A 54,549-nucleotide genomic window follows, 5' to 3' on the forward strand; every position below is an offset into this window, starting at 1 on the left:
CCGCGCCGCGCAGCTTCACGATCTCCTCCACCGATGGCCGCGCGAGCGCGAAACGCTGCGCGCCCACGCCGACCACGATGGTCGGGATGATCGAAAGCGTCAGCGGCACCTGGATGGAGATGGCGAGCCCGCGGCCCGGGCGGTTGGTCAGCGCGATCCGGCCGCCGATCTGTTCGATATTCGCGCGCACCACGTCCATGCCGACGCCGCGGCCCGAGATCGCGGTGACGGTGTCGCGGACGGAAAGCCCGGCGTGGAAGATCAGGTCGAGCCGCTCGGCCGGGCTCATCCGCGCCAGTTGCGTATCGCTGTGGAGCCCCTGCGCCTGGGCCTTGCCGATGAGGCGATCGACGTCGATCCCCTGCCCGTCGTCGGTGATCTCCACCAGGATCTGGTTGCCCGACTGGCGCGCCGAGACCATCAGCGCGCCCGCCGCCGGCTTGCCCGCCGCGAGGCGGGCATCGGGTGCCTCGATGCCGTGATCCACCGCGTTGCGGATGATGTGGACGAGCGGATCGCGCATCATCTCGATCATCTCGCGGTCCAGCTCGACCTCCGATCCGTCGATCGTCAGCGCCACGGTCTTGCCCAGTTCGGCCGCCGTATCGCGCACCATCCGCGGCAGGGCGGAGAACAGCGCGTCGATCTTCTGCATGCGGGTGCGAGTCACCGTGTCGCGCATGTCCGCCACCGTCAGCGACATGCGTTCGAGCGCCGCCTCGATGCGCGGATCGGGCGTGCCGTCGCGCAACCGCCGCGCGAGTTCGTTGCGCGCCAGCACCATGTCGGACATGCCGCTCATCATCCGGTCGAGCAGATCGACGTTGAGGCGGATGCTGCGCGTGGCGGCGCGGTGAACCGGCGCCTGCGTGGCCGGGCCCGTCGGCTTCGCATCTTCGGCCAGCGCGGCGACGAGCAGATCCTCGCTCGAATCGTCCAGTGCGCTGCCGGCATCGATCGCCTCGACGATCTCGCCGATCCGGTCGACGATCGCGAGCACCGCGTTGACGAGTGCGGTGTCGGGCTGACGATGGCCGTCGCGCACGGCCGCCAGCACGTCCTCGGCGGCATGGCTCAGCCGGGCGAGCCGGGGCAGGTCGAGAAAGCCGCAGCTTCCCTTCACCGTGTGGACGAAGCGGAAGATCGCATCCAGCCGCGCTCGGTCGCCCGGCGCGGCTTCCCAGGCCACGATCTCGCCCGACAGCGCCTCGAGCGTCTCGCGCGTTTCCGCGACGAATTCCTGCAGCAGATCGTCCATGGGTCCCCGGCGCATCCTTCGACCGGAGCCATGGACCCTGAGAGGTTAAGACCGACTTTACCGCCGGCCCCATTCAGCCCGCGTTGAACACCGCGCCGAAGATCATCACGCCCTCGGCCGGCTCCGACACCTGAATGCCGCCGCCGCCCTGACGCGCCAGGGTGTGGACCAGATACGCCGCCGCGCCGCGCGCGGTAACGCCCTCCTCGCCCTCGCCGTCCACGAGCATGCGGCGCAGTTCAGGATCGAGCAGGATGCGCGGCCCTTCGATCTGCACCACGATCTCGACCTGGCCGCCATGGCTCTCGCCGCCGATATCGAGCCGGCCGCCACGCACCAGCGCCTCGCCCGCGATCATCGCCAGGTTGAGCAGCACCTTGATCGCCGCCTTGGGCAGCGTGTCGTCCTCGACCAGCCAGCCGATCTCGAGCCGCTTGTTCGCGCCGAACAGCCCGCGCACCGCGGATTGCGCCTCGCGCGCATCGACCATGTCGCCGAAGCCGCCCGCCGAACCGAACGCCAGGCGAAAGAATTTGAGCTTGGCCGCCGAGGCGCGCGCGCTGTCGGCGAGCAGCTCCATGCAGCGTTCGCGCATCGCCGGATCGGTCTCGTCGGCGAGCAGCTCGAGGCCGTTGTTCAGCGCGCCCACCGGCGAGAGCAGATCGTGGCACAGCCGCGAACACAGCAAGCTGGCGAAATCCACCGGGCTGACGGTCATGCGATCCCCTTTGCGTTACAAGGATCTATCTGACGTGTGCGCGGTGAGGACGCAAGCGATGCCGAAGAGGGACGCCGCGCCGCCTGCAAAGGCCTGGGCCCGGTCGGAGCGTCTCCGGTAGCGGAGCACCGCGTGCATTATCCGCGTTCACCGCCTCGTAGCCTATACAAGGTTACGGCCAAGCTCCGCCCGCGAGATCTCGGTCCGGATCGACACCGCCCCGTGCACGATGGGGCCGTACGGACAACGTCCGGATCGAGCGGCATGATGACGTCCGCCGATCCTAGAGGTGATACCATTGCTTCCCAATCTTGCCGATTGATGACCCTTGACCAACTCAAATGTTTTTCATAGCTTTCAAAAGGGCTCTGTGCCCGATTCTGCTTGATTTAGATCGATAGTCTGAATTTTAGGAGAGATTATTGTGATTAAGTTGTTTTATTGCGCAATTGCAATAGTTTGTATCGTATCAGCGGGTTCTTCGATGGCCCAACGTCAGTCTGGCTCATGCAACGGCGGATGCGAATCGAAGGCGAACACCGCCTATGTTATCTGCAAGCAGAGAGGTGGGACCGATGAGGCCTGCTGGCAAGCACGGACGGATACACTGAACGCGTGCAAAGAAAACTGCTTGGTATACTTTGGATAGTCTTCTGCCAAACGAACGGAAAGGGTTTGTCGGATGATGTGGCGCGTATCCTGTTTCGCATATGCATGGATGGTGACGGTGTCGCTATCGCTTCCGGCCGCTGCCAAGGCGGTGCCCGACCGGGACGGGTCCTGGGGCAAAGCCGGCATCGACTTCGACGCCTATCGCCGCGATGCGATGGAATGCGGCATCGGCGGCGCAAAGGTCGATATCGCACACCGGCAGGATACGCGCGACGTGCTGGACGGTACGCACAATCAGGACCGAGCCATCGACTCGGCGAATATGAGATCCTTTATGAAAGGTAGCGTGGGCCTGGATCCGGAAGAAGTCGACCGGATGACGCGCGATTATTCCAGCATCTACAAGCGGAGCATCCGGGGCGGGGTCAAGCGCACGCAGAGCTTCATGGAGGATGCGGTCGTCACCTGCCTGCGCGCGCGCGGCTATGTGCCGTTCAGGCTGACGCGGGCGCAGGTCAAGGCACGCGACCGGTTGCGCATGGGAACGCTGGAGCGGCGACGCTATCTATATGACCTCGCGTCCGATCCGGCGATCCTGCGCGATCAGGCGGTGGAGCGGGAGCGGCCGGCCGAACGATAAGGCTGCGCGAATGGGCGCGCGAAGACCCGGTGTGCCGGGATCGTTAACGAACGGTCGTCATCCGATGACGTGACCGATCTTGCGCACCGGAACGCCCGCGGATGACCGAGCGCCCGGCGCATCACCCGCGTTCTCCGACCGATCCCCGGGCGCTGGGAAGGCCGGAGGGACGAGCATCGATCATTTCCTCCACGAATGCGCCCGGCGCGTCGCTCCGCCATGCACGCATCGCACCCGCCGCCGCGATCAGCCACAGCGCGCCGTCTCCCATGGCCGCGGCGGCGTCGCGGGCCGAGGGGACCGGCTGCCCGCTCGGGTGCGAATGGTAATGGCCGATCACCATCGCGCCGCCCTGCCGCGCGCACCGATAGGCGGCCAGCAGCGCAGCCGGATCGATCTCGAACGCGCGGCGCGGATCGGCGGCGACGTTGGCGCAAGGCTGCGCGGCCTCGACTTGGTCGGGCGCGCCGAACAGCAGCCCGCACACCTCGGCATCGGGGCTCGCCGCCGCCGCCGCGCGGATCGTCGCCAGCACCTCGCTTGAAATCGTCACGCCCATCGCCACATCGTTCGCACATGAGCCGGGGGGTTTCCATCATCGAAGCGACGATCGCCGCCGGCGCGGACGGCTGGCGGCTCGATCGCGCGCTGGCCGAAGCGGTGCCGACGCTGTCGCGTGAACGCCTGAAGGTGCTGATCGCGGCGGGCCAGGTGAGCGCGGATGGCACCGCCTGGCGCGATTCGGCCAAGAAGGCCGCCGCCGGGCAGGTCTTCGCGGTGGCTGTCCCCGATCCCACGCCGGCGCATAACGAGGCGCAGGCGATCCCGCTCGTCATCGCCTATGAAGACGAACATCTGATCGTGATCGACAAGGCCGCCGGGCTCGTAGTGCATCCCGCCGCGGGCAATCTCGACGGCACGCTCGTCAACGCGCTGCTCCACCATTGCGGGGGATCGCTGTCGGGCATCGGCGGCGTCGCGCGGCCGGGGATCGTCCACCGCATCGACAAGGACACCTCGGGGCTGATGGTCGCTGCCAAGACCGACCGGACGCACGAGGGGCTGGCGAAACAGTTTCGCGATCACAGCATCGATCGCCGCTACAGGGCGATCGTGGGCGGCATCCCCAGCCCGTCCGCCGGCACCGTCGACGCGCCGCTCGCCCGCTCGCCGCAGAACCGCAAGAAGATCGCGATCCAGCCGCATGGCAAACGCGCGGTCACCCATTTCACGACGATCGCGCCGCTCGATCGCGCGGCGTTGGTGGAATGCCGGCTCGAGACCGGCCGCACGCACCAGGTGCGCGTGCACATGGGCTCGATCGGCCATGCGCTGCTGGGCGATCCGGTCTATGGCCGAAGCGGCGGACCGCATCGTGGGTTACTCGAACAGCTCGCATTCCGGCGACAAGCCTTGCACGCGGCGCATCTGGGGTTCATCCACCCGATCTCGGGCACGAAATTGGCATTCGAAAGCACCATGCCGGCCGATATGCAGGAACTGTTCAGCCGGCTTCACGTATAGGACATGAGCGTTTTGCCGCAGCGCGGCGGACGAACTCGGACAAGGAGACACGAACCATGGCAGCCCGCAGCAACGTCCCAGCGACGATCCCCGCGCTCGGCAGCGAAGCCGGTCTCAACCGCTACCTGGCCGAGATCAAGAAATTCCCGCTGCTCCAGCCCGAGCAGGAGTTCATGCTCGCCAAGCGTTTCCAGGAACATGGGGATACCGATGCGGCGGCGCAACTCGTCACCAGTCACCTGCGGCTGGTGGCCAAGATCGCGATGGGCTATCGCGGCTACGGCCTGCCCACGTCGGAGCTGATCTCCGAAGGGAATATCGGCCTGATGCAGGGCGTCAAGAAGTTCGAGCCCGACCGCGGCTTCCGCCTCGCTACCTATGCGATGTGGTGGATCCGCGCGTCGATCCAGGAATATATCCTGCGCTCGTGGAGTCTCGTGAAGATGGGCACCACCGCGGCGCAGAAGAAGCTGTTCTTCAACCTGCGCCGGATGAAGTCGAAGCTCGACGCGTTCGAGGACGGCGATCTGCGGCCCGAGCACATCACCAAGATCGCGACCGATCTGGGCGTGACCGAGGCCGAAGTGACCAGCATGAACCGTCGCATGGCGATGGGCGGCGATACCAGCCTCAACGTCTCGATGCGCGAGGACGGCGAGGGCCAGTGGCAGGATTGGCTGCAGGACGACGCGCCGCTGCAGGACAAGGTGGTGGCCGACGCGCAGGAGGCGGACGTTCGCCATTCGATGCTCGTCAACGCGATGGACGACCTCAACGACCGGGAGAAGCACATCCTGACCGAGCGCCGCCTGACCGATGACCCGAAGACGCTCGAGGAGCTGAGCCAGGTCTACAACGTGTCGCGCGAGCGCGTCCGCCAGATCGAGGTGCGCGCGTTCGAGAAGCTGCAAAAGGCGATGATGCGCATCGCCGGCGAAAAGCGGCTGATCGCGGCGTAAGCGATGCCCGGTGCCGATGTCGTGGTGATCGGCGCCGGCGCGGCGGGAATAGCCGCGTCGCGCGCGCTCCGCGATGCCGGGCGCGACGTGCTGCTGGTGGAGGCGAAAGACCGGATCGGCGGACGCGCGCACAGCATGGCGCTGTCCACGCCGCCGGGCGCGGCGGGACCGATGCGCGTGGATCGGGGCTGCGGCTGGCTCCACTCCGCCCGGCGTAACCCGTGGACGACGATCGCGGAGTCCACGGGCTTCACCGTCGATCGTTCGCCCGCCCATTGGCGCGAGCAATGGCGCGATCTCGGCTTTTCACCCGAGGACCGGCGCGACGCCGATGTCGCCTATGCCCGCTGGAGCGAAGCCGCGCATGCCGCGCTGGGCGGCCCCGATCGCCCGCTGTCAGACTTCATCGCGCCCGACGATCGCTGGTATCCGATGATCGACGCGATTTCGGGCTATGCCAATGGCGCACCGCTGGCCGCCGTGTCGCTCCACGACTGGGCCGCCTATGAGGACGCCGCGGCCGACGACAATTGGGCGGTGCGCGAGGGTTACGGCACGCTGGTGGCGTCGCACGCCGCCGGGATCGCCGTCCGGCTCGCCACCCCCGTCACCCGCATCGATCATCGCGGTCGGGCGCTGCGGATCGAGACGCCCACGGGAACGATCGAGACGGATGCGGTCATCCTGACGGTGCCGACCACCGCCTATGACCGGATCGCCTTCGATCCGCCGCTGTCCGCCAAACAGGCCGCCGCCGCCGCGCTGCCGCTGGGCCTGGCGGACAAGGTGTTCCTCCACGTCGATCGGCCCGAATGGCCGGCGAACGCGCATCTGATCGGCGATCCCTTCGCGCGTTGCACCGCGAGTCACCGCCTATCGCCCTTCGGCTGGCCGGTGATCGAGAGCTTTTTCGGCGGCGATTGCGCGAAGGCGCTGGAGGACGAACGCGCCGCCTGCGCCTTCGCGGTGGACGAACTGGTGGCGCTGCTCGGCAACGACTGGCGGGCGCGGCTGACGCCCCTGGCCGCAACGCGCTGGCGCGACGAGCCCCATATCCATGGCAGCTATTCGCACGCGCGGATCGGGCAAGCCGGCCAGCGCGCGGTGCTCGCGGCGCCGGTGGACGACCGCCTGTTCTTCGCCGGGGAGGCCTGCCACCCGAGCGATTTCTCCACCGCGCATGGTGCGTACGAGACGGGCCGGGCAGCGGCCCATGCGGTGCTGGCGCGAGCGCGCCCCTGACCCCTCCCGTTCCCGGCGATGGCCGGGGAACGGGGAAAGCAAAGATCGCGCCGACCGCTTCCCCGCCGCACCCCACCTGCTCTATCATCGCGCGATGATCCACGTCCTCCGCATCCTCCTCAAGGCGCTGCTCGTCTTCGTGATCGTCACGGTCGCATGGGTCGGCCTCTATCGCTTCGTGCCGCCGCCCTTCACCTTCACGATGCTGGGCGACGTGATCGGCGGGCGCGGCGTCACCAAGACGTGGATGCCGCTACGCCGAATGGATCCGGACATGGCGCGCGCCGCGATCGCCGGCGAGGATTCGCGTTTCTGCACGCATCACGGCTTCGACTGGCACGCGCTGGCAGGCGCCGCCGCACGCAATGCCGAAGGCGGACGGATCCGGGGCGGATCGACCATCAGCCAGCAAACCGCGAAGAACGCCTTTCTGTTTCAGGGCGGCGGCTATGCCCGCAAGGCCGTGGAAGCCTATTTCACCGTCCTGATCGAAACATTGTGGGGCAAGCCCCGGATCATGGAGGTGTACCTCAACATCGCCGAAACCGGCATCGGCACCTATGGCGCGAACGCCGCCGCGATGCGCTATTTCGGCCATGACGCGAGCCACCTGACGCCGACGGAAGCCGGCCGCATCGCCGCCGTCCTGCCGCTCCCCAAAAAACGCGCCGCGATCGATCCGCATGGGTTTGTCCGCTCGCATGGGAACACGCTGGCACGGCGGGTGGCGACGGTGCGCGGCGATCGGCTGGATGCGTGCCTGCGGTGATTGGTGGGCGATGTCGTAGATTGGTGGAAAGCGGACATCGGCCGTGCAGCTCCTGAACTCCTATCGGCCCGGCGCCTCGAACGAGTGAAGCGTGTGCAGCGCCGCCGCGTGCAGGTCGCGCCAGCGAGGCATGTCGCCGCGGTCCACGCTGCCGGACAACCTGCCGTGCAACGGCGGTACGACAATGATGAACTGGCAGGTCGGCATCGGCGCGAACGGTGCCACGCCCTGCCGCCCGTCGTTGCAGGTGATGTAGGTGTTCTCCGCCGTGCTCAGATAGTCGACATCGACGTCGAAGATGCCGTTCCCATGGAGGACGCGGTCCTTAACCGGCTTTGACCAGTCGGCTCGGCGCGTTTCCAGCCCGTATTCGGGCGGGGCAGGCTGCAGGGCCTGAAAGGCCGGGGCAGGGTAGAGCTGACCGAGGCTCGTCCCCGCGCGGATCGCCGCGGCGCTCGGCTGACCCTCCGCCGGGAGATCGACGGTGACGCCGACGACGTGACCGACGACCGCGGGCAGGTGCAGCGCGCCGCTGCTCTGGAGCCGCCGGTCGCGGGCTGCCTCCTCGGTGATGATGCGATCTGGGTGATCGAGATCGACGAAGAACTCGATCACCCGGATGGGGTCACGATCGGTTCGCGCCGCCTTGGGCGTGTCCGGCGGGGTCCAGTCGCTCTCGTCGTCGTACAGGACCGACGACGCGATGCGACTCGGCACCGCCAGCACGATACTGCCGGCGCGGCCATGATACACCTCCGGTACCTCCGCTGCCGCGCAACTGACAGCCGCGAGTGCCACGAATGGGCCCACGGCGCTGATGAGATGCTTGGACCAGTTCTTCGCCATCGGGGCAGCTTATGCCACTCTCCGCTATTGTCCGCTATTGGGCGTTTGCTGCCCCTCGTCCCCTCACCCCGATCGCAACAACGCCACCCCCGCATCGCGCTCGAAGAGATACAGCAGCGTCCGTGCCGCCTGCCCGCGCGGGCCTTGCAGTCCGCCGTCGCGGTCCACCAGCAGCCGCGCGTCGTCGTGCGCGCATTGCAGCAGGTCCGCCATCATCTCCGGCGTCGCGAGGCGGAAGGCCATGTCGCCCGATTGGCGCGTACCCAGCATCTCGCCCGCGCCGCGCAGCCGCAGATCCTCCTCGGCGATGCGGAAGCCGTCATTGGTCTCGCGCATCAGCGCGAGGCGCGCACGCGAGGTTTCGCTGAGCGCGGTGCCGCGCACCAGCAGGCACGTCGAACGCCCCCCGCCCCGCCCGACCCGGCCGCGCAACTGATGGAGCTGCGCCAGCCCGAAGCGATCGGCATGCTCGATCACGATCAGCGTCGCGTTGGGCACGTCCACGCCCACCTCGATCACCGTCGTGGCGACCAGCACGCCCAGCCGCCCGGCGGAAAATTCCGCCATCACCGCATCCTTCTCGGCGGGCTTCATGCGGCCGTGCACTAGGCCCACCCGGCCCTGCCCATCGCCATCGAACCGCGCGCGCAGCGCCTCTGCGCGCATCTCGGCGGCGGCCAGATCGCTCTTTTCGCTTTCCTCCACCAGCGGGCACACCCAATAGGCCTGGCCGCCCTCCGACAGATGCCGGCCGAGCGCGTTCGCCACGTCGTCCAGCCGATCCTCCGAGATCACGCGCGTCTCGATCGGCTGGCGGCCCGGCGGCATCTCGTCGAGCCGGCTGACGTCCATCTCGCCATATTGCGCAAGCGTCAGCGTGCGCGGGATCGGCGTCGCGGTCATCGCGAGCAGGTGCGGCGGCGCCTTGCCCTTGGCCTGGAGCGTCATCCGCTGCGCCACGCCGAACCGGTGCTGCTCGTCCACCACCACCAGCCCCAGATCCTTGTAGCCGACCGCCTCCTGGAAGATCGCGTGCGTGCCGATCAGGATATCGATCTCGCCGCTCGCCAGCCCCATCAGCGTCGCCTCGCGTGCGCGGCCCTTGTCGCGGCCGGTCAGCACCGCGACGTTCAGCGGCAACCCGGCGAGCAGCGTGCGCAGCGTCTCGTAATGTTGGCGCGCCAGGATCTCGGTCGGTGCCAGCATTGCGCCTTGCGCGCCGGCCTCGACCGCCACCAGCAGCGCCATCGCGGCGACCAGCGTCTTGCCCGAGCCGACATCGCCCTGGAGCAGCCGCAGCATCGGCGCCGCCTGCGCCAGATCGCCCTCGATCTCGCGCATCGTCCGCGATTGCGCGCCGGTGGGCGCGTAGGGCAGTTCGAGTCGATCGCGCAGCCGTCCGTCGCCGACCAGCGCCCGCCCTTTCCGCTTCCGCGTATCGGCGCGGACGATCGTCATCGCCAGCTGGTTGGCGAACACTTCGTCATAGGCGAGCCGTTCGCGCGCCTTGGCATCGGCCGGATCGGCATGGATCCGCACCAGCGCCTCGTGCCAGCCGGGCCAGCCGCGCGCCGCCTTCAGCCCCGGCTCGATCCACTCGGGCAAATGGGGAGCCCGCCCGATCGCCTGTGCGGCCAGCGCGGCAAGGCGGCGCGAGGTGAGCCCTTCGGACAGGGGGTAGATCGCCTCGCGCTCGCGGAACGGCTCGCCCTCGGTGCCGGGTTCGGCCACCTCGGGATGGACGATCTGCAGCTCCTGGCCATAGAGATCGAGCCGGCCCGACACGCGCCGCGGCTCGCCGATCGGCAGCAGCTTTTTCGCCCAGCCCGCATTGCCGCCGAAATAGACGAGGCTGACGATGTTGCCGTGCGCATCCGCCGCCTGCACGCGGGTGGGGCCACGGCCGGCGCTGCTGCGATAGTCGCGCGGCGTCAGCGTGATCGCGATCGTGCGGCCGGCATCGGACGTCATCAGCTCGTCGCGCGGCACGCGGTCGACATGGCCGCTCGGCAGGTGGAACGCCATGTCGACGACGCGGGCGATCTTCAGCCGGTCGAGCGGCTTGGCGAGGCCGGTGCCAACGCCCTTCAGCGCGGTGACTTCGGCGAACAGCGGATTGAGGATTTCGGGGCGCATGACTATCTGATGTCTATAGCCGAGCCGACCGCCGCCGCCAGCGGCTGCCGGCCTGTCGGCGTTGGAGCGCATATGAATCACGACATCCGCCTGAAACGCCTGCGCTTCCGAAGCTGGCACCGCGGCACGCGCGAAGCCGACATGATGATCGGCGGCTTTTTCGACGCGCACCACGCCGGCTGGAGCGCGGCGGAACTCGACTGGTTCGAGGCGCTGATCGAGGAACAGGATGTCGACATCATGGGCTGGGCGATCGGATCGATCCCTTGCCCGCCGCAGTGGGACGGCGCGATGATGCACGCGATGCGGTCGATCGATTACGTGACCGTGGCGGAATAGCCGGCCCCCGAAGATCGGCGTCCAGTCGGGGTTCGATCGTGACGGATCACAACGTCCCGTTACCTCCGCCTGTCCCCCCTTAAGCCCCGGCCTTCGCCGGGGAACGAGATTGACCACGATGCCCGACCTAAAGACGATCCTCTCCGCCACCACGCCACTGACGCTGGCGGGCGTCCCCACCGGGTTCCAGCCGTCGCTGCTGGCGGATCTGGCGCGCGCGGCGCGGACCCGGGCGGTGTTCGTCGCCCCCGACGATGCGGCGATGCGCGCGATCGCCTCCACCGCGCCCTTCTTCGCGCCCGATCTGGAGGTCGTCACCTTCCCGGCTTGGGATTGCCTTCCCTATGACCGCGCCTCGCCGACGCTGCGCGTGATGGCGGAGCGGATCGCCGCGCTCCACCGGCTGCAGGCGAACCCCAAGGGCCCGCAACTGGTGCTGACCACCGCCAACGCCGCGACTCAGCGCGTGCTGACGCCGTTCCGCATCCGCCAGCTCGTCGCGCGCCTCGCCCCCGGCGAACGGATCGGCCGCGACAAGCTGGCGGGGCTGCTCCAGGCGAACGGCTATGTGCGCACCGACACCGTCCACGATCAGGGCGAATATGCGGTGCGCGGCGGCATCGTCGACCTGTTTCCCAGCGGCGAGGAGCTCGCGCTGCGCCTCGATTTCTTCGGCGACGAGATCGAGAGCGTGCGCAGCTTCGATTCGGGCGACCAGCGCACGGTCGCGCGGGTGGAGGGCTTCACCCTGCTCCCCGCATCCGAGGCGCTGCTGGACGAGGACAGCATCAAGCGGTTCCGCAGCCGCTACCGCGAGAAATTCGGCGCCACCGCCACCGGCGATCCGCTCTACCAGGCGGTGTCCGAGGGCCGGCGCCAGGCGGGCATGGAACATTGGCTGCCGCTGTTCGAGGACAAGCTCGCCACGCTGTTCGACCATCTGGGCGACGGCGCGGTAGTGGTGCGCGACGGCGGCGTGACCGCGGCGGCGGAAAGCCGGCTCGATGCCATTGCCGATTATTTCGAGAACCGCCAGCGCGCCGAGGCCGCGCAGCCCGGCAGCTACCGCCCACTGCCCGCCCGGTCGCTCTATCTCGACGCCGCCGAGTGGAGCGCGGCGCTCACCGCCACGACCGCGCATCTGACGACGCCGTTCCACGAACCGCCGTCGCCCACCGTGGTCGAGTTCGACGTCGATGGCCCCCGCGACTTCGCGCCCGAGCGCGCAAGCGGCACCAACATCTACGAGGCGGTGGTCGATCACCTCGCCGCGCTGCGCAAGGCCGGCAAGCGGCCGGTGCTGGCCAGCTATTCGGCGGGTGCGCGCGAACGGCTGGGCGGGCTGCTGAAGGATCACGGCCTCACCGGCGCGAAGGCGGCCGACACCTGGCAGGCGGCGCTGGCGATCGCCGACACCGCGAAGAGCGCCGGCGTCGCGCTCGTCGTGTTGCCGCTCGATCACGGCTATGCCGCGCCGGGGCTCGCGGTGCTGACCGAGCAGGACATGCTGGGCGACCGGCTGATTCGCCGCACCAAGCGCAAGAAATCCGCCGACGCCTTTCTCGCCGAGCTGGCGACGCTCTCGCCCGGCGACCTCGTCGTCCATGCCGATCACGGCATCGGGCGATACGAGGGGCTGACCTCGATCCCCGTCGGCAAGAGTCCCCACGACTGTGTGGCGCTCAGCTATGCCGGCGGCGACAAGCTCTACGTGCCGGTCGAGAATATCGACATCCTCTCGCGCTACGGCTCGGGCGAGGAGGGCGCGAGCCTCGACCGGCTCGGTGGCGAGGCGTGGCAGCGCCGCAAGTCGAAGATGAAGGAGCGCATCCGCGAGATCGCGGGCGACCTGATCGCGACCGCCGCCGAACGCGCGCTTCATGCCGGCGACGTGCTCGAACCCGATTCGGCGGGCTATCCCAGCTTCGTCGACCGCTTCCCCTATGAGGAAACCGACGATCAGGATCGCGCGATCGGCGACGTGATCGGCGATCTGGGCGCGGGCAAGCCGATGGACCGGCTGGTCGTCGGCGACGTCGGCTTCGGCAAGACCGAGGTCGCGCTGCGCGCCGCCTTCGTCGCGGCGATGGCGGGCAAGCAGGTCGCGATCGTCTGCCCGACGACCCTGCTCGCGCGCCAGCATTACAACAATTTCGTGAGCCGCTTCGAAGGCTTCCCGATGCAGATGGGCCGGCTCTCGCGGCTCGTCACCGCCAGCGAGGCCAAGGCCACGAAGGAGGGGCTGGCGGCCGGCACGATCGACGTGGTGATCGGCACGCACGCGCTGCTGGCCAAGGGGATCGACTTCAAGCGGCTGGGCCTCGTGGTGGTGGACGAGGAACAGCGTTTCGGCGTAACCCACAAGGAGCGGCTGAAGGCGCTGCGCGCCGACGTCCACATGCTGACGCTGACCGCGACGCCGATCCCGCGCACGCTGCAGATGGCGATGAGCGGCATCCGCGAATTGTCGGTGATCCAGACGCCGCCGGTCGATCGGCTCGCGGTGCGCACCTATGTGATGCCCTGGGATCCGGTGGTGCTGCGCGAGGCGCTGCTGCGCGAACATTATCGCGGCGGGCAGAGCTTCATCGTCACGCCGCGCATCGCCGACCTGCCCGATATCGAGGAGTTCCTGCGCGAGAACGTGCCCGAGATCCGTTACGTGATCGCGCACGGCCAGATGGCACCGACCGAGGTGGAGGAGCGGATGAGCGCCTTCTACGAGAAGCGTTTCGAGGTGCTCGTCTCGACCACGATCATCGAAAGCGGGCTCGACATCCCGTCCGCCAACACGATGATCGTGAACCGTGCCGACCGCTTCGGCCTGGCTCAGCTCTACCAGCTTCGCGGCCGCGTCGGGCGCTCCAAGACGCGCGCCTATGCCTATATGGTGACACCGCCCGAACGGCAGATGACCGAGGCGGCGGAGAAGCGGCTGAAGGTGCTGTCCGATCTCGATTCGCTCGGCGCCGGCTTCCAGCTCGCCAGCCACGATCTCGATATCCGCGGCGCGGGCAATCTGCTCGGCGACGAACAGTCGGGGCATATCAAGGAGGTCGGCTACGAACTCTACCAGGCGATGCTGGAGGAGGCGATCATGGATGCCAAGGCCGGAGGCATGGCGATCCGCCCGCGCGATTTCTCGCCGCAGATCACCGTCGACGCGCCGATCCTGATCCCGGAGGATTACGTCCCCGATCTCGATCTTCGCATGGGCCTCTATCGCCGCCTGAACGAGCTGGACGCGACGCAGGAGGTGGAGGCGTTCGCCGCCGAGCTGATCGACCGCTTCGGCCCGCTGCCCGATCCGACCGAGAATCTGATCCGGATCATCGACATCAAGCTGCACGCCAAAAAGGCATGCGTGTCGAAGATCGACGTGGGGCCGCGCGGTGCGCTGGTGTCGTTCCACAACGACACGCCGCCCAATGTCGCGGGGCTGCTCGCCTATGTCGACCGGCTGAACGGCGTGGCCAAGCTCAGGCCCGACAGCAAATTGGTGGTGGCGCGCGCCTGGGGCGATCCCAAGGCGCGGCTGCACGGCGCGCTACAACTGGCGAAGGGGCTGGCCAAAGCCGCAGGGTGACGGGCGGAGCCTGAGAGTTCCCTTCTCCGTTCCCCCTGAGCCTGTCGAAGCGCCTGTGCCGCATCGAAACGCTCGCCGGTGGAAAGCGTGCTTCGACAGGCTCAGCACGATCGGATCAGAGTGCTGGACCGGCCTGGAGTCCTGCCGGTCTAGCTGCTGTGATCGGCGATGATCTTCCAGCCATCGGCCTCGCGGCGGAACACCAAGGTCGTCACGCCCGTCTCGCCCTTGGCGAGGCCGCCCGGCGTCAACCGCCAGCGCGCGAACAGCAGCGCATGCGCGGGATCGAGTTCGCGCAGCGCGAGGAACTGGAAGTCGAGCGTACCCCGGCGGTTGCCCCCGCCGGCGAAGCTCGGCGCGTAATGCGCGGCGATCGCGTCGCGTCCGCGCACCAGCCCGTCGGGCGTGACGAACACCGCATCCGCCGCATAGATCGCCACGAAGCGCGCCAGGTCGCCCCCGTTCCACCCGGCCGCGCTGTCGGCCATCGCCGCCTCGATCCGCTGCTGCGGCGTCGCCGCGGGCGCCGCCGCGATCGTGAGCGCTACGGGTGCGAGCATCGCCCAGCGTATCATGAACCCTCCATCAGCGCGGTCAGCGCCGCCACGTCCAGCGGCTCGGCGCGTAGGAATCCCTGGTAGAAGTCGCAGCCCTCGGCCGCCAGCAAGGCGCGCTGGCGTTCGGTCTCCACGCCCTCGGCGATCACCGCGAAGCCGAGCGAGCGCGCCATCGCGATCACGCCGCGCACGATCACCCGGTCGCGCGTCGATCCGCCGATGTCGCGCGTCATCGCCTTGTCGATCTTGAGATAGTCGAGCGGCAGCGCCTTCAGATAGGCGAGGCTCGAATAGCCCGTCCCGAAATCGTCGATCGCCACCCGGCACCCGGCGCCGCGCAGATGGGCGAGCAGCGTGGCCACCGCCTCCAGATCCTGGATCATGCCCGATTCGGTGATCTCGATCGTGAGGCGCCCGCGCGGGAAGCCGCTCGCATCGACCAGCGCCAGAAAGCCGCGCGCGAAATCGGGCCGGGCGACGTCGGCCGCGGTGAGGTTGAGCGACACCCGCAGCCCGTGCAGCGCGCGCGGCCAGCCCGCAGCCTCGGCGAGGACGAGGCGCTGGATATGGTCGGAGATGGCGATGCCCAGATCGGCGCGCTCGGCCGCGGCGAAGAGCGCCTCCGCGCCTAGGCTGCCGTGGCGCGGATGATCCCACCGCGCCAGCGCCTCGACGCCCGCGATCCGCCCGTTCGCGATCTCGACCTGCGGCTGGTAGAGGATCGCGATCTCGTCGCGTTCGATCGCATGGTGAAGGTCGATCGCGAGCGAATCGATCGAGGCGGGGCCCTCCGGCTCGGCATGGTGCACCACCGCGCCATCCACGCGGCGGCCCTGCACCACCGCGCTGTTCGCCCGGCGAAGCAAGGCGGCGGCATCGTCGCCCGCTTCGGAGATGGCCACGCCGAGGCGGCAGCCGAGCGCGATGGGGGTGCCGTCCACGACGAACGGCCGGCCCAGCGCCTCGCCCAGCGCATCGGCGGCCCCGGCGATCCGGTCGGCATCGGCAGCCAGCACGAACGCGGTGCGGCCCGATCGCGCCACGAGCGCCGCACCGAAGCGCGACATGGCCAGCTCGGCGATCCGCTCGCCCGCCGCCGCGATCACCGCATCGCCCACCGCGCGGCCATGCGCGGCGTTCACCAGATCGATCCGCGACAGCGTCGTGATCGCCACCCCAACCGCGGCACCCGCGTCCAGCCGCGCCGCGATCCAGCGTTGCGCCGCCTCGCGCCGGTCGTCAGGCTGCTGGCGCACCGTGCGTTCCGCGTGGCGCATCGCCGACCGCAGCGCCTGGCGCTGCGCGTCCGCATCCGCATCGCGCCGGACGATATGCGTGGCGCCCGCATCATGTAGCAGATCGAGCCGGTCCGCCTCGCCCGCCACCGCCAGCAGCGCCGCGCCGCGCGACTTGGCGGCCTGCGCCAGCGCGGCGACGTCGCCCGCACCGACGAGCGCGATCCGCGCGCCGCTGGCGGCAAAACGCGCCATCACCCCGGCGCCACCGGGATCGGCGAGCACCTGCCAGCCCTTGGCCGCGGCGAGCGTCGCGAGCGGCTCGGCCTGCGGTAGCGCGAACACCGTCACCGACAAATCAACTGGGGCCCCCATCACCTCTCCCTAACGCGGCGCGCCCGTATCGCCAATCCGCGAAACATGGCGTGAACTATGCAGCGGGCGCTTGTCCTGCCCGCCCGCGCACCCTAGCTGACTATGCGATGACCTGCGCTTCCCTCCCGACCGATCGGCTGGTCGATGCGCATGGCCGCGCGATCAGCTATCTCCGCATCTCCGTGACCGACCGGTGTGATCTGCGCTGCAGATATTGCATGGCCGAGGAGATGACGTTCCTGCCGCGCTCGGCCCTGCTGGCGCTCGAAGAGATCGCGGTGATCGCCGAACGCTTCATCGCGCGCGGCGTCACCAAGATCCGCCTTTCGGGCGGCGAGCCGCTGGTGCGCCGTGACGTGGGCGAACTCGTCACCCGGCTCGGCCGCCATGTCGGGACGGGCCTCGACGAGCTGACCATGACCACGAACGGCACGCGCCTGGCGGCGCACGCCGAAACGCTGGCGGCGGCAGGCATGAAGCGGATCAACGTGAGCCTCGACAGCCGCGATCCGGAGCGGTTTCGCTTCATCACCCGGCATGGCGACGTGGACGTGGTGCTGCGCGGCATCCGCGCGGCGCAGGACGCGGGGCTGCGCGTCAAGATCAACATGGTCGCGCTGGGCGGGCTGAACGAGGACGAGATCGCGCCGATGCTGGCCTGGGCCTGCGACGAGGGGCTCGACCTGTCGCTGATCGAGACGATGCCGCTCGGTGCGATCGACGAGGCCCGGATCGACCGCTTCGTGCCGCTGACGCGCGTGTTCGAGGATTTGTCGACGCGTTTTCCGCTGGTGCGCGACACGCATCGCAGCGGCGGCCCGGCGCGTTACTGGCGGGTGTCGGGCACCGATACCCGGCTGGGGCTGATCTCGCCACTGACAGCCAACTTCTGCGACGGCTGCAACCGCGTGCGGCTGACGACCGAGGGCACGCTGTACATGTGCCTCGGCCATGACGATCAGGTCGATCTGAAGGCGGCACTCCGCACGGGCGGTCTGGCGGCGCTGGACGCGGCGATCGACCATGGGCTCGGCATCAAGCCACTCGCGCATGATTTCCGCATCGAGGCGGGCGGCGCGCCTGCGGTGGCGCGGCACATGAGCGTCACCGGGGGATGACCCGATTTCCGCGCCGTGCGCTCGTCGCATCGCCCACCCCGCCCGCGCGGGCGGCGGCGGCGGCGCTGGCGGACATGTTCGACTGGGTGTCCGTCGATGAGGCGGACGTCGTCATCGCGCTCGGCGGCGACGGCTTCATGCTCCAGACGCTCCACACCATGCTCGAACGGCGCGCGCCGGGCGTTCCTGTGTTCGGCATGAACCTCGGCACGGTCGGCTTCATGATGAACGAATGGCGCGCCGCCGATCTGGAGGCGCGTCTCGAAAATGCCAAGGCGTTCCGGGTGACGCCGCTGACGATGACGGCGGTCGGGATCGACGGCCGCGTCCACACGCTGCCCGCGATCAACGAGGTGTCGCTCCTGCGCGAGACGCGGCAGACGGCGAAGCTCGAAGTGACGGTGAACGACCGTGTCGTGCTGCCCGAACTCGCGTGCGACGGGCTGCTGGCGGCGACGCCGGCGGGCTCCACCGCCTACAACCTGTCCGCGCACGGCCCGATCCTGCCGCTTGGATCGGCGCTGATCGCGCTGACGCCGATCAGCGCGTTCCGCCCCCGGCGCTGGCGTGGTGCGATCCTGCCCGACAAGGCGCGGATCGCGATCCGCGTGCTCGATCCGGGCAAGCGCCCCGTCTCCGCCGTCGCCGACCAGCGCGAGATCCGCGACGTGGCGCGGGTGGACGTGGCGATGGACCGCGCGCGCGAACTCACCCTGCTGTTCGATCCCGAACACGCGCTGGACGACCGCATCACGATGGAGCAGTTCATCGCTTGAACGCATCGCCGCTTGCATCCTGATTTTCGGACGGTATAGGACGCGGCACGGCGTCATTCCCTGATAGCTCAGCGGTAGAGTAGGTGACTGTTAATCACTTGGTCGTTGGTTCGAATCCAACTCAGGGAGCCACCCCCCGTCCACGCTAGACCGGGCCTGCGGGTCTCTTGGTCCCGTCTTCGGGACGTTCCGGCGCGTGGCCCCGGGATGCATCCATAAGGGACGGATCCGTCCTTCTGCCCGGCCCCTCCTACGCTATCCTGCGCGCAACGCTCATGGCCGCGCACACCCCGTGCGTGACGGCCGAACGGCAAGGAACGCTGCGTGTACATCCTGCAAGGCCAGCCGAACACCACCACCTACGCGTTCGATGGCGGTCGCCGGATCGTGATCGAACAGGGCGGCGAATCGCTGGCCAACAACAGCTATGGGCTGGAACTCGAATTCTGCTCGCATGACAGTTCGGTGTTCACCTTCACGCATGTCGAGGTGCTCCACATCGATTTCGCGCTTCCCGTCATGACCGATCGCGAGAGGCTGCAACTGACGGGCTGGAAGCTGGAATCGGATTCGGGCGGCGTTTTGGAGCTCGTGACCCCGCCGCTGTTCTTCGCGCACGTCGCCGATGCGCACCGCTTTCGCGAAAATTGCGTCGCGATCATGACTCAGTCGGTCGTGCCCAATCCGCCGCCGCAGGATGCGCAGTTCGGCGCGATCTACGCCGTCCTGCTCAGCCAGTGGCTCGCGGAGGTGCCGCCGCGGCTTGCCGATCTCTGCCGCACGTCGCTCGCGATCCCCGGAATGCCGGCTTTTGCCGCCACCATCACGCCGTGGCTGACGGTGGGCGGTCAGCTCAACCAGGAGAATATCGACGACGGCATCAACATCGCCGCGGCGCGGATGCGGCATTATACCAACCGCGATAGCTGGGACGATTACGTCCAGCGGATCGTCCTGTCGCGCAGCGAGAAGGACTGGCGCACCGGCTATTCGTCGCAGTTGAACATGCCGATGACGCTGCCGGGCTATTTCCTCTATTGTCATCAAAAATACCGGCGATCGATCGACCGGATGGCGGGGATCCAGGCGTGCCTGACCCAAGGCCACCCCTTCCCGCCCGATCTGACCGACACGCAGCTTCGCAAGAATATCGAGACCTGGTTCTGGCGATCGGTGATCTGGGATGTGTTCGACGGCTATGCCCGCGCCATCTGGCCGCATCTGGGTGGCACCGTCTGGACGGACGCGAACCTCGCCACCTGGTCGGTGGACGATCTGACCAAGCTGGCCATGGTATACGTGATGACCGCCAAGATGCTGACGGGTGCGCTCGGGGCCTTGAGCGAACCCGGCCAGCTCAAGATCCAGCTTTACGCTTGGTTCGAGAACTCCACCGTGGCGATGAACCCGGAGAACGCCGATCAGCTCGCCGAAATGAGGCTCAATCTCGGCGACATCGACCGGCCCTGGCTGGAATATCACAGCGCGATGAAGGACCTGACCGGATTGTGGTTCAAGGGTGCGCTGTTCGACGTCATCCACTCCGAACATCTCGGGCATGATGTCGCCCAGCGCATCGGTCTGGTGCTGGCCAACCCCGCGGTCGACATCTGGTCGACCGTCTTCGCCGCGCATCTCACCTTCATCCGCGGCGATGGCTGGAACGATCTGATGGAGCAGGCGCGGCCCGACTATATCGACGATCTCGAGGACCTGGACAGCGGCGCGCTGGTGCGCGTGATCGACATCGTGCGGGTTCAGTTGGGCACGGCGCTGTGCCAGCCGGCCACCTGGCCCCACTACGCCATGCCCGGCCCGGCGCAGCGGCCGTTCCTCCATTATGCCGACGCGCCGCCCTGGGAGGGTCGGTACGACACGATGTACGCGCCTATCCCTTATGACAACGCCACCTGGACGTATCTGATCGAACATCGCTTCAACTGAGGCGCCAGCCCCTCAGTCGCTCACCACCTTCATCAGCCGCCGCTCGATCGGCGCCAGGACGGGCCCGAGTTCGTGGCCGCGCTTCAGCACCACGCCCTGTTCGCTGATGAGCGCCCATTGGCCCTGACGCGCGCGCAGCGCCGGGCGCTTCTCGATCCGGAATTCAGGGCGCTCGGCGGTACGGCGGAACGCGGCGAACACTGCGGCGTCGCGGCCGAGATCCATCGCATAGTCGCGCCAATGGCCTGCCGCGACCATTCGGCCATAGAGATCGAGGATGCGCATGAGCTCCAGCCGCTCGAACCCCACCTGCGTGGGGCGAACGTTGGGGAATGGCGTGACGATCCCCATCAGGCGCGGTCGCGGACATCCTCGGCGAGCAGCGCGTCGAGCCGCTTGCGCATGGTTTCCAGCTCGCAGCGGAGCAGTTCGACTCGCTGCGTGGCGGGATCGAAGCTCTCGCTGCACGGCGTGCCATAGGGCATGAAGCGGGGGGCGGGCGCCGCACCGCCTTCGATGGTGGTCGCGCGCGCCGGGATGCCCACCACCGTGGTGCCGGCCGGCACGTCGCGCGTGACCACGGCATTGGCGCCCACGCGCGCGCGCGGGCCGATGGTGATCGGCCCCAGCACCTGCGCGCCCGATCCGATGATCGCGCCGTCGCTCAGCGTCGGGTGGCGCTTGCCCGCCACGCCATTGTCGGGGCTGGTGCCGCCCAACGTCACGCATTGGTAGATCGTCACGTCGTCGCCGATATGCGCGGTCTCCCCGATCACCACGAAGCCGTGATCGATGAAGAAACGGCGGCCGATCGTCGCGCCCGGATGGATGTCGATCGCGGTCGTCATCCGCGACCAGTGGTTGACCAGCCGTGCGAGAAAGAACAGGCGGCGGCGATACAGGCGGTGCGCGATGCGGTGCCAGCCGAGCGCCCAGACGCCGGGATAGGTGAGGATCTCCGCGCGCGAATGCGGGGCGGGATCACGCGCGCGAATCGAGTCGAGATAGGCGGTCAATCGGCCGAACATGCGCGTGTCCCCTTCACGGTCATCCGCCATCTAGGCACGCCCGCCGGCAATTTCCAGACCGTTCGGTACAGGATTGCCGGGGCGGGATTTCGGAACCCATGGCCCGCTCCGGTCGTATCTTCGCCGGAACAACCGGAGAGTGTCCATGACCGAACTATCCCTTATCGCGCTCGCGGCCGCGCTTGCCACCGGCCAGGCGGCCACCCCCACCGCGCCCGCGCCCATGCAGGCGGCCCCCGCCGCCGCGGGAACGACCGCCGCCAATCCCACCGTCGGCGGTGCGGCGATGCTGCCGACGCAGACGGTGGTGCAGAATGCATCCGCCGCGCCCAACCTGACCACGCTCGTCGCCGCGGTGAAGGCCGCGGGGCTGGTGCCGACGCTGTCGGGCCCCGGCCCCTTCACGGTCTTCGCGCCCACCAACGACGCGTTCGGCCATCTCGCGCCCGGAACCGTCGACAATCTGCTGAAGCCCGAGAACAAGCCGACCCTGGTCAAGGTCTTGACCTATCACGTCGTGCCCGGCACCATCACGTCGGCGCAGTTGAAGCAGATGGTGACCGCGGGCGGCGGCACTGCCAAGCTGACCACCGTCGAGGGCGAGCCGCTCACGGTGACGCTGGTCAACAACATCGTCACGCTGACCGACGTGCACGGCAACAAGAGCTATGTCGAAACCGCCGACGTGAAACAGGCCAACGGCGTGGTGCACGTCGTCAACGGCGTCGTGCTGCCGACCGTCAACTAGGGCCCGTCCCAGCGCGCCGCGGCGGCATCGTCCGCGGCGCGCGCCTCGACCCAGCCGGCACCCGCCGGCCGGGTCTCGCGCTTCCAGAACGGCGCATCGGTCTTCAGCCGGTCGATCAGATAGGCGCAAGCCTCGAGCGCCGCCGACCGGTGCGCCGCCGCCGCCGCCACGAACACGATCGCGTCGCCCGGATGCATCGGCCCGACGCGGTGGACGATCGTCGCCGCGCCCAGCGCCCAGCGCGCCACCGCTCCCTCGGCCACGCGCGCCAGCGCTGCCTCGGTCGCGCCGGGATAATGTTCGAGCTCCAGCACCGAGACGCCGTCGTCGGCGCGCACATGGCCCGCGAAGGTGGCGACCGCGCCACAGCCCGGCGCCTGCGTCGCCGCCATCTCCGCGGCCAGGTCGATCGCCGCGGGCGACACGTGGATGCGGATCATCCGCCCGTCACCGGCGGAAAGATCGCCACCTCGCGCGCGTCCCCCAGCGGCGTGTCGAGCCCGACGAACTCCTGGTCGATCGCCGCGCGCAGCCGCCCGCGATCGGCGAAGGCCGCGGCATGGCCCTCGCTGCGCGTGGCGAGCCAGTCGATCAGATCGGCGAGCGTGGCGATGCCGGGCGGCGGCGCGACGGTCTCGGCGCCCGTACCGACGCGTTCGCGCACCCAGGCGAAATACAGCATCTGCATGGGCGCGCTCAGTCCATGTGCCGCAGGCCGACGCGCAGATAGTCCCAGCCCGTCACCAGCGTCAGCACCGCCGCACCCCACAAGGCCGCCAGCCCGACATCGGCGATCCACGTCTCCAGCGGCGCGGCGCCGCCGAGAATCAGCGCGCCCAGCGCCACGAGCTGCAGCGTCGTCTTCCATTTGGCCAGCCGCGACACCGGCACCGACACCTGCACCTGCGCCAGGAACTCGCGCAGACCCGATACCGCGATCTCGCGCAGCAGGATGACCAGCCCGGCGATCACATGGATGCCCGCGATCTGCCGCGTGGCGACCAGCATCAGGATGACCGCCGCCACCATGATCTTGTCCGCGATCGGATCGAGAAAGACGCCCAGCCGCGACACCGCGCCCTGCGCGCGCGCCAGATAGCCGTCGAAATAGTCGGTGATCCCCATCGCGCAGTAGAGGAGGAACGCGACGCCGTAGCCCGCCGCCCATGCCGGCCACCACAGCAGGGCTACCAGCAGCGGCAGCGCGACGATCCTCGAAAGCGTCAACACGTTGGGAAGCGAAAGCATTCCCCTCCCTAGACCCGGCATCCGAAAAGCGGAACCGGCTTTGGCATTGGCAGCGGCGATCGGGCTCGGCTATGATTGGACCGCAATTTCGCCACGATCGAGGCTCTTTCTTCCCATGCTCAACGCGCTCGGCCTGCTGAAAGAGCGCCGTTTCCTGCCGCTGTTCGCCACGCAGTTCCTGGGCGCGTTCAACGACAACCTGTTCAAGCAATCGATGGTGCTGTTCGCCACCTACGAGATCTTCAACGATCCGCATGGCGAGGCCAATTTCAACGCGCTGGCGACGGGGCTGTCGATCCTGCCCTTCTTCTTCCTCTCGGCCCTGTCGGGGCAATTGGCCGATTCGCACGACAAGGCGCGGATCATCCGCATCGTGAAGACCTGCGAGATCGGGATCATGATCGTCGGATCGGGCGGGCTGTTGCTCGCGCATGCGGGGCACGACCGGATCGGGCTGGCGCTGATGCTGGCCGCGGTGCTGCTGCTCGGCATCCATTCGACCTTTTTCGGGCCGATCAAATACGCCATCCTGCCGCAGCATCTGCCCGCGGGCGACGTGCTGGGCGGCACGGGGCTGGTCGAGGCGGGCACCTATCTCGCGATCCTGACGGGCACGATCGTCGCCGGCTTCCTGTCGCGCCATGTCGAACAGGCGACCGTGGCGGTGCTGGTGGTGGCGGCGCTCGGCTGGTTCGCCGGCCGCGCGGTGCCCTCCGCCCCGCGCGAGGGGCCGCCCCTGAAGCTCGAACTCAACCCCTTCACCGCATCGTGGCGGCTCATCAGCGCGACGCTGCACGTGCCCCGGCTTTTCCTCGCGATCCTGGCGATCAGCTTCTTCTGGACGATCGGCGCAGTGCTCATCATCGTCTTCCCGCCACTGGTGAAGAACGTGCTGACCGCCAACGAGCAGGTCGCAAGCTTCGTGATCGCGGTGTTCTCGGTGGGCGTGGCGGTGGGCTCCGTCGTCATCAACACGATGCTCAAGGGGCGGATCTCGGCCAAATTCTCGCCCGCCTCGGTGATCGCCATGGGCGTGTTCGTGTGCCTGTTCTCGCTGCTCGCGCGCCATTGGACGCCGGCCCCCGCCGGCACCTATTACGACTGGGCGGGGTTCATCCAAGAGCCCGGCGCGATCCCCGTCCTGCTCTGTCTACTGGCGATCGCGACCACGGGCGGCATGTTCGTCGTGCCGCTCTACGCGTTCCTGACGACCACGGTGGAAAAGGACCAGACCGCGCGGACGGTGGCGGCGAACAACGTCGTCAACGCCGGATGCATGGCGCTCGGCTCGGTCGCGGTGCTGCTGATCTCGGGGGCGGGCGTGGGGCCAGCCGACATGCTGTTCCTGGTGGCCGCCATGTGCCTGTTCGCCGCGTGGCTGGCGCAGAAGCTGCACCGCGCCTGCGACTAGCGGCTGACGTCACCCCCGCTCGGTACGAACGGATTTTCGCGCCGGATCGAACCAGCGCCCAGCCTCAGAACAGGAAGCTGTAGAAGCAGGTGAAAAACGCCGCGAAGCTCAGCAGGAAGAGCTTCACGTCGTGATCGTCGTTGCGGAGCGCATTGCGCGTCGCGGGCGGCGGCAGCGACGCGCGAAACGGATGGCGGGCGGATTCGTTGGTGAGGACAAGGCGTCTGGTCATGGCGAGGATGTTAACGCCGCGTTTACGATTTCGACCAGCCCCAAAGGTGGTTAAGCCCGTGCCGTCCGGCAGCGGGACACAACAGGATTAACGAAAGGATAAGATCCGTGAGCGTGGCATTCCGGCGCGAAAGCGACGAGGAACACAAGGAACCGCGCTTCGAACTGCCGGTGCCGCAAGGGCCCAATCTGGTCACCAACGCGGGGCTGGCGCTGATCGCGGAGCGGATCGCGACGCTTACGGCGGGCATTGCCGGTGCGCAGGGCGAAGCGGCCGAGGCGCTCCGGCGGGATCTGCGCTACTGGCAGACGCGCCACGCCACAGCGATGCTCACGGCGCCGCCCGCGGACGGCAGCGCGGGCTTCGCCACGCGCGTCGCCTTCCTGCTGAACGGCAAGCCGCGCACGATCGCGATCGTCGGCGACGACGAAGCCGACCCGAAGCACGACCGGATCGCCTATTCCGCGCCGCTCGCCCGCGCACTGAGCGGCGCGGAGCCCGGCGAGACGCTGGCCTTTGCCGGCCGCGACGACGCGATCACGCTGCTGTCGGTGACGCCGCTGGAAATGTAAGGAGGCCCGTCATCGGGCCGGGTGGAAGGATGGTGGAGCCGAGGGGGATCGAACCCCTGACCTTTCGCATGCCATGCGAACGCTCTCCCAGCTGAGCTACGGCCCCCAACCTTCCGGGAGGCAGCCCACTAGCCGTGGACCGCGCCCTTGGCAAGCGGCTCATCGCCGCCTGCCAAGGAATTTTCAAATCAATGCTCGTCGTCGCTCGTAGGCGCTTCCACGCCCAGATCGTCGTCGCCGCCGAGATCGACCTCGTCGTCGGCCGAAGGCTCTTCATCCTCGCCGGTGATGGCGTTGATGTCCTCCTCGTCCTCGCCCTCGAGATCGGCGTCCGCCTTCTTCGTGTCGGGCTTGGCCTGCTCGAACGGCAGCGGCTGCTTGGACTTCAGGATCGGCTCGGGCTCCCAGGTGTTCCCGCAGTTGATGCAGGTGACGGGATCGTCCTTGGTGAGATCGTAGAAACGCGTCGCGCATTTCGGGCACGTACGCTTCGTGCCCCATTCCGGCTGTATCATGGCCGTGCAGAACCTTTCGGATATAGGATGTTCGCAGGGGTGCCCCGGCAAAGTGGGGCGCGCCTTGCCATAGCACAAGCCGGCTGTCAAAGACGCGGCGCTCCATGCCACACCCCCTTCCCACCCCCTTCGAAACGCGCTCGCGCGGCCCCCTGGCCGGCCGCACGCCGGTGCCCGGCGACAAATCGATCAGCCACCGCGCGCTGATGTTTTCCGGGCTCGCGGTCGGCACCAGCCGGATTACGGGGCTGCTTGAGGGCGAGGACGTGCTCGCCACCGCCGCCGCGATGCGCGCGATGGGCGTGGGCGTCGAGCGCGAGGCGGACGGCACCTGGCGCGTCGACGGCGTCGGCGTCGGCGGGCTGCTCCAGCCGGACGCAGCGCTGGAGATGGGCAATTCGGGCACCTCGACGCGGCTGCTGATGGGGCTGGTCGCCAGCCACCCGATCACCGCCACCTTCACCGGCGATGCCTCGCTGTCGGGCCGGCCGATGGGGCGCGTGATCGATCCGCTGGCGCAGATGGGGGCGGACATCACCGCCTCGCCGGGCGCCGACGGCAAGGGCGGCCGGCTGCCGCTGATGGTCCGCGGCATCACGCCGGCGGTGCCGATAACCTATACGCTGCCCGTCGCCTCGGCGCAGGTAAAGTCCGCGGTGCTGCTGGCCGGGCTGAACACGCCGGGCCTCACCCGCGTGATCGAGCCGGTGCCGACGCGCGACCATAGCGAGCGGATGCTCGCCGGCTTCGGCGCCGAGATCACCGTCGAGCAGACCGAGGCCGGCCGCGTGATCGCGATCCGCGGCGAGGCGGAACTGAAGCCGCAGACGATCGTCGTGCCCGGCGACCCCTCCTCCGCCGGCTTCTGGATGGTCGCCGCCTCGATCGTGCCGGGATCGGATGTGACGCTCATCGGCGTCGGCCTCAATCCCACGCGCGCCGGGCTCGTCACCGCGCTGCGGATGATGGGAGCGGACATCACCGAAATCGATCCGCGCACGGTCGGCGGCGAGCCGGTGGCCGACCTGCGCGTGCGCCACGCCGCACTCTCCGCGATCGACGTGCCGCCCGATCTCGCGCCCAGCATGATCGACGAATATCCCGTGCTGTTCGTCGCCGCCGCCTTTGCGGAGGGCCGGACGCTCGCGCGCGGGGCGCACGAGCTGCGCGTCAAGGAATCGGACCGGATCGCGACGATGGCGGCGGCGCTGCGCGCCTGCGGCGTGGCCTGCGAGGAGCATGACGACGGCATGACGATCACCGGCACCGGCGGCGCGCCGATCGCAGGCGGCGGCGCCGTCGCCACCCGGCTCGATCACCGGATCGCGATGAGCATGGTGGTCGCGGGGCTTCACGCCACCCGCCCGATCCGGATCGACGATGTCGCGCCGATCGCCACGAGCTATCCCGCCTTCTTCGGCACGCTCGACGCGCTGGCGCCGTCGGCGGAGGGCACCGCATGCTGATCGCGGTCGACGGTCCCGCCGCATCGGGCAAGGGCACGATCGCCAAGGCGCTGGCGCGGCATTACCGGCTGCCGCATCTCGACACCGGGCTGCTCTACCGCGCGGTCGCGTGCATGGTCGAGCGGATGGAGCTGGATCCGGCGAACGAGGCGGATGCGGTGGCGGCCTGCGGCTTTGACGATTCGTTGCTCGACGATCCGGCGCTGCGCGACGACGCGGTGGGGCAGCGCGCCTCCATCGTGTCCGCACACCCGCTGGTCCGCGCCGCCCTGCTCCAGCGCCAGAAGCGGTTCGCGAACCAGGTGGGCGGCGCGATCCTCGACGGGCGCGACATCGGCACGGTGATCGCGCCCGATGCGGACGCCAAGCTGTTCGTGAAGGCCACGCCGCAGATCCGCGCGCGCCGCCGCCACACCGAGCTTCAGGCGCGCGGCGACAAGACGAGCTTCGACACCGTGCTCGCCGACATCCGCGCGCGCGACGAGCGCGACAGCAGCCGCTCGGCGGCGCCGCTGGTGATGGCGAAGGACGCGGCGTTGCTCGATACCAGCTTCCTGTCGATCGAGATGAGCGTGCTGAAGGCGATTGCGCTGGTGGACGCGCAGGCGGCCGCGAAAGCGTAGCGACGTGGGGGCCCTCGCGGGCTGCCTGCGCCGCCGATCCGTGGCTCAACTTCGCCGACGTATCGCCCGCCCGGGCATCTTGCCGAAACCCCCGTCATCGGCTATGGCCCGCCCGTCCGGCGAGCCGATGCTCGCGGAGGTCGGTGCGGAGCTCGTCTCACGCGCCCTTTTCGCATGATGCGTCGAGATCCTCCGCGAACCCGTCCCGACGGATGCCGTGCCGGCATCCGGTCGCTGCGGCAATGCGAAGGCCAAGACCACCGGAGACAACCGGTTGGCCGGAAAACCACTAGGAACGCTTGCACTTATGGCAACCCAGGTAATGCCCAGCCGCGATGATTTCGCCGCGATGCTCGATGACATGTTCGGCGGCGCCGACAGCTTCGAGGGACGCGTCGTTCACGGCACCGTGACCGGCATCGAGAACGACATGGCCGTCATCGACGTCGGCCTGAAGAGCGAAGGCCGCGTGCCGCTGCGCGAGTTCGCCGCGCCGGGCCAGAAGGCCGAGCTGAAGATCGGCGACGAAGTCGAGGTCTATGTCGACCGCGTCGAGAACATGCACGGCGAAGCGATGCTCAGCCGCGATCGCGCCCGCCGCGAAGCCGCATGGGACAAGCTGGAAACCGAATTCTCCAAGACGACCCGCGTCGAAGGCGTGATCTTCGGCCGCGTCAAGGGCGGCTTTACCGTCGACCTGAACGGCGCCGTGGCGTTCCTGCCCGGCTCGCAGGTCGACATCCGCCCGGTCCGCGACGTGACCCCGCTGATGGACATCCCCCAGCCCTTCCAGATCCTGAAGATGGACCGCAAGCGCGGCAACATCGTCGTCAGCCGCCGTGCCGTGCTCGAAGAGACGCGCGCCGAGCAGCGTTCGGGCCTCATCCAGAGCCTGGCCGAGGGCCAGATCATCGACGGCGTCGTCAAGAACATCACCGATTACGGTGCGTTCGTGGATCTGGGCGGCATCGACGGCCTGCTCCACGTCACCGATCTCAGCTACAAGCGCGTCGGCCATCCGTCGGAAGTGCTGAACATCGGCGACACCGTGAAGGTGCAGATCATCCGCATCAACAAGGACACGCAGCGCATCAGCCTCGGCATGAAGCAGCTGGAGAGCGATCCCTGGGATGCGGCCTCGGTCAAGTACCCGGTCGGCGCGAAGCTTTCGGGCCGCGTCACGAACATCACCGAATATGGTGCGTTCGTCGAACTGGAGCCGGGCATCGAGGGCCTCGTCCATGTCAGCGAGATGAGCTGGACCAAGAAGAACGTCCATCCGGGCAAGATCGTCTCCACCTCGCAGGAGGTCGACGTGATGGTGCTCGAGGTCGATCAGGACAAGCGCCGCATCAGCCTCGGCCTGAAGCAGGCCCAGGCCAATCCCTGGGAGGCTTTCGCCACCGCGCATCCCGTCGGCTCGACCGTCGAGGGCGAAGTCAAGAACGCCACCGAGTTCGGCCTGTTCATCGGGCTCGACAACGATGTCGACGGCATGGTCCACATGTCCGACATCGCGTGGGGCGTTTCGGGCGAGGACGCGCTCAACCTGCATCGCAAGGGTGAGACGGTTCAGGCCGTGGTGCTCGACATCGACGCCGAGAAGGAGCGCATCTCGCTCGGCATGAAGCAGCTCGAGCGCGGCGGCCCGGCGGCCGGCGGGATCGCCGCTGCCGGCGATCGTCTCGGCAAGAACGCGATCGTCACCGTCACCGTGCTCGAAGTCCGCGATGCGGGCCTCGAGGTCCAGGCAGGCGACGATGGCGCGGCGGGCTTCATCAAGCGCACCGATCTCGGCCGTGACCGCGACGAGCAGCGCCCCGAGCGCTTCCAGGTCGGCCAGAAGTTCGACGCGATGGTGACCGGTTTCGACCGTTCGAAGAAGCCCACCTTCTCGATCAAGGCGATGCAGATCTCCGAAGAGAAGCAGGCGGTTGCGCAATATGGTTCGTCCGATTCGGGCGCGACGCTGGGCAACATCCTGGGCGAGGCCCTGAAGGCGCGCGGCGAACAGTCGAAGGGCTGAACTGCCGCAAATCAGGGGGCTGGCATGTCGCAAGGCGTGCCGGCCCCTTTTTTTATTCCTATGCGTCCACGACATTGCCTCCCCACCTAACCTCCATCAATAGATCCAGCCGGTAACGCCTGGAAGGATTGATAAAGGTGATTCGTTCGGAGCTTGTGCAAAGACTGGCAGAGACCAATCCGGAGCTCGCCATGCGTGATGTCGATGCCATCGTCGGCACCTTCTTCGACGAGATCTGCAAGCGCCTCGCCGCCAATGGCCGCGTCGAACTCCGCGGCTTCGGCGCCTTTTCCACCCGCGAGCGCGATGCACGCGCCGGCCGCAATCCGCGCACGGGCGAAATGGTGGCGGTGGACGCGAAGCGCGTCCCCTATTTCAAGCCGGGCAAGGAAATGCGCCTCCGCCTGAACGTCTGATCCCGTCCATCCGGCGGAGCGCGCTTGACGCCCGCCTGCCAGTGGGCTTGTCCTGTCCGTGATGCGTGGACGTGGCGGAATCGGTAGACGCTGCCGACTTAAAATCGGTTTCCTTCGGAGTACGGGTTCGAGTCCCGTCGTCCGCACCATCCTGTCGGCCGGGCTGCTCGTCACCGCGAGCTGCGATCATCGGCCGGATTCCGGCCCCGTGGTGGTCAGCGCGATCGGCGCGACACCGATGCTGGCCGACGCCCGCCGCGGCGAACCCGACCTAACGTCGCGCATCCTGACCGATGCGGTTGCCCAGGGTCTGGTCCGATTCGACGCGTCCGGCCAGGTCGAATCCGGTCTCGCCGAGCGGTGGACCGTGATCGATGACGGCATGAGCTACATCTTCCGGCTGCGCGATCTGGAATGGACCGATGGTGCCCCGGTAACCGCGGAACAGGTCGTCACGCTGCTGAAACGGCAGATTGCGCCCCAGTCGCGCAATCCCCTCGCGCCGTTCCTCACCGCGATCGACGACATCGTCGTCATGACCCCACAGGTGATCGAGATCCGCCTGCAACGGCCCCGCCCCGATTTGCTGAAACTGTTCGCCCAGCCAGAAATGGCATTGCTGCGGATCAGGCCACCGGGCGGAAGCGGCCCGTTCCGCATCCTGCGCGGCCGGCGCGCACCGCTGCTGCAGCCCGCGCCCGATCCCGACCGGGCCGATCCGGACGAGGATCGCAAACCCGCGCCCGAAGACGACGTGCTGCTGATCGGCGAACGCGCCGCACGGGCCATCGCGCGCTTTGCGCACCATGATTCGGATCTGGTGACCGGCGGCAGCTTCGCCGATTGGCCGCTGATCGCGACCAGCGGGACCGCCGCCGCCAACGTCCGCGTCGATCCTGCCGCCGGGATATTCGGCCTGGCGGTGGTCGATCGCAGCGGCTTCCTCGGCGATCCGGCGAACCGCACCGCGGTGGCGCAGGCGCTGGACCGCACCGCGATCCTCGGCGCTGTTTCCGCCGGGTGGGCGCCCACCGAACAGTTGCTGCCCGAACAGCTCGATTCGGCCGCGCCTCCGACAAGCCCCGCCTGGACGCAACTGGCGGCCGGCGACCGTATCGCCGGTGCAAGGGCGCGCGTCGCGTCATGGGCGGTCAAGCCGCTGACGCTCCGCATCGCCCTGCCCCATGGCCCCGGGGCGACGCTGCTGTTCGGCCAGATCGCGGCGTCGCTGATCGGGATCGGTATCGCCCCCGAACGCGTCGGCATGGATGCCCCCGCCGATCTGCGGCTGATCGACCGGGTGGCGCCCTATGACAGCGCGCGCTGGTATCTGGCCACGGCCTGCGTCGTCTGCAGCGACGCCGCGCAGCAGGCGCTGGAGGCCGCCCGTCAGGCCCCGACGCCTGCGGAGCGGGCGCAGCGGATCGCCGCGGCTGACATCGCCCTGACCGAGGATGCGGCGTTCATTCCGCTGGCGCGGCCGCTACGCTGGTCGCTGGTCGCGCTTCGCCTCGGGGCATGGCAGCCCAATGTGCGGGCGTGGCACCCGTTGAACCGGCTGCGCACGGCCCCCAACTGAAGGTCATGGCCAACACCCGCATCTTCGCCGAACCGCTGCCGATCGGCCGCGATCCCGCCTCGGTCCGCCGCCGCGTCGAAGCGGTCGAAAAGGTGATGGAGGGGCTGTTCGTCATTCCCGGCATCAACCGCCGGGTCGGGCTCGACGTGATCCTCGATCTCCTTCCCTTCGCCGGCAGCAGCATCGCCGCCGCGGTGGGCGCATGGATGGTGTGGGAAGCGCGCAACATCGGCATGTCGAAGACACAGATCGCGCGCATGTTCGGCAATGTCGGGGTCGACTGGGCGCTGGGGATGATCCCCTGGGTGGGCGCGATCCCGGATTTCTTCTTCCGTTCGAACACGCGCAACCTGCGGATCATCAAGCGCCACCTCGACCGGCATTATCCCGCGTCGGTCACGCTCGACGGCTGACCGCGCCCGCCGCGCCAGATCTTCAATGACGCCTGCCGATCGATCCCGCCCGAGTGCGCGGGGCAGCGCGTATAGATGAAGCGCTTGTCGAGGCAGATCCAAAGCTCGTCCAGCCAGCCCCGGGGATTGGCGGTCACGCGGATCATGTCCGCGGTCATGCCGGGATTGGCCGCGGCAAAGGCGTCGGCCAGCATACCGGCGTTCAGCGCAGGACGCCGTGAAAGCGCGGCCATGTCGGGGTAACGGAGCTTCGCATACAGTCCGGTCGAACGGCCGAAATAGGCGGAGGGCTGGAGATCGGCCATACAGGTGCCGTGCTTGGCCCATTCGTGCTGGAGCAACTGGGCGGAGGGCGTCGCGCACATCGCGCCCTTGATGACGGCCTGCGGCAGCAGGCCGGTGTCGCGGCAATATTGCGGCCATTCCTTGCCAACGCCATCGGGCCACAAACCGTGAAGCGAAAAGCCGAACCGCGCGCTGCTTGCGCATTCGAAAGCGGCGGCGGGCTTGTTCGCGCTGCCATAGCAATATTCGGGCACCCAGGTGATCGCGAGCGTGTAGCTGCCGATCGGCAGCACGCGGCGCGGCTGGTCCGCGCTCGGCGTTTCGGCATGGACGGGCTGCGGCCCGGAAGGCGGGGTGCAATGCAGCGCCTGCGCCTGGACGGATCCGGCCGCCAACAGACCGATGGCAGCGAGCGACAAACGGATCATAGCGGCATCTCCTCGTTGCGGCCGACCGGGACATCGGCGTTTCTTGCGGCGAACCAAAGCCGGGCATCGGCACGGAACAGCATCCACACCGCCACCGCGTTCAGCGCGATCGAGACGAGGTTGCCGATCCCCTGCGGCGTCATCGGGCGCATCGCCACCGCCAGCCCATAGAACGCCGGGATCGCGCTGAACGCGAAGAAGATCGTCACGATCCACTTGGCCACCAAAGATCCGGTGCGTGCCGTGAAATACCACAGCAGCAGCGTGATCGCCGAAACCAGCACGATCCCGATACCCAGCACGGTCGGCGCGAACGCAGGCGACAGGCGCGCGACGGCAGGGTTCGCGCGCATCGCGGCGGTGAGCGCGGGCCAGAAGGCGAGCGTGTTGAGCAGCCAGATCGCGAACGATCCAAGATAGCAGCGTTCGAAATTCACGATCGACGGTGGTCGCATGATTCCCCCCTTTGGTGCCGGCGCCGGTCAGGCGGTGGCGAAATCCAGCCCGATATCGGCGGCGGGCGCCGACTGGGTCAGGCGGCCGACCGACACATAGGTGACGCCCGTCTCGGCGATCGCGCGGATCGTGTCGAGCGTGACTCCGCCCGATGCCTCGGTCGGCACGCGGCCGCCAACGAGCGTCACCGCGCCGCGCAGCACCGGCGGGGTCATGTTGTCGAGCAGCAAGTGAGTCGCCCCGGCGGCGAGCGCGGGTTCGATCTGGTCCACGCGGTCGACCTCGACGATGATCCGCGCGATGCCGCCGTCGCGCGCGCGCCGGACGGCGGTGGCGATGTCGCCGGCGACCGCCACGTGATTGTCCTTGATCATCGCCGCGTCCCACAGGCCCATGCGGTGGTTCTGCGCGCCGCCCATGCGGGTGGCGTATTTCTCCAGGAGACGCAGGCCGGGGATCGTCTTGCGCGTGTCGAGCAGCGTGGCGCCCGTGCCCATGATCCGGTCGACATAGCTGCGCGTCAGCGTGGCGATGCCGGACAGATGCTGAACGGTGTTCAGCGCCGAGCGTTCGGCGGTGAGCATCGCACGCGCCGCCCCCTCCATCCGCAGGAGCGCGGTGCCGGCCGGAACCTGCGCGCCATCCTCCACCAGCCGTTCGATCCGAACGCGGGGATCGAGCGCGCGGAAGAACGCCTCGGCGATCGCGAGGCCGGCGACGGCGATGGCGTCGCGGCTGGCCATCACGCCGACGAAGCGCGCATCGGCCGGGATGACCGTAGCGGAGGTGATGTCGCCGGCGTCGCCCAGATCCTCGGCCAGCGTGGCGGCGACGAAGGCGGCGACGTCGAAGCCGGAGATCATCGTGCGCCCGGAAGTTGGCGAAGGTGCCACGCCGCGCGCCCGGCGGAGCGGCCATGAAGAGGGATGTGGAGCATCGTCATGCTTCCGATCCTACAGGGGGCGCCCCGTGTAGGACAGAGCCGCCGGCCGCATCGGGATCGTGGCGGCCAACCGTTCGTCGCATCGGCTGGCCGGCCCGTGACGAACGGGTTCACACGGAGGCGCGGAGGCGCGGAGAAGTAACCCGCGCGGAGCGCCTTCACACTTTTCATGAGAGGCCGCTGACGCGGCCGAATGCTCTTCTCCGCGCCTCCGCGCCTCTGCGTGAATCTCTCTCGGCGCCCTTAGTCCCCCGTCACGCGCACGGGGCCGAGGTCGCCCATCCCCACCGACCCGCTCGCCATGGCGAGCATCGCGTCGAGGCTCTTCTTCGCGCGCAGCCGAAGCCCTTCCTCGATCTCGATCCGCGGCTCCAGATCGCGGAGCGCGACGTACAGCTTCTCCATCGTATTGAGCGCCATATAGGGGCAGATGTTGCAGTTGCAGTTGCCGTCCGCGCCGGGCGCGCCGATGAAGCGCTTGGCCGGCAGCGCCTTTTCCATCTGGTGGATGATGTGCGGTTCGGTCGCGACGATCAGCGTGTCGCCCGAGAAGCCTTGCGCGAATTCGAGGATGCCGCGCGTGGATCCGACGTAATCGGCGTGGTCGAGGATCACCGCGGGGCATTCGGGATGGGCTGCCACGGGCGCGCCGGGATGCTGCGCCTTCAGCTTCATCAGCTCGGTCTCGCTGAACGCCTCGTGCACGATGCACACGCCCGGCCATAGCAACATATCGCGCCCGGTCTTGCGGCTGAGATAGCCGCCCAGATTGCGGTCGGGGCCGAAGATGATCTTCTGTTCGGGCGGGATCAGCGACAGGATCTTCTCGGCGGACGAGCTGGTGACGATCACGTCGGACAGGCCCTTCACCTCCGCCGAACAGTTGATGTACGTCAGCGCGATGTGATCGGGATGCTGCGCGCGGAAGGCGGCGAATTGTTCGGGCGGGCAGCTATCCTCCAGGCTGCACCCTGCATCCATATCGGGCAGCACCACGATCTTCTGCGGGCTCAGGATCTTGGCGGTTTCTGCCATGAAGCGCACGCCGCAAAAGGCGATCACATCGGCATCCGTCTCGGCGGCCTTGCGGCTGAGATCGAGGCTGTCGCCGACGAAATCGGCGATGTCCTGGATTTCGGGCTTCTGGTAATAATGCGCCAGGATCACGGCGTTGCGCTCGCGGCGCAGGCGATCGATCTCGTCGCGGAGATCGACTCCGGTCGGGTGGCGGTGCAGTTCCATCGTCATTTCCCCAGGACTTCGGCAGGCGAGCGGCTGGTGTCCCAACGCTCGGTGGAAGAGGTCGGCTCGTCGGCGAAGCGCACCGTGACGGTGGCATCGACGCCGGCGGCGCGCAGCGGCATCGCGAAACTGCGCTCGACCGCGCGGCGAGTGGCATCGCGCGCCAGCGACAGCATCGGCGCGGCGCGCGCCTGGTGCAGCAATTCGGCCTGGCCCGCGCGGCGATTGGCGGCGTCGAGCACGCTGTCCGCATCGGTCAGGTGCGACAGCACGCCGCCCGAGCCATAGGTGCGCAGCGCGTTGAGATCGATCTGCGGCCCGTCGATCTCGACCGGCGGCAGCGTCACCGCCAGCGTCTTCGTCGCCGCGTTCCACGCCACGTCGCGCTGCTCGAGCTTCGCCAGATCCACCTCGTAGCGCACCATCCCCGGCATGATGAGCGTCTTCTCGGTCGAGAAGCCCATCTGCGATTGGCGCGAGGTGGTGACCGCCACGAAGCGCGCGGCGAAGGCGGACAACCGGTTCTGCTCGCGCAGCCCCGCCAGGCTCGCGCTGGCGATCGTTGTGGGATCGGGCGCGAGCCGCATGCCGATATAGCGCTGCACGGCCCATGCGGCCATCAGCCCGGCCAGCACCAGCAGCACGAGCACGCCCGCCGCCTTGGCGAGGAAACTCCCCACGCCGCCACGCCGCGGGGTCAGATCGTCCGCCACATCGCATCCTCTTCGGTCACCAGCGCGCGATGGCGCAGGTCGTACAGATGCGCCAGCACCGATCGTGCGGCGGCGGGCAGCATCCGCGCGTTCAGCCCGACATACATCAGCGCGGTAAGGCCCGGCACGTCCTTCGGACCCGCGCGCAGCAGGCGCAGGATCTGCCCTTCGCGCTGCTTGCGATGGCTGAGCAACCCGCGCACGAAACGCTGCGGGTTCTCCACCGCCTCGCCATGCCCGGAATAATAGATCCGGTCGTCGCGGCGCATCAGCTTGTCCAGGCTGGCCATATAGGCGGCCATGTCGCCATCGGGCGGCGAGACGATCGTGGTGGACCAGCCCATAACGTGATCGCCCACGAACAGCGCGCCCGTCTCGGGCAGCGCGAAGGCGAGATGGTTGGAGGTGTGGCCCGGCGTCGCGATCGCGGTAAGCGTCCAGCCGTCGCCGCCGATCGTGTCGCCCTCCGCCATCACCCGATCGGGCGCATAGTTCGCGTCGAACGCGGTTTCCGTTGAGGCGAAGGGTGCGGCGCCCAAGATCGGCGCTCCCGTCATCGCGCGCAGCGGCCGGCTCGCCGGGCTGTGGTCGCGGTGGTGATGAGTTACGAGGATCGCACGGACAGGACGGCCGGCGATCGCAGCCTGAAGCGCCGCCAGATGCGCGGGATCGTCCGGCCCCGGATCGATCACCGCGAGATCGCCGGCGCCGACGATGTGCGTTTGCGTGCCGGTGTGCGTAAAGGGCGAGGGATTGGGCGCGAGCACGCGCGTGACCAGCGGCTCGAGCTGGATCGGAATGCCGGTCGGATGCTCGCCCATCACCGCGAGATGGCCGCTCGGACGGTTCAAGGCAAGGGGCGCGACCGCCGGGCTCGCCGGGAGGGCGGATCGCCTGTCGGCCGGATTTACAACCGGGCGGGCTGCCGCGATCGCGTTAACCACCGTAACGCCCGGTTTCGCGCGATTGGGGCGATCTGGCACGCGCGGTGCTACGTAAGCAGCAGCCGAGCGTCTGACGCTTCAGCAGGGCGGGTCTTCGCTGCTACCGATCTCGCAAGACCCGCCCGCACCCGGCTCATTTGGCGAACAGTTGCGCCAGCTCGCCGCTTTCGTACATTTCCATCATGATATCGGACCCACCGACGAACTCGCCATTCGCATAGAGCTGCGGGATGGTTGGCCAGTCCGAATAGGCCTTGATGCCTTGGCGGATGCCCTGATCCTGCAGCACGTCGACGCTGTCGAACTCGACGTTCAGATGGTTGAGGATCGCGACCGCGCGGCTGGAAAAGCCGCATTGCGGGAACAGCGGGCTGCCTTTCATGAACAGCACCACGGGCTTTTCCTTCACGATCGCGTCGATCCGGGCTTGTGCGTCGTCGGTCATCTCAATCATCCTCTCACGAAACCGCGGTGGTGAGCTGGAGTGCGTGGAGCACCCCGCCCATGCGGCCGCCGAGCGCCGCATACACCGCCTGATGCTGCTTCACGCGGGACAGGCCCGCAAAACTGGGTGCGACGACGCGCGCCGCATAATGATCGCCGTCGCCCGCGAGATCGGTGATCTCCACCACCGCGTCGGGGATCGCCTCGCGGATCATGCCAGCGATATCGTCGGCCGCCATCGGCATCTTATTGCGCCTTCATGAGCTGGCGACGCGCCTCGATCATATGCTCGTCGAGCGCGCGGCGCACCGCGGTATCGTCGATCTCCACGCCGGCCGCCGCCAGATCGCCGACGAGCTTGCGCACCACGTCCTCGTCGCCCGCTTCCTCGAATTCGGCATGGACCACCGATCGCGCATAGGCTTCCGCCTCTTCTGGGGTGAGCTGCATCAGCCCCGCCGCCCAATGGCCGAGCAGCCGATTGCGGCGCGCCACGATCCGGAACGCCATTTCCTCGTCGCGCGCGAACTTGGTCTCGAAGGCGCGTTCGCGTTCGTCGAAAGTGGTCATTGGCGTCCCCGGATTGCGTTAGTCTGGGTGCGAGATAGGCGCGCCCGACCCAGCGTGCAACGGCGGCCCGGCTACAGCCCCTCCCCGCCCACCCAATGCGCGTTGGCCAGGCGGCGCGCGAGCGTCCAGCTCTGCACGCGCAGATCGGGCACCGCGACCACCTCCCACAATCCGCCGCGCGTCATCGGGCCGACGCAGCACAGCCGCGGATCGGGGGTGCCGTCAGCGCGGATCACACGCGACTGCGCATCGACGTCGATGCCGAGCCGCAGCGGATCGGGCCGGATCGCGCCGCGCGCGGCCAGGGTGCGCAGCAGCGGGTCGTCGCTGCGGACCAGATCGCCCTGCGGGCCGGTGCAGTTCACGATACGCGCGGCGTTCACCGTCTCGCTGGTTTCGCCATGACGCGGGGTCCAGCGCAGCGTGACGCCCGCCCCATGCGCGACCGCCTCGACGATCCGCCCGCCCGCGAAGCGCAGCCGGCCGTCCGCGACCATCGCGTCGATCCGGTCCGCCACCGCCGGCGCGAGCCGGTGGCGGTGCGCGTCCCAATAGGGGCGCAGGTGGCGCAGGAAGCGCGCGCGGACCGCATCGTCGCTCGCCGCCCAAAGCCGCTGAGTCACGGGACGCAGCGCATCCACCGCGACGCGCCAGCCGTCGCGCGCCGCCTCCGCCCGGACCTGGGCGACCAGCGCGGAGAGCGACCCCTCGGGCGGGTCCTGGCGCGCGCGCTTCGGCGGCAGGCCGTCCAGATGCCGGTGCGGCCGCATGCCGCGCCGCGACAGCGCGAGCACGGGGCCGGCAAACCCCGCCGCTTCCAGCTTCAGCGCGACGTCGATCGCGGTCAGGCCGGTGCCGATCAGCACCACCACATCGTCGGGCCGCAATCCCTCGGCGATATCGCCGCGCCAGGGATCGCCGACATAGGCGCCCGCGGGAAGCCGCGCGGGGTCGATCCCGGGCGGGGTGTGCGGCGGCAGATTGCCCGTCGCCAGCACCACGCTATCCGCCGCGAGCATTTGGTCGGCGATGGTCACGCCGTCGCCCACGTCGCTCACGTCGCCGGTGGCGAGCGTCAGCCGACCGGGCTGGGCCACGCGCATTTCCGCCAGCGTTTCCGCGAGATAGGCGCCATAGGTCGCACGCGGCACGAAGCTTTGTGCATCGCCCGCGCCGCGCGCCGCCGCCCAGCGCGCGAAATGGCCGGGATCGTCGGGAAAGGCGCTCATCCCGCCCGCGCGGACGTTGAGCAACTGGTCCGCGCCGGTTGCGCTATAGGCGACGCCGCGCCCGATCCGGTCGGCCGCCCGGTCGATCAGCGTGGCCCGGGGTCCTGCGAACCGCAGCAGGTTGATCGCGAGCAGCGTCCCGCTGAAGCCGCCGCCGACGATCGCGACATGGCCCGCCGGGTTCACGCCTCAGCCCCCGGCCACCTCGACCACCAGCTTGCCGATCGCGCCCCGCCCCGCCATCTTGGCGATCGCGTCGCCGCCGCGCTCGAACGCGAACGTCTCCGTCACGCGCGGGGCGATCCGGCCCTCCTCCCACAGGCGGAAGAGGTGATCCATATGCGCGGCGTTCGCCTTCGGATCGCGCGCCGCGAACGCGCCCCAGAACACACCGCACACGTCGCAGCTCTTGAGCAGGGTGAGGTTCAGCGGCAATCGGGGGATGCCGGCGGGGAAGCCGACCACCAGATAGCGGCCCTCCCACGCGATCGACCGCAGCGCGGGCTCGGCATAATCGCCGCCGACCGGATCGTAGATCACGTCCGCGCCGCCCTTGCCGACCGCCGCCTTGAACTGTTCGGCGAGCGCCTTGGACTGATCCTTGTCGAACGGTCCGCGCGGATAGACGAGCGTCGTGTCGGCGCCCGCCGCCTTGGCCGCCGCCGCCTTTTCCTCGGACGAAACCGCGGCGACGACGGTGGCGCCGAACGCCTTGCCGAGTTCGATCGCGGCGAGCCCCACGCCGCCGGCCGCACCCAGCACCAGCAACGTCTCGCTCGCCTTCAGATGGCCGCGATCGCGCAGCGCGTGAATCGTCGTGCCATAGGTCAGGATCAGCGAGGCGCCCTCGGCGAAGCTGCGCCCTTCGGGTAGGCGGTACATGCGCGCGGGATCGACCGCGACCTTCTCGACCAGGCCGCCATGACCGATCATCGCGATCACCCGGTCTCCCACCGTCCAGCCCGTGACGCCCTCGCCGATACTGTCGATCACACCGGCGATCTCGCCGCCGGGCGCGAAGGGGCGCTGAGGCTTGAACTGGTATTTGTCCTCGATGATGAGCACGTCGGGATAGTTGATCGCGCAGGCCCGCACCGCGACCACCACCTGCCCCGGCGCCGCGACCGGATCGGGCGCGTCGGCCAGTTCCAGCGTTTCAGGTCCGCCCGGCGCCCTCGACAGCAATGCCCGCATATCCGCTCTCCCGCTGGAGCCAGGGGCGGTGATCCGCCACCTCATGCTCGAATTTCGAAATCGCGGTATCCCTTGCCAGCGTCAGCCCGACCTCGTCCAGCCCCTCCATCAGGCATTGGCGACGGAACGCGTCGAGTTCGAAGACGAACCGATCCTGGAACGGCGTGGTGACCGTCATCGTCTCCAGATCGATCGTGATCGGCTGTTCGCGTGCGACTGCGATCAGCCGGTCGACCGCGGGCTGCGGCAGCACGACCGCGACGATGCCGTTCTTGAACGCGTTGCCCGAAAAGATGTCGGAAAAGCTCGGCGCGATCACCGCGCGCACGCCCATGTCGGCGAGCGCCCAGGCGGCGTGCTCGCGGCTGGAGCCACAGCCGAAATTGTCGCCCGCGATCAGGATCGGGCTGCCCGCATAGGCCGGATCGTCGAAGATGTTGCCCGGTTGCGCGCGCACCGTCTCGAACGCGCCGCGGCCCAGCCCCGCGCGGGTGATCGTCTTCAGCCAGTGCGCGGGGATGATGACGTCGGTATCGACGTTCTTCGCGCCCCACGGATAGGCGCGCCCGGCGACGGAGCGGACGGGGTTCATCGGTCGGCGATGGCGATCGTCGAGGGCGCCATGCGCGCCGAGGCGACATAGGCGGCCACGCCGCTGACAACCGTGCCGCAGATCAGCAATGCCAACACCTTGCGCATCATTCCGCTCCCATCAGATCACGTACATCGGCCAGCCGGCCCGTCACCGCCGCCGCCGCCGCCATCGCCGGGCTGACGAGATGGGTGCGCGCACCCGGCCCCTGCCGCCCGACGAAATTGCGGTTGCTGGTCGACGCGCAGCGTTCGCCCGGCGGCACCTTGTCGGGGTTCATGGCGAGGCACATCGAACAGCCCGGCTCGCGCCATTCGAAGCCGGCGCTCGCGAAGATCCGGTCGAGCCCCTCGGCCTCGGCCTGGCGCTTCACCAGCCCCGATCCGGGCACGACCAGCGCGCGCACCCCGTCGGCCACATGCCGCCCGTTCGCCACCGATGCGGCAGCGCGCAGATCCTCGATCCGGCTGTTGGTGCAGCTGCCGATGAAGACGTGCTGCACGGCCACGTCCTGCATCGCGGTGCCCGGTGTCAGCCCCATATAGGCCAGCGACTTGCGCGCCGCCTCGCGCTTGGACGGATCGGCGAAGCTGTCGGGATCGGGCACGGTGCCGGTGATCGGCACGACATCCTCGGGGCTGGTGCCCCAGGTGAGCGCCGGCGCGATGTCGGTCGCGTCCAGCCGTACCGTCCGGTCATAGGCGGCGCCCGGATCGGTCGCCAGCGCGCGCCACCACGTGACCGCGCGGTCCCATGCCACGCCCATCGGCGCCATCCGCCGGCCCTTCAGATAGGCGAAGGTCGTCTCGTCGGGCGCGACCAGCCCGGCGCGCGCGCCGCCCTCGATCGACATGTTGGCGACCGTCAGCCGCCCCTCGATCGAGAGGCCGCGGATCACCTCGCCGGTATATTCGATCACATGGCCGGTGCCGCCCGCCGCGCCGATCCGCCCGATGATCGACAGGATCACGTCCTTGGCCGACACGCCGAAGCCGAGCGTGCCGTCGACGCGCACCTCCATCGTCCGGGACGGGCTCAGAAGCAGCGTCTGCGTGGCGAGCACATGCTCGACCTCGCTGGTGCCGATCCCGAAGGCGAGCGCCCCCAGCGCACCATGCGCCGAGGTGTGGCTGTCGCCGCAGACCAATGTGGTGCCGGGCAGCGTGAAGCCCAGCTCCGGCCCGATCACATGGACGATGCCCTGTTCGGCCGCGGTCGCCTCGATATAGTCGATGCCGAATTCGGCGGTATTGCGGCGCAGCGCATCGAGCTGCTGCGCGCTTTCGGCGTCCGCGATCGGGATGAGCCGCCCGGCGGCGTCGACGCGCGGCGTCGTCGGCAGATTGTGATCGGGCACCGCCAGCGTCAGATCGGGCCGCCGCACCCGCCGGCCGGCAGCGCGCAGCCCCTCGAACGCCTGCGGGCTCGTCACCTCATGGACGAGGTGCCGGTCGATATAGATCAGGCAGGTGCCATCGTCGCGACGTTCCACGACATGGGCGTCCCAGATCTTTTCGTACAGCGTGCGTGGCCGGTCGGACATGACCGCACCCGGTAACCGAAACGGCCAGCGACGCAACCATTCTCCGCAACAATCGTGCTAGGACGAGGCTAATTCGCGGCGTCCAGCACGGCCCAGCATCGCGGGCCCACGATCCCGTCGGGAACGAGCCGGTGGGCCACCTGCCACGCGCGGACCGCCGCCTCGGTATGCGCGCCGAACACGCCATCGACGGGTTGCCCGATCGCCGCCTGCAGCGCCTTGACCCGATCGCCCGTGCCGCCGCGCCGCATCGTCGGCCGTGCCGCGTCGTCGGTGGCGGGAATGGCGGCCCGCACCGGACCCGAGCCGGCCATGATCGCCGCGACCGCCGCACGGAACGTGACCATGTCGAACAGCGGATCGTCCTTGCGGCCCTGGGGCAGCGCGAATTCCTTGTGGCCGGCGCACATGACGGCGTTGGCGCCGATCCGGCTGAGGATCGCCGCGACGCCGCGGCGGCAGGCATCGACCTGAACCTCGGGCCACGGCTCGACCGCCACGCCGTTCGACAGCCGCCCGTCATTTTCGGCCTCGATGCCGATGAAGCTCGTATTACCCGTGGTAATGCCCTGCCACGATCCCTGGCCCGCATGCTGCGCGAAGCCGGCGGCGACGAGGTAGAAGGTGCCATCGCGCCCGAGCGCGAGCTGCGACAGGGGCCCGCGCAGATCGGTGCGGCCATGCACGATCGTGTTCAGGCTCGGCATGTTGCCCGTCACCGCGCCGCAGCCGGTGTGATGGCAGAGAATGCCCTTGGGATCGCCCGCATCGGCCAGGCCACGCGTCTTCCAGCCGTCCACCGCGGCGACCTTCAAGCCCGCACCGAGCAGGACGTCCTCCAACCATGTCAATCGATAGGTCATGACCGCTCTCCCGCGACGCCGCCCGTCGCCGCCGGCAGCGCCCAGTCGGGAGTCGCATCCTCGGCCGCCAAGGGGTGATCACACAGGCAATCGCCCGACTCGTCGGCCTCGGCCGATCGCAGCGTGGCGGGCGGGGCGGCCGGCGGCATTACAGGCGATGCGACGGGCGGTACTGCGGGTTTTTCCGCCGCCGCCGCGGATGTCCGCGCCGACGCTCCCGCCTTGTCGAGCAGGTCGGGCACCAGCCGTTCGAAGAAACCGGCCACGAAGCCGAGCGCGAAAATCTGCATCCATCCCTGATGGGGATCGCACCCGTCCTGCCCGACCCTGCACGCTGCGCTCAGCGACGCGAAGCTCAGCCCGAAGCCGCCGCGCAACAGGCACAAGAAGATCGCACCCGCGACGATCCCGACCACCATCCGCAGCACGGCATCGCACAGGTTCGCGACCCATTGCAGATCGGGCAGCACGGTGCGCGACTTCAGGCCCATGGCGATCGACAGGAACGCGCCGAGCGCCCCGCCCCCGATGGCGATCAGCACGTCGTGCGTATAGACGGTCGTGACCGGCGAGGACGAGATCGCCCGCAGGCTCGTCAGCCACAGCGACAGGAACACCAGGACGACGATCGCCAGCGCCATGCCGAGATACTGGAAGCGGCCGATCGCCGTCCGCCCGTCGACGATCGCCGCCCGCACCGCCGTCAGTTGATGAAGCGCGCCGGCGGGATCCTCCTCCAGCGCCGAAATCAGCGCATCGGCGGTGCCGCGATCGAACCGCCGCCGGCGCGCCTTGGCACGGTAGCGATCGCTCGTTCGCCAACCGTCGATCAGGCCGTTGATATCGCCGCGCAGCGCCGCCAGCGGCACCATCGCCTTGCGCTGCGCCCCTTCGCGATCGGCATCGTCGGCGAACTGGACGCACACCCGCTTGGCGGTGCGATACACGCCGTACATGGGATCGTTGCGGGCATAGATCTCGCGAACCGGCTGCCCCGCCGGATCGAGTTCGCCGACCGCCAGATCGCCGATCTTCGCCCGCCCCATATCGCACCCCCACCCTTCTCGATCGGGCGCAGGCTAGAAGCGGGTGCCGGGAACGACGAGGCCGGACGCCTCCGTTTCGGCGGGGTCAGGCGGTGTAGTGCGCCGTCGTCTTGGCGGCGATCTCGTCGGCGGAGACGCCTGGCGCGGTCTCGATCAGGCGAAACGGCACGATGTGGTCGGGCCGCTGGAACACCGCCAGATCGGTGACGATCATGTCCACCACGTTGCGGCCCGTCAGCGGCAGGGTGCAGGCGGGGATGAACTTGGGGCTGCCGTCCTTGGCGACATGGTCCATCACGACGATGATCCGCTTGACGCCGGCGACCAGATCCATCGCGCCGCCCATGCCCTTTATCATCTTGCCCGGGATCATCCAGTTGGCGATGTCGCCCCCTTCGGACACTTCCATCGCGCCGAGCACGGTCAGGTCGATATGCCCGCCGCGGATCATCGCGAAGCTGTCGGCCGAACTGAAATAGGCCGATTGCGGCAACTCGCTGATCGTCTGCTTGCCCGCGTTGATGAGGTCGGGATCGACCTCGTCGTCATAGGGGAAGGGTCCGATCCCCAGCATCCCGTTCTCGCTCTGCAGCGTGACCGTCATGCCATCCGGAATATTGTTCGCGACCAAGGTCGGGATGCCGATGCCCAGATTGACGTAATAGCCGTCGCGCAGCTCCCGTGCGGCGCGCGCGGCCATTTGGTTGCGGTCCCACGCCATCATCGCTCTCCCTTGGCCGGGGCATCCGCCCAGCGTTTGCCGGCGGGGAACACGTCGTTCCAGCCGCCCTCCAGCCCCGTGCCATAGACCGGGTTGGGCAGCACGAACCACCAGACCCCGAAGAAGCGCGACGCCGGCACCGCCGACACCGCTGCCCGCCGCGTGGCGGGCGGCTGGTCGAACAGATCGGTGAAGTCGGCGAGCTGATCCCCCGCCATCGCCGCCACGCACCAGCGCGCGGCGATCGCGGTGCGCCGCCCGTCCTTGGCCGCCTTGCCGTCCACATCGCCGCGCAGGAACAGCGTCTCGCCGTGCACGAAGCGGCCGAGCCCCGCACCCGCCAGCGCCTGCGCGGTCTGGTTCGCGGCGGCCGCGGTCCGGTTGCTGTTGACGATGACGGTGACGCCCATCCGCCGCAATTCGTAGAAGGCGCGGGCCGCACCCGGCGCCGCGACGATCCGGTCGCCACCGGTCCGCTCCCAACGATCCCAGCGCGCCTGGTCGTAGGGGCCCGCGCGCCGCGCCGCGTCATATTCATAGCCGAGGTTCAGCACCGCGGTCTCGTCCATGTCGAACACCGCGGCGACCGGCTTGTCGCCACAGGGCAGCGTGTCCATCCGTTCGAGCGTGGTGCCGGGCGCCAGGATGACCGACTGGCGCGGGCCGGGCTTGGCCGCGCGCGAGGCGACGAACATCCGGACATGCTCGGTCAGCGCGGTATAGGCCTGTTCCGACAGCGCCGCCGCTTCGCCCGAGCCATAGAGATATTGCATCGCCGGCGGCACCGATGCCGTTTGCGCCGAGGGTGCCACGGTCGCGCACCCGCCCAGCAGCAGCGCCGATGCCAGGGCGGCCCGGGGCGACACGCGCATCACGCCGCGGCGCGCTCGCGCACCGTGCGGAACTCGATGCGCTTGTCATAGGGGCTGCCGACGATCATCCGCTTCACATAGATGCCGGGCAGGTGGATGTGATCGGGATCGAGGCTGCCGGTCGGCACCACCTCCTCCACCTCGGCGACGCAGACCTTGCCCGCGGTGGCCATCGGCGCGTTGAAGTTGCGCGCGGTCTTGCGGAACACCAGGTTGCCGCTCTCGTCTGCCTTCCACCCCTTGATGATGGCCAGATCGGCGCGGATGCCGCGTTCGAGGATATAATCCTCGCCGTCGAAAGTCTTCACCTCCTTGCCCTCGGCCACCAGCGTGCCGACGCCGGTGCGGGTGTAAAAGCCGGGAATGCCCGCGCCGCCCGCGCGGCAGCGCTCGGCGAGCGTGCCTTGCGGGCAGAATTCCACCTCCAGCTCGCCGGAGAGATATTGCCGCTCGAACTCCTTGTTCTCGCCGACATAGCTCGAGATCATCTTCTTCACCTGCCGCGTGCGCAGCAGCTTGCCGAGCCCTTCGCCGTCGATCCCGGCATTGTTGCTCGCGATCGTCAGGTCCTTCGTTCCCGCGTCGCGGATCGCGTCGATCAGCCGATCGGGGATGCCGCACAGGCCGAACCCGCCAGCGCAGATCGTCATCCCGTCGAACAATAGCCCGTCCAGCGCGGCGGCGGCATCGGCGTACAGCTTGTTCATCCGGCTCTCTCCAACTTCTGGCCGCGATAGCGACGCGCGGGGCGGCAGGTCAACGCGTGCGCGTCAGGGATGCTGCAATCGCAAGCCCGGCCGCGGCCAGCGCGTCCGGACGAGCCGCCCGGTGCCCGAACAGGTGACATAGGCATCGCGCATATCCGCGCCGCCCCAGCAGATGTTGGTGGTGAACACGTCGTCGGTCGGCACGAACTCGACCAGTTCGCCGGCGGGCGAGATCACCGAGATGCCGCATTCGCCGATCGTCGCGACGCAGATGTTGCCGCACGCCTCCAGCCCGAGCGAATCGAAGAATTTGTAACCGGCCGGGCGGTAAAGCGGGATGCCCGGCCCGCCCGGCCCCGCGTCGGGCTTCACCCGGCCCGGCGCCATGACGTCGAATGCCATCAGCCGGCAGGTATAGGTCTCGGCGGCATAGAGCCGCTTGCCGTCGGGCGAGAGGCCGATGCCGTTCGGATTCTCGCTCGGAAAGATCACCTCGGCCATATGGCTGCCGTCGGCCTTGGCGTAGAAGATGCCGGTGACGTCGCGCTCGCGCGGGCGGGTCTTGCCGTGATCGGTGAACCAAAAGCCACCCGCATCGTCGAAGACGATGTCGTTGGGGCCACGCAGGCGGCAGTCGAAATCGCCATCGGCATAGAGCGTCTCGATCGCGCCGGTTGCCAGGTCGATCCGCTCGATCCGGCCGCCGGAATAATCGTCCGCCTGGCCGTGCGGCGCGAGATAGCCGCCCTGTTCGACAAAGTTGAAGCCGCCATTGTTGCAGCAATACAGCTTGCCGTCCGGGCCGATCGCGAGCCCGTTGGGGCCGCCGCCCGGCTCCGCGATCGTCTCCTTTTGGCCATTCGCGTGCACCCGGGTGATCCGCCCGGCTTCGATCTCGACCAGGATGACGCTGCCATCGGCCATCGCCACGGGGCCTTCGGGGAAACGCAGCCCATCGGCGACGAGCGTCCATTCGGTCATCGGTCTCTCCAGCACAGCGCGGGCGCCGCGGTGTGCGTCCGTCGTCACGGCGAGACTAACCGCGTCGACCGCCGCATGCCAAGCCTCGGCAGCCCAAGTCTCGACAGCCCAAGTCTCGACGGCCCAAGTCTCGACGGCCCAAGTCTCGACAGCGGCGCCGCCGGGCGCCAGAACCCGCGCATGACCGAAATCCGAACCGGCGGCCGCATCCTCGTCGACCAACTCGTCGCACAGGGCTGCGAACGCATCTTCACCGTGCCCGGCGAAAGCTTCCTCGCGGTGCTCGACGCGCTGCACGACACCCCGGCGATCGACCTCGTGACGTGCCGGCAGGAGGGCGGCGCGGCGTTCATGGCGTGCGCGGACGGCACGCTCACCCACCGGCCCGGCATCGCCTTCGTCACGCGCGGGCCGGGCGCGACCAACGCCTCGATCGGCGTCCATGTGGCGATGCAGGATTCGCAGCCGATGATCCTCTTCATCGGCGACGTCGATCGCGGCACGCGCGACCGCGAGGCGTTTCAGGAGGTGGATTTCGCCGCGATGTTCGCGCCGCTCGCCAAATGGGCGGCGCGGATCGACGATGCCCGCCGCATCCCCGAATATGTCGCGCGCGCCTATGCCACCGCGATGAACGGGCGGCCGGGCCCGGTGGTGCTGGCGCTGCCCGAGGACATGCTGCTCGACGCGGTGGCGGCGGTCGACCGGCCGCGGGTGGAACGGCTGGTGCAGACCGCCGATCCGGTCGCGATGGGCGCGCTCGCCAATATGCTCGCCAAAGCCGAACGGCCGGTAATGATCGTCGGCGGTGCCGGCTGGGACGAGGCGGCCGCGCGCGACGTGGCGGCGTGGGCGGAGCGGAGCGGCGTGCCCGTCGCCAGCGCGTTCCGCCGGCAGGATGCGATCGCCAATGCCAGCCCTGCCTGGGCGGGCAATCTCGGCTATGGTCCCAATCCCCGGCTGACCGCGCGGATCCGCGACGCGGACCTGTTGCTGGTGATCGGCGCGCGGCTCGGCGAGGCCACGACCGACGGCTATGCGCTCGTCACGCCGGATCATCCGGGGCAGCGCATCGTCCATGTCCATCCCGATCCCGAGGAGCTGGAGCGGACCTATCATGCCGATCTGGCCATCTGTGCCGGCATGGCGCGGTTCGCCGATGCGCTGCTCTCGATCGATCTGCCGCCGCTGGAGGCGGCGCGCGAGGCGCATGCCGAGTATCGGGACTGGTCCACGCCGCGCCCGCGGGGCGACGTCGCGCTCGATCTCGGCCCCTGCGTCGCGGCGATGCGCGATGCGCTTCCGGCGGACACCGTCATCTGCAACGGCGCGGGCAATTACAGTGGCTGGTGGCATCGATACTGGCGCTATGCCGGGCCCGGCACGCAGCTCGCGCCGACCGCGGGCGCGATGGGCTATGGCCTGCCCGCCGCGATCGCCGCGAGCGTGCGCGATCCCGGCCGGTGCGTCGTGGCGCTGGCGGGCGACGGCTGTTTCCTGATGAACGGCCAGGAGCTGGCGACCGCGGTGCAGCACGGCGCGAACGTCCTCGTGCTGGTGATCGACAACGGCGCCTACGGCACGATCCGCATGCACCAGGAGCGCGAGTTCCCCGGCCGGACGACCGCGACGGCGCTCGGCAACCCCGATTTTGCCGCACTCGCGCGGGCCTATGGCGGCTGGGCGGAGACGATCACGCGCACCGCGGATTTCGCCCCCGCGCTCGACCGCGCGATGGTCGAAACCGGTGTGCGGCTGCTCCATCTCAAGACCGATATCGAGGCGATCACCCCCGGCCTGACGCTCTCCGCGCTGAAAAGGTAAACGCGCGCGCCGGGCGTCCCGATCCGACACGCGCCCGATTCGGCGCTGGCGGCGCGCGCGACTTTGCGCGATCGGGAAGGCCGGCAACCATCCGGAGCACGAACATGGCAGCGATCGCGCGCCGCGGCGCACAGGCAATCCTGCTCCTCGGCGTCGTCGCGATCGGCGCCCGGCTCGCGACCGTCCCGATCGCTGCGCCGACACTCGCGACCCGCGCCGCCGCCGCCTCGCCCACACCGCGCCCCGCCAGGCCGATCCCGATCGGGGTGGATCCGGCGAAGCTGGCCTCCGCCGCCCCCGCGCCGACGCCCCTGCCCGCACCCGCACCCGCACCCGCACCCGCACCCCCCCAACCGCGAACGGCGCCCGCTGGCACGGTCATCCGCCGCGTGCTCGATACGCATGGCGCGATCCGGTTCGGCGACTGGTTCTGGGACGAGGCAGGCGTACCCGCCGGCCCCATCCTCATCACCGTGGATACCAAGGCGAGCGTGCTCTCGATCTTCCGCGGCGGCTATGAGATCGGGACGACCGCGGTGATCTATGGCGACGACGGCATGCCGACGCCGCTCGGCGTGTTCCCGATCACGCAGAAGGACGCGCACCACGTCTCCAACCTCTATCACGCGCCGATGCCGTACATGCTGCGGCTGACCAACGACGGCGTGTCGATCCACGGCAGCCCGATCGCGGCGGACTATGCCACGCATGGCTGTATCGGCGTGCCCGTGGCGTTCGCGAAGAAGCTGTTCGGCGCGACGAAACTCGGCGACCGGGTGATCGTGACGCGCGGGGAGACGCTCGATCTGGGCGGGCGGGTCAAGGCGATCTGAAGCGGACTGACATCAGCCTGATCCGATCACGAGATCCGTTCGTGCTGAGCCTGTCGGAGCACGCTCTCCGCAGGCGTAGATTCGCATTCGGGACAGGCCCTTCGACAAGCTCAGGGCGAGCGGATCGATGTCATGTCGGCAAACTCTGGAATCGGTTTGCGTGACGCTGCTCCGGTGACTCGGCACGGACTGGATAGATGAATCGAACCAGCGTCGTTCGCTCCAGATCCTCCTCGCCGAGACCAGGACGCAAAAAGGGCCCCCCCGGCATCCCGGAGCGGCCCATCGCATCATCGGTTCGCGTCGATCAGATATCGTCGCCGAGCGCGCCCTTGACCGAGCCCCTGGCCTGCTCGCCCTTGCCCTTCAGCTCCTGCGCGGCGCCCTCGTCGTGGAGTTCGGCATCGCCCTGATGGCCGCCGATCGCCTGCTTCACCTTGCCGACGGCTTCGTCGACATTGCCTTTGATCTTGTCGGTCAGTTCGCCCATGATGGCCTCCATCGCGGTCGCGGACACCGTGTCCGTTGGTTTCGCAAGGGATTAACGGCCGAACCGAAACGGGGTTCCTCCGGGCGATCCCGGCGCGCACCGTCCGGCTCAGATCAGGCCGGCGAGCGGGCTCGACGGATCGGCGTAGCGACGCTGCCCCATTCGCCCGGCCAGATAGGACAGGCGGCCCGCCTCCACCGCGTGGCGCATCGCCGACGCCATCATGATCGGGTCCTTGGCCTCGGCGATCGCGGTGTTCATCAGCACGCCGTCGCAGCCGAGCTCCATCGCGACCGCCGCGTCGCTCGCGGTGCCCACGCCCGCATCGACCAGCACGGGCACGCCTGCCCCCTCGACGATCAGGCGGATCGTCACGCGGTTCTGGATGCCCAGCCCCGAGCCGATCGGCGCGCCGAGCGGCATGATCGCCACCGCGCCCGCATTCTCCAGCCGCTTCGCCGCGATCGGGTCGTCCACGCAATAGACCATCGGCAGGAACCCCTCCCTGGCCAGCACCTCGGTCGCGCGCAGTGTCTCGACCATGTCGGGATAGAGCGTGCGGGCCTCGCCCAGCACCTCCAGCTTCACCAGATCCCAACCGCCCGCCTCGCGCGCTAGACGCAGCGTGCGGATCGCCGATTCGGCATCGAAACAGCCCGCGGTGTTGGGCAGATAGGTGATTTTCTTCGGATCGATGAAGTCGGTGAGCATCGGCGCGTTCGGGTCGCTGACGTTCACGCGGCGCACCGCCACCGTCACGATCTCCGCACCCGATGCCGCGAGCGCCGCGGCGTTCTGCGCGAAATCCTTGTACTTGCCGGTGCCGACGATCAGCCGCGAGCGGAAGGTGCGGCCCGCCACGCTCCAGCTGTCGTCCGCGATCGGGCGCGGATGATCCCCGCCGCCGACGAAATGCACGATCTCGAAATCGTCGCCGTCCTCGACCATCACCTCGCCGAGCGTCGAGCGTGGCACGACCTCGAGGTTGCGCTCCACCGCGACCTTTTCGGGCACCAGCCCCAGTTCGGAGGCGAGCGCCGCGATGCTGAGGCCCGCGGCCACACGCTTGTGGTCGCCATTGACCGTGATCGACACGGTTCCGTCATTGTGCATGAATTAAACTCAGTGAATGAGAAGCTTGGTGAAGGCCACGCCGGCGGCGAAGAAGGCGGCCGCGGCACCCATTCCGGTGAACACCAGCGTGAGCGGCGCGAAGCGCGTGTCCTGCCGGGTCTTGCCCGCCTCGACGATCAGCTTGTCGATCCGCGCGATCTGCTCGCGGATATCGAGCGGCGCGTTCTCACTTTCGGGTATCGTGGCCATGGCGGTATCTCCGGCACCGATATAGACCGGGCCATCCCCATTTGCGAGGCCATAGCGCGACGATGCCCGACACCATCTATGTCCTGAACGGCCCCAACCTGAACCTGCTCGGCCTGCGCGAGCCCGAGATCTACGGCCACGATACGCTGGACGACATCGCCGGCCGGCTGGAGGATCGCGCCCGCGAGCTTGGGCTGGAGATCGACCTGCGCCAGTCCAACCATGAGGGTCATCTGGTCGACTGGCTGCACGAGGCGCAGGCGCGCGAGGCGCGCGCCGTGCTGCTCAACGCCGCGGGCTTTACGCACACCTCCGTGGCGATCCACGATGCGATCAAGGCGGTGAGGACGCCGGTGATCGAGGTGCATCTGTCCAACCCGCACCGGCGCGAGGCGTTTCGCCATGTGAGCCTCGTCGGGCAGGCCGCACGCGGAACGATCGCCGGTTTCGGCGCGCTTTCCTACATGCTCGCGCTTGAAGCGGCGGCGCGCATCTGACAGGAGGCTTGGCCATGACACAGCCCCAAGACGATGCGATCCGGGTCGACGTGGAACTCGTCCGCCAGCTCGCCGAACTGCTCGATACCACCCAGCTGACCGAGATCGAGGTCGAGGACGGCGATCGCAAGATCCGCGTGGCGCGCAAGGCCGCGCCCGTCGCATCGGTGGCGCATTATGCACCGCCGCCGGCCGCCGCGCCCGCCCCGACGCTGCCCGCCGCGGCGATCGCGAGCGAGACGGGGGCATCCGCCCCGGCAGTATCGGCCAATACAGTCCGCTCGCCGATGGTCGGCACCGTCTATTTGTCGGCCGAGCCCGGCGCCAAGCCCTTCGCCGGCGTCGGCCAGCGGGTCGCGGCCGGCGACACGCTGCTGATCGTCGAGGCGATGAAGGTGATGAACCCGATCCTCGCCCCCAGCGCCGGCACGGTCAGCGCGGTGTTCGTCGAGAACGGCCAGCCGGTCGAATTCGATCAGCCGCTCATCGTGGTCGATTGATGCCGGGTTCGACGCAGCCCCACCGGCCGATCCGCAAGCTGCTGATCGCCAACCGCGGCGAGATCGCGCTGCGCATCCACCGGGCCTGCCATGAAATGGGCATCAAGACGGTGGCCGTGCATTCCACCGCCGATACCGATGCGATGCACGTGCGCCTGGCGGACGAGGCGATCTGCATCGGGCCGCCGTCCGCGACCGACAGCTATCTGAACATTCCCAACATCATCTCGGCCGCCGAAGTGTCGGGCGCCGACGCGATCCACCCCGGCTATGGCTTCCTCAGTGAGAACGCACGCTTCGCCGAGATCGTCGAGCTTCACGGCCTGATCTTCGTCGGGCCCAAGCCCGAGCATATCCGCACCATGGGCGACAAGGTGGAGGCCAAGCGCACCGCGGGG

General features: G+C 68.7%; 60 protein-coding genes and 3 tRNA genes (2 of these 63 running past the window's edge). 26 read left to right on the plus strand and 37 right to left on the minus strand.

Annotation, left to right across the window (positions count from 1 at the left end; translation table 11 throughout):
• Positions 1-1,258, minus strand: partial view of a chemotaxis protein CheW gene (locus tag OXQ95_RS05235; protein ID WP_267380368.1) — the 5' portion only. It extends 1,037 nt beyond the left edge of the window; the window shows 1,258 of its 2,295 coding nt (coding positions 1-1,258); its start codon is at positions 1,256-1,258; the stop codon falls past the left edge of the window.
• Between the two features lie 73 nt (positions 1,259-1,331).
• Positions 1,332-1,976: a histidine phosphotransferase family protein gene (locus OXQ95_RS05240; protein WP_267380370.1), complete on the minus strand. Its 645-nt coding sequence runs from the start codon at positions 1,974-1,976 to the stop codon at positions 1,332-1,334.
• A gap of 727 nt (positions 1,977-2,703) precedes the next feature.
• Between OXQ95_RS05240 and OXQ95_RS05245 the strand changes: the two genes are divergently transcribed.
• Positions 2,704-3,228, plus strand: a complete 525-nt coding sequence (locus OXQ95_RS05245; RefSeq protein ID WP_267380372.1) for a hypothetical protein — start codon at positions 2,704-2,706, stop codon at positions 3,226-3,228.
• Positions 3,229-3,349: 121 nt separating this feature from the next.
• On the opposite strand, the gene OXQ95_RS05250 is transcribed toward OXQ95_RS05245, so the two are convergent.
• Positions 3,350-3,787, minus strand: a complete 438-nt coding sequence (locus tag OXQ95_RS05250) for a M67 family metallopeptidase (RefSeq protein WP_267380374.1) — start codon at positions 3,785-3,787, stop codon at positions 3,350-3,352.
• Positions 3,788-3,804: 17 nt separating this feature from the next.
• Between OXQ95_RS05250 and OXQ95_RS05255 the strand changes: the two genes are divergently transcribed.
• The 4 genes from OXQ95_RS05255 (at position 3,805) to mtgA (ending at position 7,722) form a co-directional block, all read left to right on the plus strand.
• Complete coding sequence (locus OXQ95_RS05255; protein WP_267380376.1) at positions 3,805-4,752, plus strand: RluA family pseudouridine synthase; 948 nt, start codon at positions 3,805-3,807, stop codon at positions 4,750-4,752.
• Between the two features lie 56 nt (positions 4,753-4,808).
• Entirely contained in the window at positions 4,809-5,711 is a 903-nt protein-coding gene (rpoH, locus tag OXQ95_RS05260) for an RNA polymerase sigma factor RpoH (RefSeq protein WP_242095573.1), read from the plus strand.
• A gap of 3 nt (positions 5,712-5,714) precedes the next feature.
• On the plus strand, positions 5,715-6,953 hold the full coding sequence (locus OXQ95_RS05265) for an NAD(P)/FAD-dependent oxidoreductase (RefSeq protein ID WP_267380378.1): 1,239 nt from the start codon (positions 5,715-5,717) through the stop codon (positions 6,951-6,953).
• A gap of 94 nt (positions 6,954-7,047) precedes the next feature.
• Positions 7,048-7,722: a monofunctional biosynthetic peptidoglycan transglycosylase gene (mtgA, locus tag OXQ95_RS05270; RefSeq protein ID WP_242095571.1), complete on the plus strand. Its 675-nt coding sequence runs from the start codon at positions 7,048-7,050 to the stop codon at positions 7,720-7,722.
• 60 nt (positions 7,723-7,782) lie between these two features.
• Here the strand turns inward: mtgA and OXQ95_RS05275 are convergent, their stop codons facing one another.
• Both OXQ95_RS05275 and recG read right to left on the minus strand, forming a co-directional pair.
• Positions 7,783-8,568, minus strand: coding sequence for a hypothetical protein (locus OXQ95_RS05275; RefSeq protein WP_267380380.1), 786 nt, complete (start codon positions 8,566-8,568; stop codon positions 7,783-7,785).
• A 63-nt stretch (positions 8,569-8,631) separates the two neighbouring features.
• The gene (gene recG / locus OXQ95_RS05280; protein ID WP_267380382.1) at positions 8,632-10,704 is read right to left on the minus strand and encodes an ATP-dependent DNA helicase RecG; all 2,073 of its coding nucleotides are present in this window, start codon (positions 10,702-10,704) and stop codon (positions 8,632-8,634) included.
• 72 nt (positions 10,705-10,776) lie between these two features.
• Here recG and OXQ95_RS05285 point away from each other — a divergent pair, with 72 nt between their 5' ends.
• Complete coding sequence (locus tag OXQ95_RS05285; RefSeq protein ID WP_242095565.1) at positions 10,777-11,043, plus strand: succinate dehydrogenase assembly factor 2; 267 nt, start codon at positions 10,777-10,779, stop codon at positions 11,041-11,043.
• A 118-nt stretch (positions 11,044-11,161) separates the two neighbouring features.
• Positions 11,162-14,629 (plus strand): transcription-repair coupling factor, encoded by a 3,468-nt coding sequence (mfd, locus tag OXQ95_RS05290; protein ID WP_267380385.1) that lies wholly within the window; start codon positions 11,162-11,164, stop codon positions 14,627-14,629.
• A gap of 149 nt (positions 14,630-14,778) precedes the next feature.
• On the opposite strand, the gene OXQ95_RS05295 is transcribed toward mfd, so the two are convergent.
• Both OXQ95_RS05295 and OXQ95_RS05300 read right to left on the minus strand, forming a co-directional pair.
• Positions 14,779-15,204 carry an SgcJ/EcaC family oxidoreductase gene (locus OXQ95_RS05295; protein ID WP_267380387.1) on the minus strand — a complete coding sequence of 142 codons (426 nt, stop codon included), beginning with the start codon at positions 15,202-15,204 and terminating at the stop codon, positions 14,779-14,781.
• Positions 15,201-16,796, minus strand: a complete 1,596-nt coding sequence (locus OXQ95_RS05300) for a GGDEF domain-containing phosphodiesterase (RefSeq protein ID WP_242095563.1) — start codon at positions 16,794-16,796, stop codon at positions 15,201-15,203. Before OXQ95_RS05300 ends, OXQ95_RS05295 begins: the two co-directional genes overlap by 4 nt.
• 107 nt (positions 16,797-16,903) lie before the next feature.
• Between OXQ95_RS05300 and moaA the strand changes: the two genes are divergently transcribed.
• The 4 genes from moaA (at position 16,904) to OXQ95_RS05320 (ending at position 20,634) form a co-directional block, all read left to right on the plus strand.
• The gene (gene moaA / locus OXQ95_RS05305) at positions 16,904-17,914 is read left to right on the plus strand and encodes a GTP 3',8-cyclase MoaA (RefSeq protein ID WP_267380390.1); all 1,011 of its coding nucleotides are present in this window, start codon (positions 16,904-16,906) and stop codon (positions 17,912-17,914) included.
• Positions 17,911-18,690: an NAD kinase gene (locus OXQ95_RS05310; protein WP_242095561.1), complete on the plus strand. Its 780-nt coding sequence runs from the start codon at positions 17,911-17,913 to the stop codon at positions 18,688-18,690. The genes moaA and OXQ95_RS05310 overlap by 4 nt, the downstream gene beginning before the upstream one ends.
• A 57-nt stretch (positions 18,691-18,747) precedes the next feature.
• Positions 18,748-18,822, plus strand: a tRNA-Asn gene (locus OXQ95_RS05315).
• A 192-nt stretch (positions 18,823-19,014) separates the two neighbouring features.
• Positions 19,015-20,634 (plus strand): hypothetical protein, encoded by a 1,620-nt coding sequence (locus OXQ95_RS05320; RefSeq protein ID WP_267380393.1) that lies wholly within the window; start codon positions 19,015-19,017, stop codon positions 20,632-20,634.
• A gap of 12 nt (positions 20,635-20,646) precedes the next feature.
• On the opposite strand, the gene OXQ95_RS05325 is transcribed toward OXQ95_RS05320, so the two are convergent.
• Positions 20,647-20,985 carry a DUF2794 domain-containing protein gene (locus OXQ95_RS05325; RefSeq protein WP_242095559.1) on the minus strand — a complete coding sequence of 113 codons (339 nt, stop codon included), beginning with the start codon at positions 20,983-20,985 and terminating at the stop codon, positions 20,647-20,649.
• The gene (gene epsC / locus OXQ95_RS05330) at positions 20,985-21,662 is read right to left on the minus strand and encodes a serine O-acetyltransferase EpsC (RefSeq protein ID WP_242095558.1); all 678 of its coding nucleotides are present in this window, start codon (positions 21,660-21,662) and stop codon (positions 20,985-20,987) included. The genes OXQ95_RS05325 and epsC overlap by 1 nt, the downstream gene beginning before the upstream one ends.
• Positions 21,663-21,807: 145 nt before the next feature.
• Between epsC and OXQ95_RS05335 the strand changes: the two genes are divergently transcribed.
• The gene (locus OXQ95_RS05335; RefSeq protein ID WP_267380395.1) at positions 21,808-22,410 is read left to right on the plus strand and encodes a fasciclin domain-containing protein; all 603 of its coding nucleotides are present in this window, start codon (positions 21,808-21,810) and stop codon (positions 22,408-22,410) included.
• Here the strand turns inward: OXQ95_RS05335 and OXQ95_RS05340 are convergent.
• From OXQ95_RS05340 to pgsA, 3 genes are read right to left on the minus strand one after another with little or no spacing between them, the layout of a single operon-like run.
• Positions 22,407-22,850, minus strand: coding sequence for a molybdenum cofactor biosynthesis protein MoaE (locus OXQ95_RS05340; RefSeq protein WP_242095556.1), 444 nt, complete (start codon positions 22,848-22,850; stop codon positions 22,407-22,409). The genes OXQ95_RS05335 and OXQ95_RS05340 overlap by 4 nt on opposite strands.
• Positions 22,847-23,098: a molybdopterin converting factor subunit 1 gene (gene moaD, locus OXQ95_RS05345; RefSeq protein WP_267380397.1), complete on the minus strand. Its 252-nt coding sequence runs from the start codon at positions 23,096-23,098 to the stop codon at positions 22,847-22,849. Before moaD ends, OXQ95_RS05340 begins: the two co-directional genes overlap by 4 nt.
• Before the next feature lie 8 nt (positions 23,099-23,106).
• Positions 23,107-23,658, minus strand: a complete 552-nt coding sequence (pgsA, locus tag OXQ95_RS05350; protein WP_267380399.1) for a CDP-diacylglycerol--glycerol-3-phosphate 3-phosphatidyltransferase — start codon at positions 23,656-23,658, stop codon at positions 23,107-23,109.
• 115 nt (positions 23,659-23,773) lie between these two features.
• Here pgsA and OXQ95_RS05355 point away from each other — a divergent pair, with 115 nt between their 5' ends.
• Positions 23,774-25,069, plus strand: coding sequence for an MFS transporter (locus tag OXQ95_RS05355; RefSeq protein ID WP_267380669.1), 1,296 nt, complete (start codon positions 23,774-23,776; stop codon positions 25,067-25,069).
• A 64-nt stretch (positions 25,070-25,133) separates the two neighbouring features.
• Here the strand turns inward: OXQ95_RS05355 and OXQ95_RS05360 are convergent, their stop codons facing one another.
• A complete protein-coding gene (locus tag OXQ95_RS05360) occupies positions 25,134-25,301 on the minus strand; it encodes a hypothetical protein (RefSeq protein ID WP_242095552.1) in 168 nt (55 codons plus the stop codon).
• 107 nt (positions 25,302-25,408) lie between these two features.
• Here OXQ95_RS05360 and OXQ95_RS05365 point away from each other — a divergent pair, with 107 nt between their 5' ends.
• Positions 25,409-25,873, plus strand: coding sequence for a GreA/GreB family elongation factor (locus OXQ95_RS05365; RefSeq protein WP_267380401.1), 465 nt, complete (start codon positions 25,409-25,411; stop codon positions 25,871-25,873).
• 30 nt (positions 25,874-25,903) lie between these two features.
• Here the strand turns inward: OXQ95_RS05365 and OXQ95_RS05370 are convergent.
• Positions 25,904-25,979: transfer RNA gene (locus OXQ95_RS05370), tRNA-Ala, on the minus strand.
• An 82-nt stretch (positions 25,980-26,061) separates the two neighbouring features.
• Positions 26,062-26,388: a TIGR02300 family protein gene (locus OXQ95_RS05375; RefSeq protein ID WP_242095550.1), complete on the minus strand. Its 327-nt coding sequence runs from the start codon at positions 26,386-26,388 to the stop codon at positions 26,062-26,064.
• 104 nt (positions 26,389-26,492) lie between these two features.
• Between OXQ95_RS05375 and aroA the strand changes: the two genes are divergently transcribed.
• The 7 genes from aroA (at position 26,493) to OXQ95_RS05410 (ending at position 32,911) form a co-directional block, all read left to right on the plus strand.
• On the plus strand, positions 26,493-27,854 hold the full coding sequence (gene aroA / locus OXQ95_RS05380; protein ID WP_267380403.1) for a 3-phosphoshikimate 1-carboxyvinyltransferase: 1,362 nt from the start codon (positions 26,493-26,495) through the stop codon (positions 27,852-27,854).
• Entirely contained in the window at positions 27,848-28,477 is a 630-nt protein-coding gene (locus tag OXQ95_RS05385; protein ID WP_267380405.1) for a d(CMP) kinase, read from the plus strand. The genes aroA and OXQ95_RS05385 overlap by 7 nt, the downstream gene beginning before the upstream one ends.
• Before the next feature lie 307 nt (positions 28,478-28,784).
• On the plus strand, positions 28,785-30,503 hold the full coding sequence (rpsA, locus tag OXQ95_RS05390; RefSeq protein WP_242095547.1) for a 30S ribosomal protein S1: 1,719 nt from the start codon (positions 28,785-28,787) through the stop codon (positions 30,501-30,503).
• A gap of 137 nt (positions 30,504-30,640) precedes the next feature.
• The gene (locus OXQ95_RS05395) at positions 30,641-30,919 is read left to right on the plus strand and encodes an integration host factor subunit beta (protein ID WP_242095546.1); all 279 of its coding nucleotides are present in this window, start codon (positions 30,641-30,643) and stop codon (positions 30,917-30,919) included.
• A gap of 65 nt (positions 30,920-30,984) precedes the next feature.
• Positions 30,985-31,068, plus strand: a tRNA-Leu gene (locus OXQ95_RS05400).
• A gap of 59 nt (positions 31,069-31,127) precedes the next feature.
• Positions 31,128-32,498, plus strand: coding sequence for an ABC transporter substrate-binding protein (locus tag OXQ95_RS05405; RefSeq protein ID WP_267380409.1), 1,371 nt, complete (start codon positions 31,128-31,130; stop codon positions 32,496-32,498).
• A gap of 5 nt (positions 32,499-32,503) precedes the next feature.
• A complete protein-coding gene (locus OXQ95_RS05410) occupies positions 32,504-32,911 on the plus strand; it encodes a DUF4112 domain-containing protein (protein ID WP_242095544.1) in 408 nt (135 codons plus the stop codon).
• Here OXQ95_RS05410 and OXQ95_RS05415 read toward each other — a convergent pair.
• The 19 genes from OXQ95_RS05415 to OXQ95_RS05505 form a co-directional block, all read right to left on the minus strand.
• Positions 32,881-33,624 carry a ribonuclease T gene (locus OXQ95_RS05415; RefSeq protein ID WP_267380411.1) on the minus strand — a complete coding sequence of 248 codons (744 nt, stop codon included), beginning with the start codon at positions 33,622-33,624 and terminating at the stop codon, positions 32,881-32,883. The two genes, OXQ95_RS05410 and OXQ95_RS05415, sit on opposite strands and share 31 nt — an antisense overlap.
• On the minus strand, positions 33,621-34,079 hold the full coding sequence (locus OXQ95_RS05420) for a hypothetical protein (RefSeq protein ID WP_242095542.1): 459 nt from the start codon (positions 34,077-34,079) through the stop codon (positions 33,621-33,623). The genes OXQ95_RS05415 and OXQ95_RS05420 overlap by 4 nt, the downstream gene beginning before the upstream one ends.
• A 27-nt stretch (positions 34,080-34,106) precedes the next feature.
• Entirely contained in the window at positions 34,107-34,943 is an 837-nt protein-coding gene (nadC, locus tag OXQ95_RS05425) for a carboxylating nicotinate-nucleotide diphosphorylase (RefSeq protein ID WP_267380413.1), read from the minus strand.
• 323 nt (positions 34,944-35,266) lie between these two features.
• Positions 35,267-36,265 carry a quinolinate synthase NadA gene (nadA, locus tag OXQ95_RS05430; protein ID WP_267380415.1) on the minus strand — a complete coding sequence of 333 codons (999 nt, stop codon included), beginning with the start codon at positions 36,263-36,265 and terminating at the stop codon, positions 35,267-35,269.
• 2 nt (positions 36,266-36,267) lie between these two features.
• The gene (locus OXQ95_RS05435) at positions 36,268-36,885 is read right to left on the minus strand and encodes a DUF4230 domain-containing protein (RefSeq protein ID WP_267380671.1); all 618 of its coding nucleotides are present in this window, start codon (positions 36,883-36,885) and stop codon (positions 36,268-36,270) included.
• A 77-nt stretch (positions 36,886-36,962) separates the two neighbouring features.
• Complete coding sequence (locus OXQ95_RS05440) at positions 36,963-37,799, minus strand: MBL fold metallo-hydrolase (protein WP_267380672.1); 837 nt, start codon at positions 37,797-37,799, stop codon at positions 36,963-36,965.
• Positions 37,800-38,055: 256 nt separating this feature from the next.
• Entirely contained in the window at positions 38,056-38,367 is a 312-nt protein-coding gene (grxD, locus tag OXQ95_RS05445; RefSeq protein ID WP_242095538.1) for a Grx4 family monothiol glutaredoxin, read from the minus strand.
• A 13-nt stretch (positions 38,368-38,380) separates the two neighbouring features.
• Complete coding sequence (locus OXQ95_RS05450; RefSeq protein ID WP_267380417.1) at positions 38,381-38,611, minus strand: BolA family transcriptional regulator; 231 nt, start codon at positions 38,609-38,611, stop codon at positions 38,381-38,383.
• A gap of 1 nt (position 38,612) precedes the next feature.
• Positions 38,613-38,936 carry a DUF1476 domain-containing protein gene (locus tag OXQ95_RS05455; RefSeq protein ID WP_267380418.1) on the minus strand — a complete coding sequence of 108 codons (324 nt, stop codon included), beginning with the start codon at positions 38,934-38,936 and terminating at the stop codon, positions 38,613-38,615.
• A gap of 71 nt (positions 38,937-39,007) precedes the next feature.
• Entirely contained in the window at positions 39,008-40,351 is a 1,344-nt protein-coding gene (locus tag OXQ95_RS05460; protein ID WP_267380419.1) for an FAD/NAD(P)-binding protein, read from the minus strand.
• A 3-nt stretch (positions 40,352-40,354) separates the two neighbouring features.
• Positions 40,355-41,359 (minus strand): NADPH:quinone oxidoreductase family protein, encoded by a 1,005-nt coding sequence (locus tag OXQ95_RS05465; RefSeq protein ID WP_267380421.1) that lies wholly within the window; start codon positions 41,357-41,359, stop codon positions 40,355-40,357.
• Complete coding sequence (leuD, locus tag OXQ95_RS05470; RefSeq protein WP_267380422.1) at positions 41,322-41,951, minus strand: 3-isopropylmalate dehydratase small subunit; 630 nt, start codon at positions 41,949-41,951, stop codon at positions 41,322-41,324. Before leuD ends, OXQ95_RS05465 begins: the two co-directional genes overlap by 38 nt.
• Positions 41,952-42,057: 106 nt before the next feature.
• Positions 42,058-43,494, minus strand: coding sequence for a 3-isopropylmalate dehydratase large subunit (leuC, locus tag OXQ95_RS05475; RefSeq protein WP_267380424.1), 1,437 nt, complete (start codon positions 43,492-43,494; stop codon positions 42,058-42,060).
• A gap of 68 nt (positions 43,495-43,562) precedes the next feature.
• Positions 43,563-44,357: an N-acetylmuramoyl-L-alanine amidase gene (locus OXQ95_RS05480; protein ID WP_267380426.1), complete on the minus strand. Its 795-nt coding sequence runs from the start codon at positions 44,355-44,357 to the stop codon at positions 43,563-43,565.
• The gene (locus OXQ95_RS05485) at positions 44,354-45,403 is read right to left on the minus strand and encodes a hypothetical protein (RefSeq protein ID WP_267380428.1); all 1,050 of its coding nucleotides are present in this window, start codon (positions 45,401-45,403) and stop codon (positions 44,354-44,356) included. The genes OXQ95_RS05480 and OXQ95_RS05485 overlap by 4 nt, the downstream gene beginning before the upstream one ends.
• A gap of 85 nt (positions 45,404-45,488) precedes the next feature.
• Positions 45,489-46,124, minus strand: a complete 636-nt coding sequence (locus tag OXQ95_RS05490; RefSeq protein ID WP_267380430.1) for a CoA transferase subunit B — start codon at positions 46,122-46,124, stop codon at positions 45,489-45,491.
• Entirely contained in the window at positions 46,124-46,996 is an 873-nt protein-coding gene (locus OXQ95_RS05495) for an HAD family acid phosphatase (RefSeq protein WP_267380432.1), read from the minus strand. Before OXQ95_RS05495 ends, OXQ95_RS05490 begins: the two co-directional genes overlap by 1 nt.
• Positions 46,996-47,703: a CoA transferase subunit A gene (locus OXQ95_RS05500; protein ID WP_242095527.1), complete on the minus strand. Its 708-nt coding sequence runs from the start codon at positions 47,701-47,703 to the stop codon at positions 46,996-46,998. Before OXQ95_RS05500 ends, OXQ95_RS05495 begins: the two co-directional genes overlap by 1 nt.
• Positions 47,704-47,766: 63 nt before the next feature.
• The gene (locus OXQ95_RS05505; RefSeq protein WP_267380435.1) at positions 47,767-48,684 is read right to left on the minus strand and encodes an SMP-30/gluconolactonase/LRE family protein; all 918 of its coding nucleotides are present in this window, start codon (positions 48,682-48,684) and stop codon (positions 47,767-47,769) included.
• 180 nt (positions 48,685-48,864) lie between these two features.
• On the opposite strand from OXQ95_RS05505, the gene OXQ95_RS05510 reads away from it, so the two are divergent.
• Both OXQ95_RS05510 and OXQ95_RS05515 read left to right on the plus strand, forming a co-directional pair.
• Positions 48,865-50,508, plus strand: a complete 1,644-nt coding sequence (locus tag OXQ95_RS05510; RefSeq protein ID WP_267380437.1) for a thiamine pyrophosphate-binding protein — start codon at positions 48,865-48,867, stop codon at positions 50,506-50,508.
• A 104-nt stretch (positions 50,509-50,612) separates the two neighbouring features.
• Positions 50,613-51,341, plus strand: a complete 729-nt coding sequence (locus tag OXQ95_RS05515; RefSeq protein ID WP_267380439.1) for a L,D-transpeptidase family protein — start codon at positions 50,613-50,615, stop codon at positions 51,339-51,341.
• Positions 51,342-51,648: 307 nt separating this feature from the next.
• Here OXQ95_RS05515 and OXQ95_RS05520 read toward each other — a convergent pair whose 3' ends face one another.
• The 3 genes from OXQ95_RS05520 to OXQ95_RS05535 form a co-directional block, all read right to left on the minus strand.
• A complete protein-coding gene (locus OXQ95_RS05520) occupies positions 51,649-51,831 on the minus strand; it encodes a CsbD family protein (protein WP_267380441.1) in 183 nt (60 codons plus the stop codon).
• Between the two features lie 108 nt (positions 51,832-51,939).
• Positions 51,940-52,944 carry a sulfur carrier protein ThiS gene (thiS, locus tag OXQ95_RS05525; protein WP_276588886.1) on the minus strand — a complete coding sequence of 335 codons (1,005 nt, stop codon included), beginning with the start codon at positions 52,942-52,944 and terminating at the stop codon, positions 51,940-51,942.
• A 9-nt stretch (positions 52,945-52,953) separates the two neighbouring features.
• Positions 52,954-53,154, minus strand: coding sequence for a hypothetical protein (locus tag OXQ95_RS05535; RefSeq protein WP_242095522.1), 201 nt, complete (start codon positions 53,152-53,154; stop codon positions 52,954-52,956).
• Positions 53,155-53,216: 62 nt separating this feature from the next.
• On the opposite strand from OXQ95_RS05535, the gene aroQ reads away from it, so the two are divergent.
• The 3 genes in view from aroQ to accC are tightly spaced (at most 14 nt apart) and all read left to right on the plus strand, a layout consistent with a single transcriptional unit that may run on beyond the window.
• Positions 53,217-53,651, plus strand: a complete 435-nt coding sequence (aroQ, locus tag OXQ95_RS05540; protein WP_242095521.1) for a type II 3-dehydroquinate dehydratase — start codon at positions 53,217-53,219, stop codon at positions 53,649-53,651.
• 14 nt (positions 53,652-53,665) lie between these two features.
• Positions 53,666-54,151: an acetyl-CoA carboxylase biotin carboxyl carrier protein gene (gene accB / locus OXQ95_RS05545; RefSeq protein ID WP_267380445.1), complete on the plus strand. Its 486-nt coding sequence runs from the start codon at positions 53,666-53,668 to the stop codon at positions 54,149-54,151.
• On the plus strand, positions 54,151-54,549 hold the beginning of the coding sequence (accC, locus tag OXQ95_RS05550; protein WP_242095519.1) for an acetyl-CoA carboxylase biotin carboxylase subunit. It continues 981 nt past the right edge of the window; the window shows 399 of its 1,380 coding nt (coding positions 1-399); its start codon is at positions 54,151-54,153; the stop codon falls past the right edge of the window. The genes accB and accC overlap by 1 nt, the downstream gene beginning before the upstream one ends.

Origin of the sequence: Sphingomonas sp. GC_Shp_6, assembly GCF_026540835.1 — a bacterium.
In the GTDB taxonomy this organism is placed as follows: Bacteria; Pseudomonadota; Alphaproteobacteria; order Sphingomonadales; family Sphingomonadaceae; genus Sphingomonas.

Bases quoted from the DNA above. Each gene is read 5' to 3' on its own strand.
- OXQ95_RS05240 (WP_267380370.1), bottom strand. From the start codon at position 1,976: ATGACCGTCAGCCCGGTGGATTTCGCCAGCTTGCTGTGTTCGCGGCTG.
- OXQ95_RS05250 (WP_267380374.1), bottom strand. From the start codon at position 3,787: ATGGGCGTGACGATTTCAAGCGAGGTGCTGGCGACGATCCGCGCGGCG.
- OXQ95_RS05255 (WP_267380376.1), top strand. From the start codon at position 3,805: ATGAGCCGGGGGGTTTCCATCATCGAAGCGACGATCGCCGCCGGCGCG.
- rpoH (WP_242095573.1), top strand. From the start codon at position 4,809: ATGGCAGCCCGCAGCAACGTCCCAGCGACGATCCCCGCGCTCGGCAGC.
- OXQ95_RS05265 (WP_267380378.1), top strand. From the start codon at position 5,715: ATGCCCGGTGCCGATGTCGTGGTGATCGGCGCCGGCGCGGCGGGAATA.
- mtgA (WP_242095571.1), top strand. From the start codon at position 7,048: ATGATCCACGTCCTCCGCATCCTCCTCAAGGCGCTGCTCGTCTTCGTG.
- OXQ95_RS05275 (WP_267380380.1), bottom strand. From the start codon at position 8,568: ATGGCGAAGAACTGGTCCAAGCATCTCATCAGCGCCGTGGGCCCATTC.
- recG (WP_267380382.1), bottom strand. From the start codon at position 10,704: ATGCGCCCCGAAATCCTCAATCCGCTGTTCGCCGAAGTCACCGCGCTG.
- OXQ95_RS05285 (WP_242095565.1), top strand. From the start codon at position 10,777: ATGAATCACGACATCCGCCTGAAACGCCTGCGCTTCCGAAGCTGGCAC.
- mfd (WP_267380385.1), top strand. From the start codon at position 11,162: ATGCCCGACCTAAAGACGATCCTCTCCGCCACCACGCCACTGACGCTG.
- OXQ95_RS05295 (WP_267380387.1), bottom strand. From the start codon at position 15,204: ATGATACGCTGGGCGATGCTCGCACCCGTAGCGCTCACGATCGCGGCG.
- OXQ95_RS05300 (WP_242095563.1), bottom strand. From the start codon at position 16,796: ATGGGGGCCCCAGTTGATTTGTCGGTGACGGTGTTCGCGCTACCGCAG.
- moaA (WP_267380390.1), top strand. From the start codon at position 16,904: ATGACCTGCGCTTCCCTCCCGACCGATCGGCTGGTCGATGCGCATGGC.
- OXQ95_RS05310 (WP_242095561.1), top strand. From the start codon at position 17,911: ATGACCCGATTTCCGCGCCGTGCGCTCGTCGCATCGCCCACCCCGCCC.
- OXQ95_RS05325 (WP_242095559.1), bottom strand. From the start codon at position 20,985: ATGGGGATCGTCACGCCATTCCCCAACGTTCGCCCCACGCAGGTGGGG.
- epsC (WP_242095558.1), bottom strand. From the start codon at position 21,662: ATGTTCGGCCGATTGACCGCCTATCTCGACTCGATTCGCGCGCGTGAT.
- OXQ95_RS05335 (WP_267380395.1), top strand. From the start codon at position 21,808: ATGACCGAACTATCCCTTATCGCGCTCGCGGCCGCGCTTGCCACCGGC.
- OXQ95_RS05340 (WP_242095556.1), bottom strand. From the start codon at position 22,850: ATGATCCGCATCCACGTGTCGCCCGCGGCGATCGACCTGGCCGCGGAG.
- moaD (WP_267380397.1), bottom strand. From the start codon at position 23,098: ATGCAGATGCTGTATTTCGCCTGGGTGCGCGAACGCGTCGGTACGGGC.
- pgsA (WP_267380399.1), bottom strand. From the start codon at position 23,658: ATGCTTTCGCTTCCCAACGTGTTGACGCTTTCGAGGATCGTCGCGCTG.
- OXQ95_RS05355 (WP_267380669.1), top strand. From the start codon at position 23,774: ATGCTCAACGCGCTCGGCCTGCTGAAAGAGCGCCGTTTCCTGCCGCTG.
- OXQ95_RS05360 (WP_242095552.1), bottom strand. From the start codon at position 25,301: ATGACCAGACGCCTTGTCCTCACCAACGAATCCGCCCGCCATCCGTTT.
- OXQ95_RS05375 (WP_242095550.1), bottom strand. From the start codon at position 26,388: ATGATACAGCCGGAATGGGGCACGAAGCGTACGTGCCCGAAATGCGCG.
- aroA (WP_267380403.1), top strand. From the start codon at position 26,493: ATGCCACACCCCCTTCCCACCCCCTTCGAAACGCGCTCGCGCGGCCCC.
- OXQ95_RS05385 (WP_267380405.1), top strand. From the start codon at position 27,848: ATGCTGATCGCGGTCGACGGTCCCGCCGCATCGGGCAAGGGCACGATC.
- rpsA (WP_242095547.1), top strand. From the start codon at position 28,785: ATGGCAACCCAGGTAATGCCCAGCCGCGATGATTTCGCCGCGATGCTC.
- OXQ95_RS05410 (WP_242095544.1), top strand. From the start codon at position 32,504: ATGGCCAACACCCGCATCTTCGCCGAACCGCTGCCGATCGGCCGCGAT.
- OXQ95_RS05415 (WP_267380411.1), bottom strand. From the start codon at position 33,624: ATGATCCGTTTGTCGCTCGCTGCCATCGGTCTGTTGGCGGCCGGATCC.
- OXQ95_RS05420 (WP_242095542.1), bottom strand. From the start codon at position 34,079: ATGCGACCACCGTCGATCGTGAATTTCGAACGCTGCTATCTTGGATCG.
- nadC (WP_267380413.1), bottom strand. From the start codon at position 34,943: ATGATCTCCGGCTTCGACGTCGCCGCCTTCGTCGCCGCCACGCTGGCC.
- nadA (WP_267380415.1), bottom strand. From the start codon at position 36,265: ATGGAACTGCACCGCCACCCGACCGGAGTCGATCTCCGCGACGAGATC.
- OXQ95_RS05435 (WP_267380671.1), bottom strand. From the start codon at position 36,885: ATGGCCGCATGGGCCGTGCAGCGCTATATCGGCATGCGGCTCGCGCCC.
- OXQ95_RS05440 (WP_267380672.1), bottom strand. From the start codon at position 37,799: ATGGGCGAGCATCCGACCGGCATTCCGATCCAGCTCGAGCCGCTGGTC.
- grxD (WP_242095538.1), bottom strand. From the start codon at position 38,367: ATGACCGACGACGCACAAGCCCGGATCGACGCGATCGTGAAGGAAAAG.
- OXQ95_RS05450 (WP_267380417.1), bottom strand. From the start codon at position 38,611: ATGCCGATGGCGGCCGACGATATCGCTGGCATGATCCGCGAGGCGATC.
- OXQ95_RS05455 (WP_267380418.1), bottom strand. From the start codon at position 38,936: ATGACCACTTTCGACGAACGCGAACGCGCCTTCGAGACCAAGTTCGCG.
- OXQ95_RS05465 (WP_267380421.1), bottom strand. From the start codon at position 41,359: ATGCGGGCATTGCTGTCGAGGGCGCCGGGCGGACCTGAAACGCTGGAA.
- leuD (WP_267380422.1), bottom strand. From the start codon at position 41,951: ATGAACCCCGTCCGCTCCGTCGCCGGGCGCGCCTATCCGTGGGGCGCG.
- leuC (WP_267380424.1), bottom strand. From the start codon at position 43,494: ATGTCCGACCGGCCACGCACGCTGTACGAAAAGATCTGGGACGCCCAT.
- OXQ95_RS05480 (WP_267380426.1), bottom strand. From the start codon at position 44,357: ATGACCTATCGATTGACATGGTTGGAGGACGTCCTGCTCGGTGCGGGC.
- OXQ95_RS05485 (WP_267380428.1), bottom strand. From the start codon at position 45,403: ATGGGGCGGGCGAAGATCGGCGATCTGGCGGTCGGCGAACTCGATCCG.
- OXQ95_RS05490 (WP_267380430.1), bottom strand. From the start codon at position 46,124: ATGGCGTGGGACCGCAACCAAATGGCCGCGCGCGCCGCACGGGAGCTG.
- OXQ95_RS05495 (WP_267380432.1), bottom strand. From the start codon at position 46,996: ATGCGCGTGTCGCCCCGGGCCGCCCTGGCATCGGCGCTGCTGCTGGGC.
- OXQ95_RS05500 (WP_242095527.1), bottom strand. From the start codon at position 47,703: ATGAACAAGCTGTACGCCGATGCCGCCGCCGCGCTGGACGGGCTATTG.
- OXQ95_RS05505 (WP_267380435.1), bottom strand. From the start codon at position 48,684: ATGACCGAATGGACGCTCGTCGCCGATGGGCTGCGTTTCCCCGAAGGC.
- OXQ95_RS05510 (WP_267380437.1), top strand. From the start codon at position 48,865: ATGACCGAAATCCGAACCGGCGGCCGCATCCTCGTCGACCAACTCGTC.
- OXQ95_RS05515 (WP_267380439.1), top strand. From the start codon at position 50,613: ATGGCAGCGATCGCGCGCCGCGGCGCACAGGCAATCCTGCTCCTCGGC.
- OXQ95_RS05520 (WP_267380441.1), bottom strand. From the start codon at position 51,831: ATGGGCGAACTGACCGACAAGATCAAAGGCAATGTCGACGAAGCCGTC.
- thiS (WP_276588886.1), bottom strand. From the start codon at position 52,944: ATGCACAATGACGGAACCGTGTCGATCACGGTCAATGGCGACCACAAG.
- OXQ95_RS05535 (WP_242095522.1), bottom strand. From the start codon at position 53,154: ATGGCCACGATACCCGAAAGTGAGAACGCGCCGCTCGATATCCGCGAG.
- aroQ (WP_242095521.1), top strand. From the start codon at position 53,217: ATGCCCGACACCATCTATGTCCTGAACGGCCCCAACCTGAACCTGCTC.
- accB (WP_267380445.1), top strand. From the start codon at position 53,666: ATGACACAGCCCCAAGACGATGCGATCCGGGTCGACGTGGAACTCGTC.